The sequence below is a fragment of the Rhodospirillum sp. A1_3_36 genome (genome assembly GCF_047263945.1).
GTDB lineage: Bacteria > Pseudomonadota > Alphaproteobacteria > Rhodospirillales > Rhodospirillaceae > Rhodospirillum.
This window is the reverse complement of the sequence record NZ_JBLAVB010000004.1, coordinates 1-56,196: the sequence shown is the minus strand read 5'-3', so window position 1 is coordinate 56,196 and position 56,196 is coordinate 1. Positions and strand designations below refer to the sequence as shown.

General features: G+C 62.5%; 54 protein-coding genes and 1 tRNA gene (1 of these 55 only partly in view). 29 read left to right on the top strand and 26 right to left on the bottom strand.

The window, feature by feature from the left end; genetic code table 11:
- Positions 1-70 carry the beginning of a transcriptional regulator BetI gene (betI, locus tag ACLIRY_RS10830; RefSeq protein ID WP_413205405.1) on the bottom strand. It extends 602 nt beyond the left edge of the window, so the window shows 70 of its 672 coding nt (coding positions 1-70); it begins with the start codon at positions 68-70; its stop codon lies off the left edge, out of view.
- A 302-nt stretch (positions 71-372) separates the two neighbouring features.
- On the opposite strand from betI, the gene ACLIRY_RS10825 reads away from it, so the two are divergent.
- Positions 373-3,849: an indolepyruvate ferredoxin oxidoreductase family protein gene (locus tag ACLIRY_RS10825; RefSeq protein ID WP_413205404.1), complete on the top strand. Its 3,477-nt coding sequence runs from the start codon at positions 373-375 to the stop codon at positions 3,847-3,849.
- Positions 3,850-3,938: 89 nt separating this feature from the next.
- Here ACLIRY_RS10825 and ACLIRY_RS10820 read toward each other — a convergent pair whose 3' ends face one another.
- Positions 3,939-4,421, bottom strand: coding sequence for a nuclear transport factor 2 family protein (locus ACLIRY_RS10820; RefSeq protein ID WP_413205403.1), 483 nt, complete (start codon positions 4,419-4,421; stop codon positions 3,939-3,941).
- A gap of 55 nt (positions 4,422-4,476) precedes the next feature.
- A complete protein-coding gene (locus ACLIRY_RS10815) occupies positions 4,477-5,376 on the bottom strand; it encodes an alpha/beta hydrolase (RefSeq protein WP_413205402.1) in 900 nt (299 codons plus the stop codon).
- 108 nt (positions 5,377-5,484) lie between these two features.
- Between ACLIRY_RS10815 and ACLIRY_RS10810 the strand changes: the two genes are divergently transcribed.
- Positions 5,485-6,369: a LysR family transcriptional regulator gene (locus tag ACLIRY_RS10810; protein WP_413205401.1), complete on the top strand. Its 885-nt coding sequence runs from the start codon at positions 5,485-5,487 to the stop codon at positions 6,367-6,369.
- A 205-nt stretch (positions 6,370-6,574) separates the two neighbouring features.
- Here the strand turns inward: ACLIRY_RS10810 and ACLIRY_RS10805 are convergent, their stop codons facing one another.
- The 17 genes from ACLIRY_RS10805 to ACLIRY_RS10725 all read right to left on the bottom strand — a co-directional run bounded on the left by ACLIRY_RS10805 (position 6,575) and on the right by ACLIRY_RS10725 (position 27,526).
- Entirely contained in the window at positions 6,575-6,751 is a 177-nt protein-coding gene (locus tag ACLIRY_RS10805) for a hypothetical protein (protein WP_413205400.1), read from the bottom strand.
- The gene (locus ACLIRY_RS10800; protein WP_413205399.1) at positions 6,748-8,844 is read right to left on the bottom strand and encodes a hypothetical protein; all 2,097 of its coding nucleotides are present in this window, start codon (positions 8,842-8,844) and stop codon (positions 6,748-6,750) included. The genes ACLIRY_RS10805 and ACLIRY_RS10800 overlap by 4 nt, the downstream gene beginning before the upstream one ends.
- Positions 8,845-8,986: 142 nt before the next feature.
- A complete protein-coding gene (locus ACLIRY_RS10795; protein ID WP_413205398.1) occupies positions 8,987-9,523 on the bottom strand; it encodes a hypothetical protein in 537 nt (178 codons plus the stop codon).
- 3 nt (positions 9,524-9,526) lie between these two features.
- Positions 9,527-11,563: a protein kinase family protein gene (locus tag ACLIRY_RS10790; RefSeq protein ID WP_413205397.1), complete on the bottom strand. Its 2,037-nt coding sequence runs from the start codon at positions 11,561-11,563 to the stop codon at positions 9,527-9,529.
- Positions 11,564-12,016: 453 nt separating this feature from the next.
- Positions 12,017-13,258: a glycerophosphodiester phosphodiesterase family protein gene (locus tag ACLIRY_RS10785; protein WP_413205396.1), complete on the bottom strand. Its 1,242-nt coding sequence runs from the start codon at positions 13,256-13,258 to the stop codon at positions 12,017-12,019.
- Positions 13,259-13,421: 163 nt separating this feature from the next.
- Positions 13,422-14,711, bottom strand: a complete 1,290-nt coding sequence (locus tag ACLIRY_RS10780) for an adenylosuccinate synthase (protein ID WP_413205395.1) — start codon at positions 14,709-14,711, stop codon at positions 13,422-13,424.
- A 72-nt stretch (positions 14,712-14,783) separates the two neighbouring features.
- Complete coding sequence (locus ACLIRY_RS10775) at positions 14,784-15,938, bottom strand: ATP phosphoribosyltransferase regulatory subunit (protein ID WP_413205394.1); 1,155 nt, start codon at positions 15,936-15,938, stop codon at positions 14,784-14,786.
- Between the two features lie 425 nt (positions 15,939-16,363).
- Positions 16,364-17,137: a GNAT family N-acetyltransferase gene (locus ACLIRY_RS10770; RefSeq protein ID WP_413205393.1), complete on the bottom strand. Its 774-nt coding sequence runs from the start codon at positions 17,135-17,137 to the stop codon at positions 16,364-16,366.
- Positions 17,138-17,144: 7 nt separating this feature from the next.
- A complete protein-coding gene (locus ACLIRY_RS10765; RefSeq protein WP_413205392.1) occupies positions 17,145-18,299 on the bottom strand; it encodes a phosphoserine transaminase in 1,155 nt (384 codons plus the stop codon).
- Positions 18,300-18,438: 139 nt separating this feature from the next.
- Positions 18,439-19,863 carry an alanine/glycine:cation symporter family protein gene (locus ACLIRY_RS10760; protein ID WP_413205391.1) on the bottom strand — a complete coding sequence of 475 codons (1,425 nt, stop codon included), beginning with the start codon at positions 19,861-19,863 and terminating at the stop codon, positions 18,439-18,441.
- A 153-nt stretch (positions 19,864-20,016) separates the two neighbouring features.
- The gene (locus ACLIRY_RS10755) at positions 20,017-20,631 is read right to left on the bottom strand and encodes a LysE family translocator (protein WP_413205390.1); all 615 of its coding nucleotides are present in this window, start codon (positions 20,629-20,631) and stop codon (positions 20,017-20,019) included.
- 15 nt (positions 20,632-20,646) lie between these two features.
- Positions 20,647-22,512: a sodium:proton antiporter gene (locus ACLIRY_RS10750; RefSeq protein ID WP_413205389.1), complete on the bottom strand. Its 1,866-nt coding sequence runs from the start codon at positions 22,510-22,512 to the stop codon at positions 20,647-20,649.
- Between the two features lie 83 nt (positions 22,513-22,595).
- Positions 22,596-23,330, bottom strand: a complete 735-nt coding sequence (locus tag ACLIRY_RS10745) for an alanyl-tRNA editing protein (protein WP_413205388.1) — start codon at positions 23,328-23,330, stop codon at positions 22,596-22,598.
- A gap of 32 nt (positions 23,331-23,362) precedes the next feature.
- On the bottom strand, positions 23,363-24,175 hold the full coding sequence (locus tag ACLIRY_RS10740; protein WP_413205387.1) for a PhzF family phenazine biosynthesis protein: 813 nt from the start codon (positions 24,173-24,175) through the stop codon (positions 23,363-23,365).
- Positions 24,172-24,990 (bottom strand): bifunctional hydroxymethylpyrimidine kinase/phosphomethylpyrimidine kinase, encoded by an 819-nt coding sequence (gene thiD, locus ACLIRY_RS10735; protein ID WP_413205386.1) that lies wholly within the window; start codon positions 24,988-24,990, stop codon positions 24,172-24,174. Before thiD ends, ACLIRY_RS10740 begins: the two co-directional genes overlap by 4 nt.
- 298 nt (positions 24,991-25,288) lie before the next feature.
- Positions 25,289-26,182 carry an RNA polymerase sigma factor RpoH gene (gene rpoH / locus ACLIRY_RS10730; RefSeq protein WP_413205385.1) on the bottom strand — a complete coding sequence of 298 codons (894 nt, stop codon included), beginning with the start codon at positions 26,180-26,182 and terminating at the stop codon, positions 25,289-25,291.
- Positions 26,183-26,458: 276 nt separating this feature from the next.
- Positions 26,459-27,526 carry an RluA family pseudouridine synthase gene (locus tag ACLIRY_RS10725; protein WP_413205384.1) on the bottom strand — a complete coding sequence of 356 codons (1,068 nt, stop codon included), beginning with the start codon at positions 27,524-27,526 and terminating at the stop codon, positions 26,459-26,461.
- Between the two features lie 55 nt (positions 27,527-27,581).
- Here ACLIRY_RS10725 and ACLIRY_RS10720 point away from each other — a divergent pair, with 55 nt between their 5' ends.
- The 3 genes from ACLIRY_RS10720 (at position 27,582) to ACLIRY_RS10710 (ending at position 28,633) form a co-directional block, all read left to right on the top strand.
- The gene (locus tag ACLIRY_RS10720; protein ID WP_413205383.1) at positions 27,582-27,998 is read left to right on the top strand and encodes a hypothetical protein; all 417 of its coding nucleotides are present in this window, start codon (positions 27,582-27,584) and stop codon (positions 27,996-27,998) included.
- 4 nt (positions 27,999-28,002) lie between these two features.
- Positions 28,003-28,485 (top strand): M67 family metallopeptidase, encoded by a 483-nt coding sequence (locus ACLIRY_RS10715; RefSeq protein ID WP_413205382.1) that lies wholly within the window; start codon positions 28,003-28,005, stop codon positions 28,483-28,485.
- 72 nt (positions 28,486-28,557) lie between these two features.
- Positions 28,558-28,633 (top strand) — tRNA-Glu (locus ACLIRY_RS10710).
- A 93-nt stretch (positions 28,634-28,726) separates the two neighbouring features.
- Here the strand turns inward: ACLIRY_RS10710 and ACLIRY_RS10705 are convergent.
- Positions 28,727-29,392: a hypothetical protein gene (locus ACLIRY_RS10705; RefSeq protein ID WP_413205381.1), complete on the bottom strand. Its 666-nt coding sequence runs from the start codon at positions 29,390-29,392 to the stop codon at positions 28,727-28,729.
- Between the two features lie 136 nt (positions 29,393-29,528).
- On the opposite strand from ACLIRY_RS10705, the gene ACLIRY_RS10700 reads away from it, so the two are divergent.
- The 6 genes from ACLIRY_RS10700 to ACLIRY_RS10675 all read left to right on the top strand — a co-directional run bounded on the left by ACLIRY_RS10700 (position 29,529) and on the right by ACLIRY_RS10675 (position 35,846).
- The gene (locus tag ACLIRY_RS10700) at positions 29,529-31,124 is read left to right on the top strand and encodes a sensor histidine kinase (protein ID WP_413205380.1); all 1,596 of its coding nucleotides are present in this window, start codon (positions 29,529-29,531) and stop codon (positions 31,122-31,124) included.
- A gap of 70 nt (positions 31,125-31,194) precedes the next feature.
- Positions 31,195-31,836, top strand: a complete 642-nt coding sequence (locus ACLIRY_RS10695) for a TetR/AcrR family transcriptional regulator (RefSeq protein ID WP_413205379.1) — start codon at positions 31,195-31,197, stop codon at positions 31,834-31,836.
- Positions 31,836-32,798, top strand: coding sequence for an HlyD family secretion protein (locus ACLIRY_RS10690; protein ID WP_413205378.1), 963 nt, complete (start codon positions 31,836-31,838; stop codon positions 32,796-32,798). Before ACLIRY_RS10695 ends, ACLIRY_RS10690 begins: the two co-directional genes overlap by 1 nt.
- Entirely contained in the window at positions 32,795-33,748 is a 954-nt protein-coding gene (locus tag ACLIRY_RS10685) for an ABC transporter ATP-binding protein (RefSeq protein ID WP_413205377.1), read from the top strand. Before ACLIRY_RS10690 ends, ACLIRY_RS10685 begins: the two co-directional genes overlap by 4 nt.
- Positions 33,745-34,881 carry an ABC transporter permease gene (locus tag ACLIRY_RS10680; RefSeq protein ID WP_413205376.1) on the top strand — a complete coding sequence of 379 codons (1,137 nt, stop codon included), beginning with the start codon at positions 33,745-33,747 and terminating at the stop codon, positions 34,879-34,881. Before ACLIRY_RS10685 ends, ACLIRY_RS10680 begins: the two co-directional genes overlap by 4 nt.
- A gap of 173 nt (positions 34,882-35,054) precedes the next feature.
- Positions 35,055-35,846 (top strand): hypothetical protein, encoded by a 792-nt coding sequence (locus tag ACLIRY_RS10675; protein WP_413205375.1) that lies wholly within the window; start codon positions 35,055-35,057, stop codon positions 35,844-35,846.
- A 105-nt stretch (positions 35,847-35,951) separates the two neighbouring features.
- Here ACLIRY_RS10675 and ACLIRY_RS10670 read toward each other — a convergent pair whose 3' ends face one another.
- The 4 genes from ACLIRY_RS10670 to ACLIRY_RS10655 form a co-directional block, all read right to left on the bottom strand.
- Entirely contained in the window at positions 35,952-37,037 is a 1,086-nt protein-coding gene (locus ACLIRY_RS10670; RefSeq protein ID WP_413205374.1) for a nucleotidyltransferase family protein, read from the bottom strand.
- The gene (locus ACLIRY_RS10665; protein WP_413205373.1) at positions 37,019-38,284 is read right to left on the bottom strand and encodes a PqqD family peptide modification chaperone; all 1,266 of its coding nucleotides are present in this window, start codon (positions 38,282-38,284) and stop codon (positions 37,019-37,021) included. The genes ACLIRY_RS10670 and ACLIRY_RS10665 overlap by 19 nt, the downstream gene beginning before the upstream one ends.
- A 208-nt stretch (positions 38,285-38,492) precedes the next feature.
- A complete protein-coding gene (locus ACLIRY_RS10660; RefSeq protein ID WP_413205372.1) occupies positions 38,493-38,669 on the bottom strand; it encodes a hypothetical protein in 177 nt (58 codons plus the stop codon).
- Positions 38,670-38,961: 292 nt separating this feature from the next.
- Entirely contained in the window at positions 38,962-39,129 is a 168-nt protein-coding gene (locus ACLIRY_RS10655; protein ID WP_413205371.1) for a hypothetical protein, read from the bottom strand.
- Positions 39,130-39,366: 237 nt separating this feature from the next.
- Here ACLIRY_RS10655 and ACLIRY_RS10650 point away from each other — a divergent pair, with 237 nt between their 5' ends.
- The 10 genes from ACLIRY_RS10650 to ACLIRY_RS10605 all read left to right on the top strand — a co-directional run bounded on the left by ACLIRY_RS10650 (position 39,367) and on the right by ACLIRY_RS10605 (position 49,303).
- Positions 39,367-39,681, top strand: a complete 315-nt coding sequence (locus tag ACLIRY_RS10650; RefSeq protein WP_413205370.1) for an ArsR/SmtB family transcription factor — start codon at positions 39,367-39,369, stop codon at positions 39,679-39,681.
- Entirely contained in the window at positions 39,678-40,037 is a 360-nt protein-coding gene (locus ACLIRY_RS10645) for an SRPBCC family protein (protein ID WP_413205369.1), read from the top strand. The genes ACLIRY_RS10650 and ACLIRY_RS10645 overlap by 4 nt, the downstream gene beginning before the upstream one ends.
- A gap of 43 nt (positions 40,038-40,080) precedes the next feature.
- Positions 40,081-40,686, top strand: coding sequence for an ATP-dependent Clp protease proteolytic subunit (locus tag ACLIRY_RS10640; protein WP_413205368.1), 606 nt, complete (start codon positions 40,081-40,083; stop codon positions 40,684-40,686).
- A gap of 289 nt (positions 40,687-40,975) precedes the next feature.
- A complete protein-coding gene (locus tag ACLIRY_RS10635) occupies positions 40,976-41,590 on the top strand; it encodes a terminase small subunit (RefSeq protein WP_413205367.1) in 615 nt (204 codons plus the stop codon).
- Positions 41,568-43,088 carry a hypothetical protein gene (locus ACLIRY_RS10630; RefSeq protein WP_413205366.1) on the top strand — a complete coding sequence of 507 codons (1,521 nt, stop codon included), beginning with the start codon at positions 41,568-41,570 and terminating at the stop codon, positions 43,086-43,088. Before ACLIRY_RS10635 ends, ACLIRY_RS10630 begins: the two co-directional genes overlap by 23 nt.
- A gap of 317 nt (positions 43,089-43,405) precedes the next feature.
- The gene (locus tag ACLIRY_RS10625) at positions 43,406-44,740 is read left to right on the top strand and encodes a DUF4055 domain-containing protein (RefSeq protein ID WP_413205365.1); all 1,335 of its coding nucleotides are present in this window, start codon (positions 43,406-43,408) and stop codon (positions 44,738-44,740) included.
- 184 nt (positions 44,741-44,924) lie between these two features.
- Positions 44,925-45,593 carry a hypothetical protein gene (locus ACLIRY_RS10620; protein ID WP_413205364.1) on the top strand — a complete coding sequence of 223 codons (669 nt, stop codon included), beginning with the start codon at positions 44,925-44,927 and terminating at the stop codon, positions 45,591-45,593.
- 33 nt (positions 45,594-45,626) lie between these two features.
- Positions 45,627-46,211 carry a hypothetical protein gene (locus tag ACLIRY_RS10615; protein WP_413205363.1) on the top strand — a complete coding sequence of 195 codons (585 nt, stop codon included), beginning with the start codon at positions 45,627-45,629 and terminating at the stop codon, positions 46,209-46,211.
- Positions 46,212-46,443: 232 nt separating this feature from the next.
- A complete protein-coding gene (locus ACLIRY_RS10610) occupies positions 46,444-48,051 on the top strand; it encodes a hypothetical protein (RefSeq protein ID WP_413205362.1) in 1,608 nt (535 codons plus the stop codon).
- 238 nt (positions 48,052-48,289) lie between these two features.
- The gene (locus tag ACLIRY_RS10605; protein ID WP_413205361.1) at positions 48,290-49,303 is read left to right on the top strand and encodes a major capsid protein; all 1,014 of its coding nucleotides are present in this window, start codon (positions 48,290-48,292) and stop codon (positions 49,301-49,303) included.
- A 268-nt stretch (positions 49,304-49,571) separates the two neighbouring features.
- Here the strand turns inward: ACLIRY_RS10605 and ACLIRY_RS10600 are convergent, their stop codons facing one another.
- Positions 49,572-50,813 carry an MFS transporter gene (locus tag ACLIRY_RS10600; RefSeq protein WP_413205360.1) on the bottom strand — a complete coding sequence of 414 codons (1,242 nt, stop codon included), beginning with the start codon at positions 50,811-50,813 and terminating at the stop codon, positions 49,572-49,574.
- A gap of 104 nt (positions 50,814-50,917) precedes the next feature.
- Between ACLIRY_RS10600 and ACLIRY_RS10595 the strand changes: the two genes are divergently transcribed.
- The 8 genes from ACLIRY_RS10595 to ACLIRY_RS10560 form a co-directional block, all read left to right on the top strand.
- Positions 50,918-51,808, top strand: coding sequence for a LysR substrate-binding domain-containing protein (locus ACLIRY_RS10595; protein ID WP_413205359.1), 891 nt, complete (start codon positions 50,918-50,920; stop codon positions 51,806-51,808).
- Between the two features lie 416 nt (positions 51,809-52,224).
- Positions 52,225-52,734 carry a hypothetical protein gene (locus tag ACLIRY_RS10590; protein WP_413205358.1) on the top strand — a complete coding sequence of 170 codons (510 nt, stop codon included), beginning with the start codon at positions 52,225-52,227 and terminating at the stop codon, positions 52,732-52,734.
- Positions 52,735-52,738: 4 nt separating this feature from the next.
- Positions 52,739-53,266: a DnaT-like ssDNA-binding protein gene (locus tag ACLIRY_RS10585; RefSeq protein WP_413205357.1), complete on the top strand. Its 528-nt coding sequence runs from the start codon at positions 52,739-52,741 to the stop codon at positions 53,264-53,266.
- Positions 53,267-53,271: 5 nt separating this feature from the next.
- Positions 53,272-53,643, top strand: coding sequence for a hypothetical protein (locus ACLIRY_RS10580; protein WP_413205356.1), 372 nt, complete (start codon positions 53,272-53,274; stop codon positions 53,641-53,643).
- On the top strand, positions 53,640-54,026 hold the full coding sequence (locus tag ACLIRY_RS10575; RefSeq protein ID WP_413205355.1) for a hypothetical protein: 387 nt from the start codon (positions 53,640-53,642) through the stop codon (positions 54,024-54,026). Before ACLIRY_RS10580 ends, ACLIRY_RS10575 begins: the two co-directional genes overlap by 4 nt.
- Before the next feature lie 2 nt (positions 54,027-54,028).
- Complete coding sequence (locus ACLIRY_RS10570; protein WP_413205354.1) at positions 54,029-54,205, top strand: hypothetical protein; 177 nt, start codon at positions 54,029-54,031, stop codon at positions 54,203-54,205.
- On the top strand, positions 54,202-54,717 hold the full coding sequence (locus ACLIRY_RS10565; protein WP_413205353.1) for a hypothetical protein: 516 nt from the start codon (positions 54,202-54,204) through the stop codon (positions 54,715-54,717). The genes ACLIRY_RS10570 and ACLIRY_RS10565 overlap by 4 nt, the downstream gene beginning before the upstream one ends.
- A gap of 41 nt (positions 54,718-54,758) precedes the next feature.
- Positions 54,759-56,196, top strand: a 1,438-nt coding sequence (locus ACLIRY_RS10560; protein ID WP_413205352.1) for a hypothetical protein, incomplete at its 3' end; no start/stop codon positions are given.

Sequence of the window (56,196 nt, the reverse complement as noted above, 5' to 3'; positions counted from 1 at the left end):
CGTGGATGGTCTGGATGCAGGCGCGGATCAAGTCGTCGCGGCGCCGGGTTTTGAGGCTTGGTCGTCCCATGACCAAAGGTATCTCATAAATTGATTGGTTATTCAATCAATTTATTCGGCTCGGTTTTTTGGGGCATCTCGTTCTGGATCTTCCCTGTCGTGATCGGGGCAATAGACGACATTTGCTTTCCCTAAACGGAAAGAAACCGGCCTTTCCTTGCGTTTTAGGGCAGGATTATTGACGCATGTTGCGAAATTCCAGGGGCTTCCCACATCATGAGATGAAGAAGAACGCGCACCCGAAAAAGGGGCGTATCGTGGCAGGAACGGCCCGGTGGATCTCCCGATCCCCAGCGGCCAAGGGAGTCCGACATGACCATCGACACCAAGGTGACCCTCGACGACAAGTATGACCTGGACCAGGGCCGGGCCTTTATGACGGGCACGCAGGCGCTGGTGCGCCTCGCCCTGATGCAGCGGCAGCGAGACATCGCCGCAGGGCTCGACACCCGAGGCTTCATCTCGGGGTATCGCGGGTCTCCGCTTGGGGGCTTCGACAAGGAACTCTGGCGGGCCCAGTCCTGGCTGAAAGACGAGGGCATCGTCTTCAAACCCGGCGTCAACGAGGATCTGGCCGCTACGGCCGTCTGGGGGACCCAACAGGTGGGGCTTTTTCCCGGGGCCAAGCACGATGGCGTTTTCGGCATCTGGTACGGCAAGGGACCGGGTGTGGATCGCTCTGGCGATGTTTTCAAGCATGGCAACAATGCGGGCTCCGCACCCAAGGGAGGGGTGCTGCTGCTGGCGGGAGACGACCACGCGGCCAAGTCCTCCACCGCCGCCCACCAGTGCGAATACACCTATATGGACGCGATGATTCCGGTCCTGCACCCGTCGGGCATCCAGGAGCTGATTGATTACGGTCTGTTGGGTCTCGCCATGAGTCGCTATTCCGGCTGCTGGGTGGCCATGAAGGTGATCGCCGAGACGGCGGATTCCTCCGCCTCCGTGCTGGTCGATCCGGCGCGTTTGTCGTTCGTCGAACCCGATGACTTCCCCATGCCCGAAGGGGGTCTGCATATCCGCTGGCCCGACCCGGCCCTCCAGCAGGAGGCCCGGTTGATGAATCACAAGCTTTATGCCGCCTTGGCCTTCGCTCGGGCCAACAAGATTGACCGGGTGACTCTGGATAGCCCCAACCCTCGGCTCGGCATCGTGTCCACGGGAAAAGCCTATCTGGACGTTTGGCAGGCCTTGGAAGACCTGGGCATCGACGAGAGGATGGCCGCAGAAATCGGCCTGCGGGTCTACAAGGTCGGCATGCCCTGGCCGTTGGAGCGGGAGGGGGTCCGCGCCTTCGCCGAAGGGTTGGACGAGATCCTGGTGGTCGAGGAAAAACGCGCGGTCGTCGAGAACCAGCTCAAGGAGCAGCTCTATAACTGGCGGGAAGATGTCCGTCCCCGCGTTGTCGGTAAGAAGGATGAGCAGGGGGATTGGCTGCTACCCAGCGCGGGCGAGTTGACCCCGGCCAAGGTAGCGCGGGCCATCGCCAGCCGGGTGGAGCAATACGTGACCTCTCCTGGGATCCGCCAGCGCCTGGACTGGCTGGAAAAGAAGGAAGCCCTGCTCGCCACCCCCAAGGTCTCGACCAAGCGTCTGCCCTATTACTGCGCAGGCTGTCCCCACAACACTTCGACCAAGGTGCCAGAGGGCTCCCGGGGATTGGCGGGCATTGGCTGCCACTACATGGTTACCTGGATGCCCGAGCGGAACACGGCGACCTTCAGCCAGATGGGCGGCGAGGGCGTGGCCTGGATTGGCCAACAGCCCTTCTGCTCCGACGAGCATGTTTTCGTGAACCTGGGCGATGGCACCTATTTCCACTCGGGCCTGCTGGCCATCCGGGCTGCGGTCGCCGCGAAGGTGAACGTTACCTATAAGATCCTGTTCAATGACGCCGTGGCCATGACCGGGGGTCAGCCTGTTGACGGGACGATTTCCGTCGATGGCATCTCCCGCCAACTCGAGGGTGAGGGCGTGGGCAAGATCGTCATCGTCTCCGACGAACCGGACAAATATCCGATCGGAACGGTCTTCGGCCATGGGGTGACCATCCGTCACCGGGACGAACTGGACTCGATCCAGAAGGACCTGCGGACGTTTCCGGGCGTGTCGGCCATTATCTACGACCAGACCTGTGCCGCCGAAAAGCGGCGGCGGCGGAAGCGTGGCCTGATCGCCGACCCGGACAGGCGGATTTTCATCAACGATCTGGTCTGCGAGGGCTGCGGCGATTGCGGCACGGAATCCAATTGCGTGGCCGTGGTCCCCAAGGAAACGGAATACGGGCGCAAGCGGGCGATCGACCAATCGGCCTGCAACAAGGACTTTTCGTGCGTGAAGGGCTTCTGCCCCAGTTTCGTCAGTCTCTCCGGTGTCACCCCGCGTAAACCCGAGAAGGTGGGCGCAGTCGAATTCCCCACCCTGCCAGAGCCCCTGCTTCCCAGCCTGGACATCCCCTATGAGGTGGTTGTGACCGGTATTGGCGGCACGGGCGTGATCACTATCGGCGCTCTGTTGGGCATGGCTGCCCATCTGGAAGGCAAGGGCGTGAGCGTCCTCGATCAGGCGGGCCTGTCCCAGAAGAACGGCGCGGTGACGACCCATGTGCGCATCGCCAGGGATCAGGGTGCGATCCACGCCGTGCGCATCGCCGCTGGCAACGCCGACCTGCTGCTCGGCTGCGACGGCTTGGCCTCGGCGAGCTTCGACGTACTGGCCAAGGCCCGGGCGAGGACCACCGTTGCCGTGGTCAATTCACACCAGATCATGACGGCGGACTTTACCCAGAACCCGGACATGCGCTACCCGACCCAGGAACTGACCGAGGCCATCGAGGGAACCACCCTGGAGGCCCATTTCCTCGATGCGACCGAGCTGGCCACCCAGGCCATGGGTGATTCCATTGCCACCAACCCCTTCATGATGGGCTACGCTTGGCAGAAGGGCCTCCTTCCGCTCTCCCTCGACGCCTTGGAGCGCGCCATCGAGTTGAATGGCGTTGCAGTCAAGGCGAACAAGGAGGCTTTCCTATGGGGGCGTCGGGCCGCCCATGATCTGGAGGCGGTCAAGACTCTCCTCGCCGACGGACGCGGAGCGATCGCCGAGCACGAGCATCTGTCGGAAACCTGGGAGCAGCGGGTGGCCCGGCGGGTTGGGACCCTGACCGCTTACCAGGATGCGGCCTATGCCGCCCGCTACAGGGCCCTGATCGACCGGGTGGCGGAGACGGAGCGCCGTGCAGCTCCCGGGCGCGGCATGGCGTTGACGGACGCCGTGGCCCAGGCCGCTTTCAAGCTGATGGCCTATAAGGACGAATACGAAGTTGCCCGCCTGCATACCGATGGCCGTTTCGCCGAAGCCATCGCCAAGCAGTTCACCGGGAAGCCCAAGGTGACCTACCACCTGGCGCCCCCCTTGATGAGCCCCCGGGATCCCGTGACCGGCCGCCTGCGCAAGCGCGAATTCGGCGCCTGGATTCGGCCCTTGCTCAAGGGCTTGGCCGGCCTGAAGGGGTTGCGCGGCTCAAGGCTCGACATCTTTGGCTACACGGCCGAGCGCAAGCTGCAACGCCGCCTGATCGGGGAATACGAGGCAACCGTGGAGACCCTGCTGGCCAACCTCTCCCTGGACACCCACGCCTTGGCCGCCGAAATCGCAGCCCTGCCGCTGGAGATGCGCGGTTTCGGCCATGTGCTGGAGGCAAATGTGGAGAAGATCAAGGCCCGGGAAGCGGAGCTGCTCGCGGCTTATGTGGCCCCCGCACCGACGGTGTCTGCGGCGGAGTAGGGAACACCCTGGGGCGTTGTCCCACACCCCGCCGGGGAGGCAGGGCCTCCCCGGACCCCGCCATGGGGTCGCAAAATCATCGGAGGCCATCACATCTCTGAGGGTTTCGTTGCCTCTGGTCTCGGTCGGGCGCGGTCTTGAGCGATGGTGGGAAGGCTGGTATTGCCTGATTGATATTTGAAGGTCAGCGTCAGTGCGCAGATCTTCCAACCCGTTTCGTCTCGCACCAACCCGATGGTGTAGGTGCCGACGACGACCCATATGGGGTCGTTATCCACATTGTCGATGAAGTGCGTCGCCGTGACGTGACAGGTTACAGTAGCCTGAGAGTCCGAGACGCTGAGATCGAGGTTGCCCAGTTGGTGATGGGTGTGATCAAAGCCGGGAAGAATGCTCTTCCAGCCCGCCAAAATGTCAGAAGGCAGCAGATCTGCGGCAGGGCCTGCACCCATACTGGAGTAATCCAGATGGAACGGTGTCGTCATTAGGGCCTCTGCGGTGCTCCAGTCGCGTGTATCAATGGCTGAAAAGTACTTCTCGATAGTATTGGTGATTTCAGTACTGTTTGTCATGTCACTTTTCCTTTGGCCTTTACGGCGCTTTCTGCCAAACGATGATGAAAGACGGTTAGGTATTGAAGAAGGTGCTGACAGCGTCGACGGAGGCCTTTACAACATCAGCGCGATCATAGAAGTCAAATTGGGTGACATCGGCTCCAAGCCAAAGCCGTTCGAGCGGAGCGGTCATGCGTGCTTCGTAGGCGTCAACACAGGCAGGTATCGCGATAGAGGGAGATCCAACGATGAAAAGCGGCTTGGTCAAACGGTCGGCTGAAACCTGGGCGTCATAGGTCAACCAGGGTTTCCAGCTCAGGGTGTTGAACGCATTGTCCCATGCCGGGATCAACCCGCGATTTTCTTCCGTATAATAGGGCGCCTGATACATAGGGGAAGTGTCATCCGTGGCGCTAGCGCCCACGAGGATCGCTTCTTCAGCGCCAGCCGCTATCAGCGATTTGATCGCCTCCGGACCTCCGTAGACGGCTTCGGCGAGAGCCTGGTTGTGTAGCCAGGGGGCCACAAGGGCGACCTTGCGCAGGCTTTGGTTATCTGCGGCCACTTCAGCCATATAGCCGGACGAGGCACAGATACCCAAGCCAAACACCGCTTGATCGTTGATCTCCACCAAATGGGCCATGAAGGTGACTGCGGCATGGATGTCTGTGATTTTTTGGGGCGGGTCCTCCACACAGCGCGGGGCGCCGCCACTTTCTCCCCAACCGGTGAAATCGAACGCCAGGGCCGCATAGCCATGGGCAGCCAAGGCGCGGGCATAGGTGCCCGCCATCTGTTCCTTGACGGTGGTCCATGCACCGGTCACAACCACGCCGGGATGGGGGCCATTTGCTTGTTTGGGCGTATAGAGTGTGCCGACCAGGCTCACGCCATCGCTGTCAAAAGTAACGGTGCGCTGGATCACGCCCTCTAAGTGAGGTGTGTTCTGAAGGTTGATGATTTGATGGGGCATTTTGGTCTCCGTCGGTTTGTATGATGGTCCCGTGGAAGAGGTCTACCCAAAGTCCGACTTATCATTAATGCCCTGTTTTTTAACCTCTCTCATGTATGAGATCGAATAATGAGATTGCCGTTGCCGATGATTGAGGTTTTTGAGGCCATTGCGCGCGAAGGCAGCCTGCGTGGGGCAGCTGACGCGCTTGCTCTGAAGCCGTCTACGGTGAGCCACCAACTCAAAAGTCTGGAGGACCGCCTTGGGACAGAACTTTTTATCCGCTCTACACGATCAATCAGCCTGACAGAGGCGGGCCGGACCCTGTTTCGTGGCGCGAGTCCGGCCTTTGAACAGCTGACAGAAGCTTTCGAAGCCGCGCGAACGACGGGTCACACAGCGCGCGGCCGGTTGCGGCTTACCGTTCCCATGTTTGCCTACGAGCTTGTCGTTGCAGAGAAGCTGACGGACTTCATGGCCCTGTATCCGGACATTGAAATAGAGATGTCTTTCACAGATGCGCTCGAAGACATTCTGACGGAAGGGATGCATGCTGGCTTTCGTCTTGGCAATCTGGTGGACCAAGATATGATCGCCGTCCGCTTAACAGGAAAGCTTGCCGTTGCGACAGTGGCAAGTCCACAGTACTTGGCTGAAAACGGGACGCCAGACACCCCCGACGCGCTGCTGAATCATATGTGTTTGCGGTATCGATTCAAGAGCTCTGGGCGTCTTGCACCGTGGCTTTTCGACAGCGGTGACGGACAAAAAGAGGTAGCGGTTGGTGGCAAGCTGATCGTCAATGATCTCGGTGTCCTGGTGGACATGGCAAAACGGGGGCGAGGTCTAGTCTACCTGTTTAGAAATTATGTGACCGAAGAGTTGAACTGCCGTGCGCTCGTGGAAGTCCTGTCTCCCTTTGCTCCGCAGATACCGGGCATTCACATCTACTTTCCGCGGGAGTACAGAAATATGTCTGCTCTGAGACTATTCGTCGAATTTCTTAAAGCATGAAAAATAGAACCAAATGGGGCTTTGCCTATTCCTGAGAAACGAATGGGATCAAAGGGTCCGTGACCCTTTGCGGGTCTGGGCAGAGCCCAGAGTCTTACCAAGGAAACTTCGGGCAAAGGAAACTTCGGGATCTTCGAGTGTTCCGAGATTAAACGGTGCCGCTTCACGCCAGAGGCGTGCTCTCGGCAGGATCCGCAGCCATATTCTAAAATCCGAATAGCCAGGATAGGCCGACCAGGGCGGCCAAGGCCAGCAAACCCCAGACGGCCATAGCTGAGCCGCCGGTGGCGCCCTCCAGTCCCTTGCGGAACCGGGTGTCCCGGTTGTCCAGCGGGCCGGTTTCCGTTTCGTCGCCGGAGGGATCCTTTCGATGGGGGCTCATGGGAGGGTGAGCCCGGCGATGTAATCGGCCAGCGCCGTCCGGGCGGCTTCGGCTTCCTTCTCCGCTTCCGACCTTTCGTTGCGCAGGGCGGTCAGCCGGTCTTCAAGCTGTCCCAGGCGATCCATGAAGCGGGTATGCAAATCGCTGTCTTCCGGCACGCTCTTCAAGTTTTCCCGCAGCCGCCCTTGGTCGGTCTCGATCTCGGTCATATTTTGGGCCAGGGTTTCGGCGCGGTGCTGGTATTCGCTGGCCCGTGCGGTGAACTGGGCCATCTTGGCGACCGCTTGTTTTTCCGCTTCCGTCAACCCACCCGTGGCTGACAGGGAGCTCAGCAGGGCGTTGTCCAGGTCCTGTCCCCGGTAGCGTTCATCCAGGATTCGTTCCTGGGTCAGGGGCAGGGTGATGGTCTTCCCCGCCGGAACCAGGAAGCGCAACCGGTGAGCGTCCGGCGTTTCGCCAAGGGAGGCGAAGTCCGGTTTGCCCTTCAAGGTCCAACCCGGCCGTTTGGGGTGGTCGAGGACCAGGGTGCGGTCCTCCGTCCCCGTGTTTTCAATGGTATAGACCGTTTCAAAGCGGGCCAACTGGCGTAGGGTGACAACCCCCTTGGCCGCTGCGATCCCCGCAAGATGTCGGTCGTCGGAGTGGCTTTGGTTGACGGTGATGTCCTGGTCGATGGCGAAGGAGAGCAAACGTTCCTGCCCCGGAGGCAAGGTGGTCAGTCGGGTGTCGCCCAGATAGGCCAGACCGTCGGGGGTGTCCTGGGTGACGCTGACCGCGCCGGGGGGCAGGGCCACCGCACTGGTGTTGGTCAGGCGGGCCGCAGCCCAGGGGTGGAGATCCGATCCTTGGGCCTGGTAATGGGCCACCCGTTGCACGGGGATGGCGGTGTCCGTCAGGGGAACGAGCAGGGTCTGTCCCGTGTCCAGGGTGACCTTCTGTGGCAGGGTGAAGACCACCTGGGCGGTGACCTGAGTCGTATCCGCCGCCTCCATGGGGGGCGGGGCGAAGCGGGCACGCGGTGCGGGCGCCGCCTTGGCCAGGGACATCACGGGCTCCATCCGGGAGTCGAAGGCCTGGGGAGATTCGGCCGCGACAGTGTTCTCCATCGCCGACCCTCCGGCGCTTCCCCGTCCCTGGGGAAGGGTGCCCGTGTCAGGCGAGGGCAGGGCGCGGTCGCGGACCTCTACGGGGACCTGTGGGCGAGTCACATGGTAGGGACTGTACAAATCCTGGGTGAAGGTCGTCGCCGTGCCCGAGACCACGCCGAGCTCGACATTCTTCCAATCCACGCCGCTTAGGTTTTCCAGCACCGCCCAGCCGGTCAGTCGGCTTTTCGCCGATGCGGCTTCTCCTGCACCCTCTCCCTGTCCGGGGGCAGGGAGGGTCAGACGGTAGGTGGCCTTCCACAGGGGGACCTCGGCCACATGAGCCAGGGTGACCTCGCGGGTTCCCCGTCCTTGCAAGGTAATGTCCACTTGGCGACTGTCTTCCCGGCGGTTGTCCGCGAGGGCTTCCAAGGCGTCGGAGACTTGCTTGCGCATCTCCGGATCGGCCAGGGAAATGGTCTCTGCGTCCTCAAGGACAAACTGTCGGAGTCCCTTGTCGGTCATCAGGCCGATCCGGTGGCGCTCGATTTCACTGCCGTCCGGGGTGGTCGTGGTGAATTGATTCACGGACACAATGCGCCCGGTCATGGTCTTGGGACCGGAAAGGGTGATCTCCTCTCCCTTCAAAGCGCCGAACAGGGCTTCGGGGGAGTCCAATGCGTCGGGCGGGAAGGGCATGTCGCGGAACAGGGCAGGTAAGGGATCGCGCACGGCCAAACGGGCGGATACGGCGGTACCCTGCGGGTCATTGACCGTGAGGCTTTTGAGCAGGTCGTTCACCTGATCCAGGCGGGTGGGCAGGGTCACGGTTGCCGTTCCATCCACCGTGACGGCGTATTCAAAAAGCCCCACACCCCCCGTGGACAGAAGGACCCGTCTCAGGGTCGGCCCAGGCTCTCCGGCGGAAGCCGCGATCGGTAAAGCCATGACGGGCAGGGCGATGCCGACCAGGGCAAAGGCCATGGATGGGCTGATGACTTTCGGCATGGGGGAGAGCTCCCTGGAGCGGTTGGTGACGGAGGAAAGATATGGGACAGACCGATGGGGGGAGGAAGGGGACTCCTTGCTCAGTGTCAGTTTTACAGAGCGACCTTGGCCAGAATATGGCTCGCAGACGTGATCCAGGTGGCTAACTTTTAGGTGCCTGGAAATCCGAAACCCGTCCCCGGCGGAGGAACTCGGCCAGGGCTTCTTCTGCGCCTTCCTTGACGCCGGGGCCCCAATCCTCGACGAGCTTAGCCTGTTGTGCCTTCATGGTTGCGATCCGATGGTTCGCCGTCAAGGCCATGAAAGCTCCCAGCAATTGGGGAACGGAAACATAAAGAAGCCAGCCAATGGCCGCAGCACCGTAGATCAGCATGATGGTGAACACATTGGTCACCATGGACATGGCGATTTCCATATGGCCCCCCTGGGCCCAAAGGTCTCCGATAAAGGGGACTGTCCCGGCAAAATTCAGGCCACCCACGCACAGCCAACTCATCTTGCTCATGGAACGGTCGGTTATCGTGGCGACCATCGTGGGGAGCATGGCGACGCAGAACAAAATCACTGTCGGGATGATGAACAACCCCATAAGGGCGATAAAGAGGATCAGAACCAGTTTGGCTCCGAGACCCAGAGTGGCGTCCTTATTCGAGCGAGTGGCTTCTTGTCCTTTGGCCATGACCTATACCAGATGCACGAGGATCACGAAGGCGGTCGCCAAAAGGGCGATCGCTGCGGAAATGGAGGCTGCGGTTTGCTGACCCAGCCTCTCTGAACTCTCGCTGACCCGAAAGTTCCCACTTTCCAGGGCGGCCACCTGTTGGGCCGCCTGGGCAAATTGTTGGCGGGCCACGGCGAATTCGTCGAAATCCGCCTGGCGTTCCTCGGCATCGTCCAGCAACTGGAACAGTTCGGGCAGGCTTCCCTTGCGGACCAGTTTTGGAAGCTCCTTGCGGAGCCTCTTCTGCCGTTCCCGACTGTTGTAGCTGTCGATGACCGGTGTCATCAGGCCGCCGAGCCAACTGGCTAAGCCAGGCAGACTGGGTGGTCCCATTTTCCACTGGATCAGCGCCAGGACGGCGAGCATGCCCAAGGCGGATTTGCGCGGATCCAAATCGTTCATCGCGTGAATCTGGGGCATGGTGTCCTTGGCGTAGCGCGCGGCGATGAAAGCGACCACATGGCGGTCGGTTGGTGGCAGCTTGGTGTCTACTTTGCCCGATACCCGTTCCAGGGCTGGCAGAAGGTCGCCAATTTCCAGGACGCATTGATCCTTGAGGAGGGAACTTCGGCAGGCCACATATTCGGTCATTTCATAAAGACACCGCTCGACCCCGCCTCCTTTGGTTGCCTGGGTCAGGTAGGTTTGCATCTCGCGAAATTCTGCCCCATAGCGGCCGTGTTCCGTTGAAAAATTTTCCTGAGATGCGACCCAGGTCTTGGAAAAATCCTTCTGAACCAAGTCCACGTAGGGGCGGATATCTTCCTTCTTGGTCAGGGAAATGGCCAGGGCCGTGCCAAAAGCCTCAAAATGAATGCGTAGACGACCATAGCGGATGGGCGCGGCTGGATCCATGAGGGTCAGGGCGGAGGCTATGGCCATATCCCGCGCCATGCCGACATCTTTGGCCCGGGCGCCGGAGGCCTTGATGACATTGGCCACTGAATCGGCCAGTTCCTGGTATTCCAATCCTCGCCTCAGCCAGACTTCCACCTTGCCTTCCATCAGTGGCACGGCGCCCGCTTCCCAGTCCCGGGCCAAGGCATGGGCAAGGGAGCGGCGTGTGTAATATTCCATGCCGCGAAAGATGAAGGGTCGCTGGGAGCGCTTCTCCTGCTTGTTCTGTGTGGGATTCATGCGTCGACCGTTCATCCACATGTCGATGGATTCGAGGGTCCAGCGTTGTTCCGTGTCATCTGCCAGCAGGCCGCGGGCCAATTCGATGACGCCCAAGGGAACGCGTTCGTCACCGACGACGGTGGCGTAAGAGCCGTTGTTGATCTTGTGGGAAAGAATGCTGTCGTCGCTCTCGTGGCTTTGGGCGCACCGTCCTACGGAGAGGATGACCAGGGTTGCACCCAAGGCGTACAAGTCTTCCGGATAGTACCCCGCACCCCGTCCCCCGGGGGAGGCCATGCCACTTTCCACGGTTTCGCAGATCATCGGCTGGTCATGGGCGGGGGGAGAGGTTGTGCAATCCCCCAGGGCGATTTTGGTTTGCTCCCGGTCGAGCCAATAGAGGTTGGTGGGTCGGATGGCCCGGTGCACGGTGGAATTGGCTTGGATCTCCGTCAGGGCTGCGACCAGGGGTTTAACAATGGTTTTAATGAACTGTTGGTCGGAGATGGGTTGGAAAACCGAATCCATGGTCTTCATCACACGGCCACCCATGGGACGTTCATAAATGACCGCGACGCAACGCCCTTCTAGCGGGGGCCAGTCGATGGTGCCCCATTCCACCAAAGGAATCAGGCCGGCTGCGGTCACCCCGCGCAATTTGCGCATCAAATTAATGCGTGGTGGCAGCGATCCTTCGCAGACCAGGGCATAGAGATTGCGTTGGTTGTTCCGCTTGTCACTGGCGGCGAAGGCCCGGGCATTGGGCATGTCCAGTTCGGGGATATGCTGGGTGGGGTCGATTTGAAATCGATCTCTGAGGGAAACGGGCTCTCCCCTGGTCGATGCCGATCCCTTGTCCGAGCCGTCTTCCTGGGCCATGCCAACTCCAAATACGTGCTGCGTAGAGGCGTTTCGTCGATCTCGGTGTCCAAGGCGACCCAGGATCGAGAAGGCTGGGGGACTCCGAAGACCTCTTCTCGCCACACAGTACCGGAGATGGTGTTAATTCAGAAGCGCTTTGGCTCATCGGGTGACGCGTGAGGCCAAGTGTGCACGAGGGGAATTGAACCGGATATCGAGCGTTGCCGCCAAAGCGATGTGAGTCCCGGCCCTGTTGGTACGATAATATTATGTATATACAGGTTTGGTGACTTTGATTGGTTTGAACAATTAAGTTCTAAATTTTAGAGCCTCTTCGAGGTTCAGTTGGGCCAGGACCAAGACTTGGCCCAAAGGCGCCGGATGCGCCCTTTCTCGAAATGATTGGGGACCAGGAGGAACGCCCGCAGGTCCGAAGACGTCCGGGCGTTTTTTTGATGTCCGAGAGAGGGGTTATTCGAGGCCCATGCAGCTTGCGTAATAGCTGACCGTGGCGGGCCAATCAGAGAACATGCCGACCACACCCACATCCTTGGCTAGAACGTCGACCAATTCGTACATCTTGGCGTCGGAGGTGGTGATGTCATTGATCGACTTGTAGTACCAGCCGCCGCCCGTGACCAGGGGGCCGGACCGTTCCAGGCTCCAGGTGATGATTTTCAGTCCTGCCGCCTTGGCTTCCTCGGCATAGCGCGAGGGAATGATCTTTCCATCCTTGGCCGTGACCAGCATCCACAGGGCCGGGGCGATATAGGTTACACCCTGGGCCTTGAGATCAGCCATGGAATGGGCCCAGGTGTCGGGGTTCATATTGTCCCAGGCCTCGTCCTCCGTGCCCTCGTCGAGGAACACGGCCTGCTTGCCGAATGCGGGCTCGTTCTTGATCCAGTAGAGAATGTCGTCAAGATTGAAGGATTGGGCCCAGACGTCCTCCGGAGGGATGCCCGCCGCCTTGTATTCGTCGATCATCATTTGGGCATAGGCGTCTTGGGTCAGGCCGTCAAAGGGCATATCCACGGCCGGAGCTTTCAGTTCCGGTGTGAATTTGGCGCCTAAGCCGTGGACCAGGGCAATGTACTGGGCATGGGTCATCAGAGTGCCGGTGCCCGTGGCGTAAAGGTCGGTGCGCCAGTGTGGCGTGGCATTCATATAGGCCTCGACTGTGGTTGCCGTCTTGTCGGCGGCGTCCATCTTGCCTTTCAGGGACAGGAACTCCTCCAAGGTCAGGTCCGAGGTCCGGCATTCGGCCTGGGCCGGGGTGTCCCCTTGCGCGGGCACGAAGGGCTGGGTGCATTTTTCGGCGAGCGGGGTCGCCAGGATGTTGGTGGTGGTGTGCAGGTCGTTCTGGGCGTGGCGGCAGACCAACTGTTTGTCCTTGGTGAAGGCCACGTCACATTCGATGATGCCTGCCCCCATGCGATAGGCGGCCCGATAGGATTCCAAGGTATGTTCGGGGAACTGCAGGGGCGCCCCCCGGTGCCCGATGGAAAACAGGGTCCGGTGAACGGGCTTGCCCGCGCAGGACATCAGTTTGTCCTTGAGGGGGCCGTCATCGAGTTGGTCCATCAGGTAATAGGGCCGAGGGCCAACCGTAACTCCGTCGTCGGACGCATGGGACGGGGCAGGCGCGGCAAGGCTGCCGATGGCCAGGGCCGCGCAGACCAGGGGGGGCAGGAAAGGGATCTTGGACAACATAAAGGACCTCCGGTGGGACAGGGAACGCATAGGTGTTGAGCCTACACGATTTTCCCTGTCCGCCACTTGACGCGGAGGTGAATGTTCCGTGACTGAGACCGGCCAATCCCTGGAAAGGGATGCTGAACCAAGGCTATCCCTGGAAGGGATCCTTGAACCAAACCTATCCCTGGAAGGGATCTTGAACCAAAATAGTGTCCTCACGCTCCGGGCTGGTGGAGAGAAGGGCCACGGGGGTTTCGATCAGTTCTTCCAGGCGGCGGATATATTTCACCGCCGTGGCAGGCAGGTCCGCCCAGGACCGCGCGCCGTAAGTGCTGTCCTTCCAGCCCTCCAGGGTTTCGTAGACGGGTTCCACGGCGTCCTGGGCCTTCATGGAGGCGGGCAGGTGGTCAAGGATCTCGCCGTTGAGCTTGTAGCCCACGCAGATCTTCAACTCGTCCATGCCATCCAGCACGTCGAGCTTGGTCAGCGCGATGCCCTTGATACCGCCAACCTTCAGGGTTTGACGCACCAGAACGGCGTCGAACCAGCCGCAGCGCCGGGCTCGACCGGTAACCGTGCCAAACTCGCGGCCCCGCTCCCCCAGTCCCTTGCCCACCTCGTCGAAGAGTTCGGTGGGGAAGGGGCCTGAGCCAACGCGGGTGGTATAGGCCTTGGTGATGCCCAGAACGTAACCAACGCTGCCCGGGCCCACACCCGATCCCGAGGCCGCCGCAGCGGAGACGGTGTTGGAGCTGGTGACGAAGGGGTAGGTGCCGTGATCCACATCCAGCAGGGCGCCTTGGGCGCCTTCGAATAGAATCTTCTTCCCGGCCTTGCGGGCCTCGTCCAGGATCTTCCAAACGGGGGAGGCGAAGGGCAAGAGACGGGGGGCCATCTCTAGTAGGGCCGTAATCAGGTCCTCCGCTACCAGTTCTGGCTCGCCCAGGCCACGCAGCAGGGCATTGTGGTGGGTCAGCATGCGGTCGACCTTGAAGCGCAGCACATCCTCGTCGGTCAGGTCGCAGACGCGGATGGCCCGGCGGGCCACCTTGTCTTCGTAGGCCGGGCCGATGCCCCGTCCGGTGGTGCCGATCTTGGAGGCTCCGGCCGCAGCTTCGCGCGCCCGGTCGAGGTTGCCGTGCAGGGGCAGGATCAATGCGGCGTTCTCGGCGATGCGCAGGACTTCGGGCGTGATGTCCACACCCTGATCCCGGATCCGACCGATTTCGTCGAACAGGGCCCAGGGGTCGATGACCACACCGTTGCCGATGATCGAGAGTTTCCCCCGCACCGCGCCAGAGGGCAGCAGGCTGAGTTTGTAGGTCACGCCATTGATGACCAGGGTATGGCCGGCGTTATGGCCGCCTTGGAAGCGCACCACCACATCGGCGCGCTCGGACAACCAATCCACCACCTTACCCTTGCCTTCGTCTCCCCACTGGGAGCCCACCACGGCCACGTTCGTCATCGCGTCATTACCCGTTGTCTCGAGAAATAATCATTATCCCGCACCAAATGTGCTTTGATCCCCTGTCGGGGATCAAACGGGACTTGGTGTTCCGGTCTTACCCAACAGATAGCCACAGGCCAGTCTTTTGGCCTCCACGGCGTCGGCTTCGGCTCCCAGGGCGGGAACGGTTACCCAGCCGTCCGCCACCAGGGCGCGGCGGGTGGATCGATCCAGGTCCGAGGGAACCAGAATGCGGCGATCAGGGGCCGGTCTGGGAACGACATCCAGGACCGAATCCAGATAGAGGGTCACCCCCCGGCAGCGTTCCGAACTCTCGCCCAGCTCGGAGAGGTATTCTCCGCCGCGGCCCAATTCTCCCCGGGCACCCCGTGCGAACAGGGCGAAGCTGATACCCGTGTGGTATTCGAAGCCCTTGTGCTCCAGGGGGTCGATGGTCACGTTGGTTTCCGGTGCTCGAATCATGACACGGCGGGTCAGGGCAACGAGGGCGTCCCGGTGGGCCGCAGCCTCCTGGGGTAGCTCCAGGGCATCGAGGCGGGCGAGAACCGTTTCTGCAGGACCCACGGCTTCGGCCAGGGCGAGCAGGGGGGCGGCCTTGTCTCCCGCCAGATCGGCAACGGCGGCGATGTCTTTCTGCTCCAGCAGCTTGCGCAGGTCGCCTGTCGTCGCGGCGTCCAAACCCAGGGACGCGCAGAGGCTGGGCACCAACCGGGGGCTGTTCAGGTCCAGGGTCACCAAACCGATGCCCAGGCTATTGAGCGACTCTACGGCCAGCAGGGCGACTTCGGCATCGGCGTCCACACCCTCGGCGCCAATCAACTCGAAGCCAGCCTGGGTAAACTGGCGTTCAGGGCGGAGTTGGGTCCCTTTCACCCGGGCGACCTGCCCGGAATAGGCCAGCCGCAGGGGACGGGGGGACCCCGCCAACCGGGTGGCGGCGATGCGCGCAACCTGAATGGTGATATCTGCGCGGAGTCCCATCATCCGTTGGGTGATGGGGTCCATCACGCGGAAGGTCTGGGCCGCAGTGGCCTTGCCCGAGCCGGTCAGCAACCCTTCCTCGAACTCGATGAGGGGGGGCTTGACCCGGTCATAGCCGTGGCCGGAGAAGGTTGCGAGCAGGTTTTCCACCGTCGCGGCCTCGAATGCGGCATCGGGGGGGAGGATGTCTCGCAGGCCATTGGGCAGCAAGGCCCGGCTGTCGGTCTTCTGGATCATGGTCATGACACTGGCATTCGGGGGGGTGATTGGGACCCATCCTTAGCGCGGAACCACGCCGGTAAGCAAACGGAAATGGGGATCGGAGCATCGAGTGGAAAAGTGGGAACCGGTTTTCCGGTCCACGCGATGCTCTAACCATATGATTTTAGATCAAATTATCCGCCTTAAATCGATTCCGATTGAGCGCGGTTTGATCTGGAGTGAAATGGGATCAGCTTGAAACAGGCTGGCTCAGGGTACAGGACGAGTGGTGTTTTCCAGCCACGGGGCTTTGCCCTGTCCCCCCCCCACTGGGGCCGCAAGGCCCTAAACTATTGTTTTTGGCCGCAAGGCCCCAGACCCCGGGCGCTTATTTTCAAAAGAAAAAGGGGGGGTTGGGGGCATTGGCCCCCAAATGGGTTTGGGCTATCGCCCAAAAATAAGACCCTTTAGGGGCTGGGAGACGGACCAAGGTCCTTCCGCCGGTAGTGGTAGCGGTGCAGGTCCTGGGTGAAACCGAGGCGGGTGTAGAGGGCGAGGGCCGGGGCGTTTTCCGCCTCGACCTGGAGGGTGGCGGCTTCCGCGCCAAGGGTTCGGGCACGCGCCATCATCGCCCCCACCACCCGCCGACTCCGTCCGCCATTGCGCAGGGCGGGGTCGGTGACGACTCCTTCCACGGCCAACAAACCCTGGTGGATCCCGCCGAAACAGAGGGCGGTGATGGCACCGTCCTCCCAGAGGGCGGCGAACAGGCTGGGAAGACCGATGGCGGCAAGGCTGGCCCGGTAGTCCGCCGATCGGGCCGGAGACAGGTCTTTCAATCGGTCCTGGGCGGCCAACCAGGCAGCGTCGGGGTGGGGGAGGAGGGTGATTGCGGGGTCGAGGGTTCCCTCCGGAGCCAAGGCGGGTGCCAAGAGGGTCCGCACGTCGCATTCAACGGCGTATCCCCGGGACGCCAGCAGGCGGTCGAGCGCGGGGTCCACTGGATCGGGAACGCGAAACCTAGTGGTCAGCCCCCGGTCGGCGTAGAGCCGCTCGCAGGCGTCCACGGTCCCTTGAAGGTCGCCGATCTGGCCGCGCAGGGGGCTGGCGGAACAGGTGCGGCGGGCGACACCACCGCCCAGGCGGGCGACCATGTCGCCGACGAAGACCTGGACGGGGGCGGGGAAGGCGTTGAGGAACAACAGCTCCGCCCGCCATCCCAGAATGTTTTCAGGCTCCATGGGGGGCTCAGCCCAACTCGGCGCGGACCTGATCCACGGCCCAGTCGATCCAGGGCAGCAGGGCTTCGATATCACTGCGCTCTACGGTGGCGCCCCCCCAAATGCGCAAGCCAGCGGGGGCGTCCCGGTAGCTGGCGATGTCGAGCGCCACGTTTTCCGCCGCCACCAGGGCCGCGACCCGCTTGGCTACCTTCGCACCGCCATCGGGCTGGGCGGTGATCCAGGGCGCGGTCAGGCGCAGGCAGATGGCTGTGTTGGAGCGGGTCGCCGGATCCTTGGCGAGGAATTCGACCCCGTCATGGGCATCGACCCAGGTGGCCACGGCCTCCAGATTGCCTTCGGAGCGGGCAATCAGGCCCTTTAGCCCCCCCACCTGCTCGGCCCAGGCCAGTCCATCCAGGGCATCCTCGACACAGAGCATGGAGGGGGTGTTGATGGTCTCGCCTTCAAAAATGTCTTCGATCAGCTTGCCGCCCTTGGTCATGCGGAACAGCTTGGGCATGGGCCAGGGCGGGGTGTGGCTCTCCAGCCGCGCGACGGCCCGGGGAGAGAGGGCGAGCATGCCGTGTTGGGCCTCGCCACCCAGCACCTTTTGCCAGGACCAGGTGACCACATCGAGCTTGTCCCAGGGCAAGTCCATGGCGAAGGCTGCGGAGGTGGCGTCGCAGATGGCCAAGCCCTCGCGGTCATCGGGGATCCAATCGCCGTTGGGGACCTTCACGCCAGAGGTCGTGCCGTTCCAGGTGAACACCACGTCCCGGGAGAAATCCACCGCCGACAGGTCGGGCAGATCGCCGTATTCGGCCTCCAGCACCGTGACGTCGGGCAGCTTGAGTTGCTTGAGCACGTCGGCCACCCAGGTCGAGCCGAAGCTTTCCCAGGCCAGCATCTGCACGCCCCGGGGGCCCAGCAGGGACCAGAGTGCCATTTCGACCGCGCCGGTATCCGAAGCGGGGACAATACCCAACCGGTAGTCCTGGGGCAGGCCAAGGAGGGATTTGGACATGTCGATGACCGCGCCCAGGCGGGCCTTGCCCTCGGGCGCCCGGTGGGAGCGGCCCAGAAGGGCTTCGCTTAAGACTTCCGGAGACCAGCCTGGGCGCTTGGCGCAAGGACCGGAGGAGAAGTGAGGATTGGCCGGGCGGGTATTGGGCTTGTTCATGGTCGCGCTGTCCAGGGAAGGATAGGCCAGGGAAGGATAGGCCAGGGAAGGATGGGCCAGGGAAGGAAAGGAAGCGCGACTGTAAGAGTCCTGCCCCCGGTGGTCAACAGAACCGGGGGCAGGAGTGGTTGGTCTGTCGCTACTTCTCGCCGGTCCAGGCGGTGCGATCGATGTCCAGGTCGGCGTAGTCATCGGGGTTGAGAAGGGGATGCTCCACCCCGGCCTTGAGCTGCTTCCGGTAGTCGGTCAGCAACCGCATGCCGATGGGAAACAGCATGGTCAGCGCCACCAGGTTGACCACCGCCAGAATACCCATCATCGGGTCGGAGAAGAAGAAGACCGATGTTGCCCCCGGCGCCGCAGCACCGATCAGCACCAGGGCAATCACCAGGGCACGCAGGCCATGGCGGGCCATGGGATTCTTGGTCATGACCGAAAGCGCGTTCTCTCCCAGATAGTAGTTGTAGATGATCGAGCTGAAGGAGAAGAGCAGGATGGCGACGGTCAGGTAGTACTTGGACCAGTCTCCCACATGGGAGGCCAGGGATTGCTGGGTCAGGGCGACACCGTTCACATCCGCCGCGCCGGGCACGTAGACATTACCCAGCAGGATGATGAAGGCCGTGCAGGAACAGATGATGATGGTGTCGATGAAGACCGACAGGGATTGCACAATGCCCTGGCTGATGGGGTGGCGCACATAGGCAACCGCCGCCACATTGGGGGCGGATCCCAGACCGGCTTCGTTGGAGAACAGCCCGCGGCGGAGGCCCTGGGCAATGGCCGCACCCATGCCACCGGCAATGGCGCTATCAATGCCGAAGGCGTTCTTGACGATCAGCATGATCATCGCCGGGACTTCGGTAATGTTGATGGCGATGATGATCAGGGCCATGCCGATATACATAAGGGCCATGAAGGGGATGATCACGTCCGCAGCCTTGGCAATGCGGTGGATGCCACCATAGACGATCAGGCCCGTGATGGCGGCCAGGGCGACGCCCGTGGCGAGCCGGGGAATGCCCATGCTGTCGAAGGCGGCGCCCGCGACCGTGTTCCCCTGGAAGGCGTTGAAACCCAGGGCGAAGGCGGCAATCAGGCAAATGGCATAGAGGATGGCCAACCACCGGAAGTTCTTGCCCAGGCCGTGGATGATGTACCGCGCCGGGCCACCCCGATAGGTGCCGTCTTCGGCTGATTCCTTATACAACTGGGCGAGCGAGCATTCGAACAGGCTGGTGGCCATGCCGATCAGCGCGATGGCCCACATCCAGAAGACAGCCCCGGGCCCACCCAGGGTAATGGCCACGGCCACGCCCGCGATATTGCCGCCGCCGACCCGGCCGCCGACGCTGACCAGCAGGGCCTCGCGCGAGCTGATCCGGTTGGTCCCTGCGACCGTGGGATCAGGAAAGAGAGCCCGGAACATGCGTCCGAAGAATTCGAACTGCACCAATCCCGACAGCAATGTGAAAAAGACACCAAGGACAACCAAGAAGGGCACGAGCGCCCAGCCCCAGGTCAAATCGCCAATCGTCCCGAAAATCGTCTGAAGTAATTCCATCCCACCATCCCATTAGAAAAAGTTGATGTATCTGGGTGTGCTCTCTCTAAGGGCGATTGGAACATGAAATGGGGGGAGGGTCACGAGAATTGGACTTATTGTGGCAATAAAAGGGCGAAAAAAGGGCGAAAAAAGGGCGAGATTTTTCAGGCCCTATCGCTCGGCCAGGGCCAGTTTGACGCCGAGCGCGACGAAGGCTCCGGCGAAGGCCCGACGCATCCAGGTCAGCACTCGGGGTTGAGCGAGAATCCGATCGCGCACAAGAGCTGCACAGGCGCCGTAACCCACGAAGACGACAAAGGTCAAGGCCATGAACACGGCGCTGAGTTCGACCATGGACAGCAAGGGCGTGGGGTCTCCTGCGTCCACGAACTGGGGCAGGAAGGCGAGGAAAAAGATCGACAGCTTGGGGTTCAGGATGTTCAGCATGAAGGCGGCCAGAATTGTCCGGCCCATGGAGCGGTGCGGCGCTTGGGCCGTGTCCACGGACAGGGCCCCCCGTTCCTTCACCGTCATCCAGGCCATATAAAGCAGGTACAGAACGCCCAGGAGTTTCATTCCCTGGAAGGCCATGGCGCTGGCGTGGAGGAGGGCGGCCAATCCGGTGATGGCCGCGATCATATGGGGCAGGATTCCCAGGGTACAGCCGAAGGCCGCCACGACACTGGCCTTCCAACCCCGGGAGAGGGCTGTGGCCAGGGTGAACAGAACCCCCGTTCCCGGGGCGAGGACCACGACCAGAGCGGTCAGCAGGAATTCGGGGCTCATTTCAAGGCCTTTCTCTTACAGGCCAAACATTATCGGCGCGGCGATAGTATACACGAGCCAGAGCAGAAGCAAAAGCGGCAGACCGGCTCGGACGAAGTCGCCGAATTGATATTGCCCCGGTCCCATGACCAACAAGTTGGTTTGGTAACCCACAGGGGAGGCAAAGGAGCAGTTGGCCGCCAGCACCACGGTGATGGCGAAGACATGGGGCGCGACCCCCAACTCTTCGGCTAAACCGATGCCGATGGGAGTGAACAGGACGGCACAGGCATTGTTGGTCAAGATATTGGTGAACAGGGCCACCACCAGGAAGAAAACCGATAGGATCGCAGTTGGTCCCACATCGCCCAGCATGCCGATCAGGCCCTGGGCAACGAAGGCGGCGCCCCCCGTTGCTTTCAGGGCTTCCCCAAGGCCCAGGGCGGCGACCACGACCAGCAGGATCTTGCGATCGATGGCGCGGCCCGCCTGGCGCAGGTTGATGGCCCTTGTCCCGACCATGGCCGTTGCCGCCACCACCGCAGCGACGGTGATGGGAAGGATCCCCAGGGCTGCCGATCCCACTGCGGCGAGGAAGATGAGCTGGGCCGTTCCCGCATGGCGTCGCCGGGGCAGCAGGCCCTTGGTGCCGGACAGGACCACGAAATCCCGGTCCTGACGCAGGCGGTCAACGTCTTCTTCCCGCCCAAGGACGAGCATGATATCGCCGGCCTCCAGGCGGATATCCACCATCTTGGCGCGGATCATCCGGGCGCGGCGCTGGATGCCGGTGATGATCGATCGGTATTGTTGCTGGAAGCCGGTCTGGGCCACGGTGCGCCCGATCAGGCGGGAGGCGGGGTTGACCATGACCTCGATCAACACATGTTCGGTTGCCCCTTCGGTGTCGTCCCGGACCTCGTCGGTGCCCATGTCGCGCAGGCGGTCCCGCGCCCGGTCCAGGCCATAGGGGCGGGGGGGGTGGAATAACCCCGGGTGACCGGCGGCAGCCTCCGCGAGGGCTGACCGGGTGGCGGCGAGCACCAGGAGATCCCCGGCGTGGAGCACGATGTCGTCGAAGGGCGGCATGATGGTCCGTGCCCCCCGCAGGACCATGCGTACCGTGATGTCGGGCAGAGAGCGGAAGACGCCCGCCGCAGCCCGCTCGCCGTTCAAGGGGGAATCGTCGGGCACGACGAGTTGGCTGATGAACTGCTTTCCGCCCCCCACCCGGGGCTCGTCCACGGTGGGCGCCCGGTCGGGCAGCAGGCGGGGCAGGGCCAGGGTCACATAGAGCAGGCCCGGAACCGCCAGAACGAGGGCCAGAGGGGTGAATTCGAAGAAGTCGAAGCCTGAAAGACCCTGCTCAATCAGGGCTGAGGAGACCAGCAGGTTGGTCGAAGAGCCGATGACCGTGGTCATGCCCCCCAGGATCGCTGCGTAGGACAGGGGGATCATGACCCGACTGTTGGCCAGAGTCGCTTGTTTGGCCAGGGCCTGGGCGATGGGGATGAAGATCAAAACAATGGGGGTATTGTTGAGGAAGGCCGAAAGCAGGGCGACCACCAACAACACGATGACCACGGAATCCCGGGGAGATAAGCGGGGGTGGGACAGCGTTTGGGCCAAGCCGTCCAGGGCGCCCGTGCGCACCAGGGCCTCGCCCACCACCAAGAGGGCCATGACGGTGATCAGGGCGGGATTGGCGAAGCCCTGGAGCAAGTCGGCCGCGCCGATCTGAGGAGCCCCGTCCGGTCCAACCACGGGAAACACCTGGAACAGCAGCAGCAACACCGAGAGCACCCCCAGGGAGGTCAACTCGATGGAGATCCATTCAGTGATGTACAGGACGACGACCGCCGCAGTGAGCAGCAGCGTTAAGGTCATCTGAAGATCGGCCACACCGCTCACTCCGGATCCCCCTCTGCGGTTTCTCCGCTTCTCAAGACATTGCGTCCAGTTTCGTCGAATTCAAGGGAAAACCCCTAGTGGGGGACCTTGTCCTCAAAGACCACTGTGACGCGTCGGTTCATTTTCCCCTTTTTTTCGATTTTGGAGACGCGCACCAATCCAATCTCGCCGGTCGCGCGCACATGGGTGCCACCGCAGGGTTGCAGGTCCACGCCCGCGATCTCTACCAGCCGCACCCGGCCCGATCCGGTGGGGGGCTTGACCGACATGGTCCGAATCAATTCGGGTTGGGCCTCCAGCTCCCCATCGGTGATCCAGCGGATGTCCAAGGGATGGTTGGCCGCCACCAGGGCGTTCAATCTGTCGGTCAGGGCCTGTTTGTCCGGCGCCCCCTCTGGCAGGTCGAAGTCCAGGCGGCCTTTCTCCTCACCAATGCTTCCGCCGGTCACCCCTCCTTCGATCAGGGAACAGAGCAGGTGCAGGCAGGTGTGCATGCGCATCAGGCGGTGGCGGCGGTCCCAGTTGATGGCGGCGGTGAGGGGGGTTCCTTCCGCCGGGGCCTCGATGCCTGGGGCCAGCCAGTGGACGATCTGACCGTCTCCGTCTGTGCGGGTGTCGGTGACGGTCAGGGTGTCACTGCCTTCGGGGATCAGGTGGCCCTGGTCCCCCGGCTGGCCTCCTCCCGTGGGATAAAAGACGGTCCGATCCAGGACAACACCCCGGGAGCCGTCGTCTCCGGTGACGCGGGCGACCACCAGGGCGGAGCAGTCCGGGGCATAGGCATCCTGGCGGAAGAGTTCTTCGGTCATGGGGGATGTCCTTTGGCGGTTGGCGGTTGGTCCTACAGGTGGAAGCTTCCGGAAATGACGGTCACAGCCTGACCGAGAAGGGCGACCTGATCGCCTTCTACCCGGCATTCCAGGGTGCCGCCCCGTTCGGAGACTTGTTTCGCCGAAAGGATGTCCTTTTTAAGGCGTTTGGCCCAGAAGGGCGCGAGCACGGCATGGGCCGATCCGGTCACCGGATCCTCGGGAATCCCCGCTTCGGGCACGAATACCCGACAGGCGTAATCGCAGCCGTCGGCCTCAGCCCCGGGGGCGGTGACGATCAGGCATCCCGCGCCCGCGGCCATCAGGTGCTCGGACCGAGGGGCAAGCGCACGCAGGCGTTCCACGCTGTCGATGACGACGACCAGGAAGCCGCCGCCCTTGCCCACTTCCAGGGGGCGGGCGTGCAGGACCCGCTCCAGGTCGTCGGGGATGAGAGAGGTTTTGGTGTCCGAGGCGGGCAGGCGCATCAGCAGGGCCTCGCCCTCGGGTTCGACGGTCAGGATGCCCGAGCGGGTCTCAAAGGATTGGGCGCCGGTATATCCCTTTTCCCGCAGCAGGACATGGCCTGAAGCCAGGGTGGCGTGGCCGCAGAGCTCCACCTCCACCGTTGGTGTGAACCAGCGCAGCCTGTGGGGTGCGTCCCCCTCGCTGGGAATGAGGAAGGCCGTTTCCGCCAGATTGTTTTCCGCCGCGATGGCTTGGAGCACCGCGTCGTCCAGCCAGCCGCCCGCTCCGTTGCTCCCAAGAATGCAGACCGCAGCCGGATTGCCTTTCAGGCGGAATTCGGTGAAGGCGTCGACTTGATAGAAAGGCAGGCTGTTCATTGGGATCGGGCCTCGAAAGGAAAGACGGTATGTCCGTGGTTGAGGGGGCCATGGCCGGAGCCAAGCCCCGGCGCGGTTTCGATGGCCCGGCGCACATAAGCGCGGGCCCGGGCGACGGCATCGGCAACAGGACGCCCTTGGGCCAGCCCGCAGGCGATGGCAGACGCAAGGGTGCAGCCGGTGCCATGGGTCGAAGTCGAGCGGATTCGGGGATCGGTGAAGCGGATCGCCCCCTCTGCGGTGACCAGGATGTCGAGAACCTCCGTCCCGTCTTCGTCCAGGTGCCCACCCTTCATCAGAACGGCCTGGGGACCGAGGGCGAGGAGCTCCTGCCCTGCGGCTTCCATGGCCTCGGCGTCGGGAATGGCGTGTCCCACCAGGACCTCCGCCTCGGGCAGGTTGGGGGTCAACAGGGTGGCAAGCGGCAGCAGTCGCCCGATGAGCGCGCGGGTGGCGCTTTCCTCCAACAGGCGGTGGCCGCCTTTGGCCACCATCACCGGGTCCACCACCAAAGGGATGCCAGCGGCACGGTTGGTGATCTCCTCGGCCACGGCGTCGATGACTTCGGCGGTGGCGAGCATGCCGGTTTTCAGGGCATCGGCTCCGATATCGTCCAGGACGACGGCCATTTGCTGGCGGACGAAGGCTACGGGCACCGGATGAATGCCATGGACTCCCAGGGTGTTTTGGGCGGTCAGGGCGGCGATAGCGGTCATGCCGTAACCGCCCAGGGCGGTTACGGCCTTGATGTCGGCCTGGATGCCAGCCCCCCCTCCGGAGTCGGATCCGGCGATAATCAGAACACGGCCCGTCATGGCGTTGGCGCTTCCCTTTTTTCCGTTCGTTTTTCGGATCCTGGCCGCCCGTATACCCCTGCGGCGGATAGGATCCCTCCATCAGGTGCCGTCCCATGGCCGTCTCGTCAAGGGAAGATCCTGCCTGTGCCTGGGATTCGAGCCCCGGTTGTGATGGAGGGGCTCCCATAAGAAAGAGGGCTTAATGGGATAAACCCAAAAAAAGACCCTGGAGCCTTGGGGGACGCGGTGGCTCCAGGGTCTTTGTGATTTCAGTCTGGCTGAATTCAGTCCGGATAGGGCGAGGGACTCCGCCCCATCAGGCGGGGGCCGGTGCAGTATGGCCGGTGGTGACCGCGCCCTGCATCCACTTGCGCAGCTTCTCGAAGGCCCGAACCTCGATCTGGCGGACCCGCTCGCGGGAAATGCCGTATTGTTGGGACAGGTCTTCGAGAGTGACCGGGTCGTCGCGCAGGCGCCGTTCGGTCAGGATATGCCGTTCCCGTTCGTTCAGGGTCTTCATGGCACCGGACAACATGCGGCGGCGCTGACCCATTTCCTGGGTCTCGGCGAGCAGGTGTTCCTGGTTGTCGCCATCGTCCACCAACCAGTCCTGCCATTCCCCGTCCCCGTCAATGCGGACCGGTGCGTTCAGGGAATGGTCCGGGCTCGACAGGCGGCGGTTCATGTTGACCACATCCTGTTCGGGGACGCCCAGTTTGGTGGCGATGTGGGTCACGTTTTCGGGGTGCATGTCCCCCTCCTCCATAAGCTGGAGCTGACCCTTCATCTTGCGCAGGTTGAAGAACAGTTTTTTCTGGGCGGCGGTGGTGCCCATCTTCACCAAGGACCAGGAATGTAAAATATACTCTTGAATGGCGGCGCGGATCCACCACATGGCGTATGTGGCCAAGCGGAAGCCGCGTTCAGGGTCAAAGCGCTTTACCGCCTGCATCAGGCCTACGTTGCCTTCGCTGATGACTTCTCCCATGGGGAGGCCATAGCCGCGATATCCCATGGCGATCTTTGCCACAAGACGCAGGTGGCTGGTGACCAGTCGATGCGCGGATTGGGAATCGCCGGACTTGCGGAGGGATTTGGCGAGCATGTACTCCTCTTCTGGAGCCAGCATGGGGAATTTGCGAATCTCTTGAAGATAGCGAGTCAAATTGCTTTCAGGGCCAATCGACAGACCGGGCGCGGAGGTGGCCATGGAACTTCTCCTCGTATCGATCCCTATTGGGGACCCCCGGAACCATGGGGGAGATGGAACACATCTAAGGCGCAGATCCACCGGCCACGGGATCCTGGATCTCAACTTTTCGACTGGAACGGGCGATCGGCTGCCCGTTTGATTTGACCAGTCGAAGGGTATTTTTTCTGCCCGGCGGACGGCTTCACGAAAACCATGAAGAATTGAAAACTCTCTCTTTTCCCTAGCCTTCAAGGAGTAGAATATAAGACCGGGGTGGTCAAGAATAGAGTTTCCTTAATCCGTCCTCGAAACAGTTAGTATGGTATTGATATCCTTTGGTAATTGCGATTCTAAGGCAATTACCTCCCGGGTTCGCGGGTGCAAAAACCTTATATGACGTGAGTGTAATGCTTGGCGTCCCAGATTTCCGATGGCCTCCTTGACCTCCTTCGACAGGGCTTTTGGGAGTCCGCTTCGCCCATAGACGGTATCCCCCAGCAGGGGATGGCCCAAATGGGCCATATGGACCCGGACTTGGTGTGTCCGACCGGTGGCGAGTCGACATTCAACCAGGGAGAAGGCGTCATCGAAGGTTGCCAGGACCTGATAGTGGGTCAGGGCATGTTTTCCGCCGGACCTGAGGACGGTCATCTTCTTCCGATTCGTCGGGTGACGGCCGATGTTGCCTTCGACGGAGCCCTTGGCCGCTTTGGGACGGCCCCAGACCAGACAATGGTACTCCCGGGTCAGGGAGTGGCAGGCGAATTGCTCGGCGAGGCCCCGGTGGGCCAGGTCGGTTTTGGCTGCCACCATCAGTCCGCTGGTGTCCTTGTCCAAACGGTGGACGATACCGGGCCGCCGTTCCCCCCCAATCCCGGAGAGGGAGTCGCCACAATGAAACAGCAGGGCATTGACCAGGGTGCCGTCTGGGTTGCCCGCAGCCGGATGGACCACCAGTCCAGCGGGTTTGTCGATGACGATCAGATCAGAGTCTTCGTAGAGAACGGCTAGGGGGATGTTCTGGGGTTGGGGTTGGGCTGCGACCGGCGGGGGTTCGCTGACCCAAGCCTCCTGCCCCGGTTTGACCCGACGCGAGGCATCTCGTATGGTCTCCCCGTCCAGGGTGACCCGTCCGTCATCCAACAAGGCTCGCAGGCGAGCCCGGGACAGGCCATCCACTTCCTCGGCCAACCATTTGTCCAGGCGTTCGCCTCCTCTGTTCGGCCCCACCACCCGGTGATAGCGGATTTCGGGGCTGGGGGATTCGTCCAGGGTGAAGGCATCGCTCTCCTCGTCGCCCTCCGGTATGTCCGGATCGGGAGACGCAGTGGGCGCAGGGGAGGGGGGACAAGAAACAGTCATGGTCCGATATGGTGACCCCAGTTCGGAGCCAAAATCAAGCGGGAGTCATCTGGCCATGCGAGCCATTAAATCTTTGGTTGTGTTCATGGGGGTGCTGATCGTCTTCGGGGTCGGTCTCCTCGGCTATGGTTTGTACAAGAAGTCCGCTGGACTATCGGGTGGGGGCGCAGCCTCAGCCCCAGCATCCGTCCCCGCATCCGCGCCCGCCTCCATTCCGAGGGCACCGGTTTCGGGTGGCGCCCCCGGTCAAATTGCCATGCGACCTGTGGGGGAAGCGGGGGGAGGCGGCATTTCAGCCTTCGATATGCTGTCCTTGGGAGAGCCCAAGGGAACGGTGGCCCGGGAGTTCCGGATATCGGGCTCGACCCTGGTGATTGAACTGGCCGGAGGGGGCAAGCCGCCCCGTCTGGTGGCGGTTGACCTGTCCCGGGGAGTGGTCCTTGGCACCATCCTTCTGAACGATGCTCCCTGAGAATTTGCCTGAGAACCTGAGGGGGGCGCCGTTGCGCGGTCTTCTGTTGTCGGAGAGTGACCGCACGGTCATCGCCTGCGCGGCGGAAGCGTCCCACCCCCGGGAGGGGTGCGGATTGCTCGTGGGGCGAAGGCAGGCGGATGGCTTGGCCCGGGTCACGGCGCTGCATCCTGCGGAGAACCTGTTGGCCGACGCGTTTTCCGACCGGTTCGAGCTGGATCCGGCGGCGCGGCTGCGGCTTCAGCGCGATTGCCGGAAGCGGGGAGAGGTTGTGTTGGGCCATTGGCACTCCCACCCTTCGGGCGTTGCGGCGCCTTCTGCGACGGATGCCGCGCGGGCCTTTGAAGAAGGGCTTGTCTGGCTGATTCAGGCGACGGATCCGGCGACGGGGCGGGCCGGAGCGTTGGAAGCGGTCTGGTCTACGGGGCTCTGTGGCCCGGTCGAGTCGGCCTTTCAGCCGGTGGCGCTGATATTATTTTCCGAGTGAATGACCTTCGGGTGAGAAAAGGCTTGCGTGGTCGATCTATTGGCCTTAGAAAGCCGTCCTCCGCAGCACAACGTCCCCATCGTCTAGCGGTCCAGGACGTCAGCCTCTCACGCTGAAAACAGGGGTTCGATTCCCCTTGGGGACGCCAGTGCCGGATCGAAAAAAAAGCCGCCTCCGAGGATCTCTCGAGGGCGGCTTTTTTTCGGTTCTCTAGCTTTTTTCGGTTCTCTATGGGGCTGATTTAAGCCAGTAAGCTCTCCAAAAACACGGAGTCGCTTTCTGTGCGCGCTTGTCGGGTCGGGCGGCCTTCCTCGGTGAGGAAGCCATAGGCGCTCAGGTGGTTGACGATCTTCACGAAATGGGCGCGGTTGCCCTCCGTCGCGCCACCGGCTAGCCAATTCTGCTCCAAGAAAGCCAGGATCGCCGGTTGATCCAACTCAGCCTCCCAGAGGATCCCCAAGAGGGAGGCCAGGGCCTCCTCCAGGTCACCGAGTACGCCGGTCACCGTGGCGACGGCGTCGGCTGGGGCCTTGATCCCCGTTTCCGGCCCCGCACCGAGACCGAAGTCGATCACGCTCCGTCGCTCTGGCGCGCAGACCTGCCAGTGGCCAATCTCGTGGACCAGTACAGAAGGCTCCAACTCCGCGCGCACTGCCCTCCCATCCCAGGTGAAGCCCGCCGAGGGTGGACCCTCGATCACGCCAAGGCCGAAGGCGCGGACCAAGTCCACGGCCTCCCTGTGGTGGTCCGGGTCGGTGGACAGGTCGATGGTCTCGCCCACGATAAAAGCACAGGTTTCGGCGATGCGTGCGAAAACCCGGCGGGCAAGGGCTGTGTCAGTGAGAAGGGTGTCGAAGGCTGCCACGAGGGGCGGTACGTCGGACAAGGCGATGGGGGTCAGGATCAAGGACGGGGCGACTCCAGTCTGGTGGCGTCCTATAGCATTTGAGGGTGGGGATCTCAAGCGCAGTGGAATTCGGGTTGGTTGTAACAGACGGGGGGCCAGGGTACAGTTTTTGGGTGATGTGTAGGGAGAAGGCGGTATGGATCGTCTGGCGGCTCTTTTTCGAAGGGGCATTGAGGCAGGTTTTGTGGCGGCGCCCTTTCTCGCCGTTCTGTACTTGTGGTTTTTCCAAGTCCCGCCCCTGATTTTCAAAGACGTCTTCTTCCACGAGGTCGCCGTTGGATTTTCCTCTGTCTTAGGCTTGGGAATCGGCTGGATTGCCCTGTTGTGCTACCGGGAAAGCGGCGAGTTGTTTGCCCTCTTCCTGGCTCTTGGCCTCACGGCTTTTTCCGTGCTTTATGCCTTCCATGGGGCTTTTACCCGCTTGGAAGGGTGGAATCCGTGGATGTTCCTGCTGTATGCCCCTGTCTCGCGCTTTGCTTTGTCCGCCTGTCTGGTGGCAGGGTTGGTGGCCCACGACTGGCCACGGCGGCCAGAAGGCCAGCGACTTGCGCCGGAAATCTGGGGGCCGGTTGCCGCTTTGGTCATGCTGGCTATTCCTTCTGTCGCTCTGCTGGCCCTGGCTCCCTTTGCCTCCAGTCTCTGGGTCAGTGGGATCTTGGAGGGAGGCGCCCTTGCGGTCTGTCTGATCGGGATCCTGAGACTGGTGACCTGGACCCGGCCTTTTCCCATGCGCGGGCCTGTCACCATTGCCTTCTGTCTTTTCTTGGAATCCTCCACGGTATTCTTTCTAACGGAGCCCTGGACCCATGTCTGGTGGGCGGCGCACCTGCTGTCCGCCGCCGGGTTCATGGTCCTGGCTCACGGAATTCTTCGCGCTTACCTGGGGGGAGGGTCTTTTTCGGCTTTGTTTTCCGAGGAGGAAATGCTCGCCGATCTGGCCCGCGCCCGGGATGTGCAAAAGACTCTGAGCGCCGCCCGGGATGCGGCGGAAATGGCCAACCGGGCCAAGACTGAATTCCTGGCCAGCATGAGCCACGAATTGCGCACCCCTCTGAACGCGGTGATCGGCTTTGCGGAGGTCATGAAGATGGAAGTGCATGGCCCCCTGGGATCGGAAACCTATCTTGAGTACGCCGACAACATTGGGCAGAGCGGCGCCCATCTGCTCTCGTTGATCAACGATATCCTGGATGTGTCGCGGGTGGAGGCCGGACGGGTTGATCTGTTCGAGGAGCGGGTCGATCTGGAGGAGGTTATTCAGGAGGCTCTGACCCTCATGCGGGGCCGGGCACAGGCCGCAGAGGTCGATCTGATGACGGTGCCTGCGCCGGACCCGGTGTTCCTTTGGGGTGATGCCAGGCGGCTCAAGCAAATCTTGCTGAACCTGTTGTCGAACGCAGTGAAATTCACGGCTGAAGGCGGTTGGGTTCGCTTGTCCTGGTGGGTGGATGAGAAGGGAATTTTCCTGAAGGTTTCCGATAATGGAATCGGGATTGCTCCAGGAGACTTGAAGAAGGTCATGATCCCCTTCGGTCAAGTGGATAGTGGTTTCACCCGCAAATACGACGGCAGCGGATTAGGGTTGCCCCTGGCCAAGGCGATGGTCGAACTGCACGGCGGTGCACTGATTTTGGAAAGCACCAAGGGATTGGGAACCCAGGTCACGGTACGCCTGCCTTTGGCGCGCCTGCGGGACCGGTCGGCGCGGAAGGCCCAAGATGATGCGACATGACGGAATGGCCTTGTCGGGTTGCACATCTTCCACTAATAACTGACTGGTTATTTATATGTTGGGAAATGCCATGACGCAGGAACCGAAGTGGCGGCGCAGGAGCGAGGCCCGGCCAGAGGAGATTGTCGAGGCCGCCCTGGCGGTCTTCTCAGAACGGGGGTTCGCTGCCGCCCGGTTGGAGGATATCGCTCGCAGGGCGGGGGTGACCAAGGGCACCCTTTATCTGTACTTCGACGACAAACAGGCGTTGTTCAAGGCTGCGGTTCAGACGCATATTTTGACCTATGTGGCCGAGGTCGAGGACCACCTCTCCCAGGGTGATGCCCCGGCGCCCATGGTGTTGCGCGCGGTTATCGGCGGCATTGGGGGGCATCTGTTGTCTCAGCCTGCGGGGGTGATTCCCAAGCTGTTGGTCGCAGAGGCGGGGAATTTCCCGGATCTGGTCCGGTTCTACATGGATGCGGTGATCAAACGTGGCTTGGGCCTGATTGGCCGGACCGTGGAGCGGGGCGTGGCGGAAGGGGACTTTGCCCCCATCGCGCCCAATGTCGCAGCACGTTTGCTCATGGCTCCCGTCGCCATGATGGCCATTTGGCGCCATTCCCTGGCCCCCTGGGATCCCGATCCTGTGGATCCGGACGAGTGGTTGGCGGCCCATTTAACGGTGACCCTGGCCGGATTGGCCATTGGAAAAGGGGAGAAGACTGCCTGATGGAAACGATCTTGGCCGGGATCCTGTCCCTGTTCGTCGCCGCCCCACCGGTTCTTCAGGGGTATGTGGAGGGGGACTACCTGCATATCGGGCCGGTAACGGCGGGGGAACTGACGGAGCTGTCCGTGGGGGAGGGGGACCGGGTGGCCCAGGGCGATCCTCTCTTTGCCCAGGATACCACCCAGGCCGAGGCGGCCCTGTCGGCGGCAGGGGAGGCCTTGGCCGAGGAAGAGGCGCGTCTTGCGGATTTGGACAAGGGCAAGCGGCCGGAGGAAATGGCCGCCCTGGCCTCCCGTCTGGTTCAGGCCCGTGCAGCCCTGGATCTGTCCTCTACGGAACTGGCTCGGGCGAAATCCCTGGTGGCCCGGGGGGCTGCTCCCCGGGAGCGGCTGGATCAGGCGGAACGGGATTTTGAGCGGGATCAGGCGTTTCTCGACGAACAGACGCAGGAATACGACTTGGGCTTGAAGGGGGCGCGCAAGGATCTGGTGAGCGCCCAAAGGGCCGTGATCGCCCAACGCCGGGCCGAGATCCTGCGTGCGGAAAAGGACTTGGCGGACCGTCGCCGCTCTGCCCCTGCAGGGGGGCGGGTGGTGGATATCTATTACCGGGTGGGGGAGGTGGTCCCCCAGGGCGCGCCGGTTCTGACCCTGTTGCCTCCGGACCGGGTCAAGGTCGTCTTCTTCGTCCCAGAACCCAACGTGGGGGCCCTCTCTCTTGGCCAGGAGGTGCCCTTTTCCTGCGATGGCTGTGCGGCGGGCCAAACGGCGAAGATCACCCATATCGGCGATCAGGTGGAGTACACGCCGCCGGTTCTCTATTCGGTGAAGTTCCGGGCCAAGCTGGTGGTCCGGGTCGAGGCCAAGCCGACAGGGGGCGCCCTTGCCCTGCATCCGGGGCAGCCCGTGGACTTGGATCCCGCGGTTTTGAAAACGGCATCGGTGGAAGGGAAAACCCAATGACCAAGGAGTCCCCCTTGGCCCACCCCCGAAGTCAGGTGGTGATCGATGTGGAGGGGTTGACCAAGCGGTTCGGCGATCATCTGGTGGTCGATGGCTTTTCGATTCAGGTGGAGCGGGGGCGGATCCAAGGGTTTTTGGGACCCAACGGCAGTGGCAAGACGACAACCATCCGGATGCTCTGTGGCTTGCTGACGCCCGATGGGGGCCGGGGAAGCTGCCTGGGGTACGACATCCGCAGGGAAGCGGAGAGGATCAAATCCCGCGTTGGCTACATGACCCAGAAGTTCAGTTTCTATGAGGATCTGACCATTCGCGAGAACCTGGATTTCGTCGCCCGCATCCATTGCCTGGACCGGCGCAAGAAGCGGGTGGAAAAGGCCCTGGAGGACTTGGGTCTCTCCAGCCGACGCAATCAGCTCGCCGGATCCCTGTCCGGGGGATGGAAACAAAGACTGGCCCTGTCGGCCTGTCTGCTGCACGAGCCGGATCTGTTGCTGCTCGATGAACCGACCGCAGGTGTGGACCCCAAGGCCCGGCGGGAGTTCTGGGACCACATCAACCAATTGGCCGACGATGGCCTCACCGTGCTGGTCAGCACCCACTACATGGACGAGGCCGAACGCTGCCACGAGATCAGCTATCTGGCCTATGGCAAGCTTTTGGCGACCGGGACGGTGGAGGAGGTCGTGCGTGGTGCGGGGCTGACCATCTGGAGCGTCTCCGGCCCCGCAGTGCGGGAGTTGGCCCGGGACCTGCGCGCAGGAGGCAAGGTGGAGATGGTCACGGCCTTTGGCAGCGCCCTGCACCTTGGGGGGCAAGACCGGGCCGCTCTGGATGTGGCCCTGGCCCCCTATCGGGACCGTCCCGGGTTGGTGTGGAAACAGGCGGAGGCGGAGCTGGAGGATGTCTTCATCCATCTCATGAGTCAGGCGGAGGACAGTTACCGATGACAGAGGGATTTTCTGTCCGCCGCCTTACAGGAGTGATCCGTAAAGAACTGGTGCAGATGCGCCGGGACCGGCTGACCTTTGCCATGATGTTGGCGGTGCCCCTGCTGCAACTCATGCTGTTCGGCTTCTCCATCAACACCGATCCCAAGGGGCTGCCCACGGCCCTTTATGTGCTGGATCCTTCGCCCTTTTCCCGGGATCTTGCCGCCGCTATGGAAAATGCGGGCTATTTCGCCCTGATCGATCCGCCCACCAGTGAGGCGGAGGTGGACCGGATGCTTGACCGGGGAGAGGCTCAATTCGTCGTCACCATCCCGGCCAACTTCGCCCGGGATTTGATCCGGGGGCGGCATCCCTCCTTGCTGTTAGAGGCTGATGCGACGGACCCGGCGGCGGCGAGCAACGCCGTGGCTGCCTTCCGGCAACTGGCCCAAACCGCCTTCGCGCCCCACCTGACGGGACCCTTCGCGGATCTGGCCCCCGGAGAGCCAGCGGTGAATACGGTGATCCATATGCGCTATAACCCGGATGGGGAGAGCCAATACAATACGGTGCCGGGCCTTCTGGGGGTGGTGCTGACCATGACCATGGTGATGATGACGGCTCTGTCCATCACCCGGGAACGGGAGAGGGGAACCTTGGAGAACCTGCTGTCCATGCCTATCCGCCCGGCAGAGATGATGATGGGCAAGATTCTGCCCTATGTGGGGGTGGGCTATGTACAGGTGGTGGTGGTGCTGGTCATGGCCAAGCTGGTGTTCGGCGTACCCATGGTGGGTTCTCCCCTTCTGCTGAGTGTCCTGGTTATCCTGTTTATTGCCTGCAATCTGGCGGTGGGAATGACGTTTTCGGCCCTGGCCCGGAACCAGCTACAGGCCATGCAGATGAGCTTTTTCTTCTTTCTCCCCTCTATTCTGCTGTCGGGTTTCATGTTTCCCTTCCGGGGCCAGCCCGACTGGGCGCAGGCGATTGGCTCGATCTTCCCGCTGACCCACTTTTTGCGCTTGGTGCGGGGGATTCTGCTCAAGGGCAACGGACTGGTGGACGTTCTCCCCTTCCTTTGGCCCCAAGCGCTGTTCCTGCTGGGAGCCTTCATCGTGGCCCTGCTGGTCTTTAGAGAAACGCTGGATTAACCCCGGAAAGGGGGGCGGCTTGGTCTTCCCACTCCTCCTCCCCTGCCTGGGTTGACTGTGGGAATCCGAGAGGGCTCCGCAGAGAAAGATGTTTCTGTGTTCAATGACAAAATAACATTGAAAATTGCATTTCGTATTGCCATTGTCATTGAAATTCGATTTTGGAGGTAGTCATGAGCATTCAGTCCCAGGCCCCTGATGTCATCGATTTTCCGCCTTTGGAGGGGGCGACTGCGCCCCCCCAGGCTTGGTTGGACAAACTGCGAGGGGAGGACCTGGACGAGGCCTTTCTGGATAATCTTTTGGTTTTGCGGGAAACCCTGCGCTGTCGACCCGGAGAGGGCCGACGTGAGGGACGGCGGCGGCTAGAGGGGCTTGCTGCCATGGCTGCCCGCTTGCCTTCCGAAGGCGCCACAGCGCGCCGCATCGCTGCGAAGGGGCGCTTGATCCAGGATTTGCTGGAAGAGAAATGGGATCGATCGGAGATGCCGGTTCAGGACCCGGGCACGGCGGAAACCCGGGTCCGGCGCCAGGGGGGCGACCCCATTGCCCGAATGCTGGCGGCGGGTCGAATCGATGACGCCCAGGCCGAAGCCGCCCGCCGCTTGCGCCGCGTGGTGGAGGGCATCATGCGCCCGGTGATGGCCCATTCCCCGCGTATCGACGGGGTGCACGGTGTCTCTGGCGCGTCCGGGGCGGGGCGGTTGGTCGATCTGATGCCCGGCGAGGTGGCCTGGGAGCACGCACGCCTCTACCTGCCCTGGTTCCGGGAGGTGGCGGGCTGGACTCGACGCGGAGGGTATCGCCCGGTGGATCTGGTCCTGGATGTGGTGGTCATGGACTTAGGGGTGGACGCGGCACGCAGGAAACACCGCTGCGCCCTGGATACGGCTCAGAGGGATCTGGGCGATGCCCTGACACTTTATGCGAAACGGGCGGGGGTTGGGCGGTACAGGCGGACATAGGGGGGCGGCATTCTAGATCACGATGAAATCATATAGTGAGGGCGGAATGAGACGGAAAACCGCACACATTTTTCCTCATTCCGCTCTAAAATTTACTGGATATACTCAACCCTTGGTGTCTCTTCCGGTGCGAAAAACATCCATATAGCGACGAACGACCCCGGGGATGGTGGATGGGCGGGTCAACCTTTCCAGGAACCGTCGGCTGAAAACACGACCGATGGTTTGGCGCAGGAAGGCTTGGCGGGGGAACGCGGTGACCAGTTCCTGACGGTTGAGGGCGGTCCGATTCCGGGGCAGGGGGGAGGGCAGGCCGAACAGGCTTTCCGTCATGGTCAGGAAAGGCGCGACGGTTCCCTGCCAAGCGGGAAGCGAGAGGTGGGCCGTCAGGTCTTCCGGCAAGCGACCGTCGAAGTCTGCGGTGGCCCTGTTCACCACGTCCAGCGCCTTCATCAAGGGCGTGCGGCTGGCCTCGAAGCGGGGGACTGCCATGACCGTGGATTGCACCAGAGCGTGGACGAGGCGGTGCCGGGCACCGAGCCGTCCAATCCGCATGCCGTCCCAGTCCATCCATACCACTGCGTCCAAGGCCTCCCCATCGGGGATGAGAGTCGCCAACCCCCGGTCTACGACATGGCGATGAGGTTCTACCATGGCGGGCCAGGAGTCGTGGATGCGTCCGGCGTATTGGTGGGATTCGGCCCAGGCGTCATCGTCCGTATCGGGTATGATTTGGTATCCCAGGCGGTTCATGGTGGCGAGTGCGACCTTCCGTTCCCTGGGGTCAGGGAGCCAAAAGTCGAGGTCGGCCATCATTCGACCGCTGCGCGCCCAATCCGCAGGAAGCAATTCCGTTGCCCCCTTGAGCCAAATGGGGCAAATGCCGTCCTTGTTGAGGGCGGCGGTCAAGTTGCCCATCTGCTCTCGTAAAAGGCCATTTCGCCCCTGATTCAGGTCGTGGAAAGCGGCGAGGCCGTCCATCACTTCGGGGGGAATATCCTTGGTAAGGGAGTCATGGCGGTTGAGGGCGGGCAACAGCACCGGCAGAAGCATATGCTGGTCTGCCAGGGGCATGATTCTGGACCACAGGGCCGGATCCGGTGCCTCCAGATTGGTTGTCAAAGGGGATACCGCCCGGCAAAGCCAGGAGAGGGCCGAGAGTGACGCTTTTCCTAGACGTTGAGCAAGCATTGCTCCGCTTCCTCCAATGAGGCGTAGGACAGGCGGTAAGCCGGGGTCTCCTCAAGGACCCCGAACAAGCGGGCCAGTCGGTCGGGTTCGCACCGTTCCCCCGTGGAGAAGCCCGCATCCACAAGGGACAAGAGCGTGTCCTGAAGAGACAGGGGAACCAATCCTGCGGGGCTTTGGGGATCGTAATGGGGAAAGACGAAGGCTCGGAGCCGCCTTTCCGTACCGTCTTTGCCCACATGTTGCTCCTTGGCGACAGGCATGAAGCGGGCGGTCTTGCCGATATATGAGGTGATAGGGCGGTCCATGAGGCCGTGATACAGGGGGGCAAGCAGGGGCCAACTTCCCGGTTTCACCGAGATGGATGTGGGGCAGGGAAGGACCGCTGTCATCACATGGTCCGTGTCGCCTTCCTCTCCCAGGCCGGTGAAGTCGTCACCGCCGTAGCTCCAGCCCCGGGCCGCCAAATAGGCGCTCAGGGTGCTTTTGCCTCGACCCGACAGTCCGGGAAACAGGATCACGCCATCCCCTGTGCTGCCCTGTGCGGCGGGGGGGCGCAGTGCGGCGGCGTGAACCGCGGCGATCAAATGAGCCTGGGGGTATCCCAAGTCCATCAAGAGGAGAAGGAGGTGATTTAATGCGTCCAACGGGTCGGTCGACCAAAGAAGGTCTGTTGATGTGTCGACCCAGATCCGCTCTTGATCGACGAGAACACGCAGAAAGACGGGGGCATCCGTTTGGTCATCGCTTTCACGGGAGGGGAGACCGCTGAGCATGGCAAAAAGGCGCGGTGCCAGTTCTGAATCCAGCGGCTCTTCTGATTGACCAACGGCGATGGAGAATGATCTGTCGTGTAAACGGCAGTGGATGGTCTCGGTTGGGATCGGGGGAGGGCGCTCGCCCTCTTGAGCAACGGCTAACCCTTTGCGAAGGGCAGTATGGGGAAGGCTCGGTGATCGGCCATATTGGCCCAAGTCATTGGGACCTTCGATCCACCCATTCGTTGTCCAATCCACGAGGCAGCACGAAACGTCATCGCGTACCTCGTCCGAGCATACGGAGAAGACCTCGGCCAGATCCCGCGCCAAGTCCTCCTCTGTTGCTTCCTTCCCGTCAAGAAGGAGCCATAGGGCTGCGGCCGTGGGGTTAAGGACAGCCATTTCGCGTTTGTCGATGTCGACGAGGGCAAGATGGGTATCGAACAGATGGGAATAGAAACGACCGTCAAAGTCGCCCGGCTCGGTCTGCATGGAGGGCGTTTCCTGGATACCGGCGGAGGGGGATGGTATTATCAACCTGCCCTGGCCATGATCATCCATCGAGGCCAGGGCAGGTGGGTCTTCAGTCGCATGGAATCCGTGGTCCTGACGCCCCCCGTTATGGCAGGGCGGGATGTCTGCGAACCGAACTCGTGCTTTTACATCGTCCTGCTTGCTGTCGCTTAGGCTTTCGACACCGTTATATGGCGCTTGCGGCCTGGGCCTTCAGGGACATCATGGCAATGGTCACGGGCGCGACGTAGCCGAGCTTCGCGAGCCGCCCCAAAGCGGCTCGGCGCCGCGTGTCCTTGGGGGAATCCACAGAGTCTTGGGATTCGAGACTGAGATCGGAGGGCGTTTTGTCATTCTGGTTCATTCTTCTCGTCCCATGAGTTGGGCAATAGTGCAGATAGCCGCGTGATTGCGAACTCCTGTTTTCCCTCGGGAACCGATTATTGAGGGTCAAAAGAAGTCGTTGTAAATCAAAGTGGAGCAATTCCTTTGTAGCGCCACGTCTCTTGTAAGGTCAGGATTTGTGTGTTCATCGAGACCTTGTAGTTTAGGTCTTGGTAAGTCAACTTTTCGAAGTAAATCCATTACTTGGTGTGTGGCTGATAAAGGTCGTAGTGGGCTGTCGTTCATTGCCGTTACAAGTGGGACAGGAGGGGTTAGTAGGCCGCAGCCTTCAGGGAGATCATGGCAATGGTCACGGGCGCGACGTAGCCGAGCTTCGCGAGGCGAGCGAGAGCTGCGCGCCGCTTTTCTCTGTGGACAGAACCGTTCGATGACGTCTGTTCGGCGTCCTCGGGTGGGGGTGTGGTGTCATTGTGGTTCATTGCGGCGTCCCCTGTATCTGGTTTCACGTTCCATGAAAGAGTGAATTTAGCGAAATTTGTGTCGTTTCGGAAGCAGTTTTTCGCGGATAGAGAATCCCATGCCATGAGTGAATGATTGTCTGCTCATGGCGTCTTTCGGCTGTATTTTGTGCCGCAATATGGCCTTGCTCCCTTCCCCGAGATTAACGAGGTGAATGGGCACTTGCTTGACAGATAAGTGTGTGCTTATCTATTTGCATGATCGAAACCGATATCTTCAAAGCGCTGGCCGATCCAACACGCCGTGCCATCTTTGAAAAGCTGGCAAACGGACCCCTGAATGCGAGTGCCTTGAGGACTGGCATGGAGATCAGCCAACCGGCCATGTCCCAGCACCTTGCGGTGTTGCGCAAGGCAAGGTTGGTGCGCGAGGAACGGTCCGGGCGCTTCGTCAATTATCAAGTTGATCCCGATGGGTTGGCGCTCATCGCCGGATGGTTGGCCCGATACCGGGCCTATTGGCCGGAGCGGATCGATGCCTTGAAAACCCTGCTTAAGGATATGGACCAATGAGTGATGGGGATCCGAAGGAACGGATGCCGGAATTGGTGTTCGAGGTTGACCTTGACGCGCCGCCCGAAGTGGTCTGGCGGGCGCTCCACAGACCGGACCTGCGCGAGGCTTGGCTGCCCAAGGGCGGTTTGGTTGAGTCCGAGCCGGTTTTCTGCCTGCCGGGCCGGGAGATTTGCTACCGAATGCGGGACGAGGCTCCCCCGCACCTTGAAAGCCAAGTGACCTTCCAGGTTCGACCCGGTGTCGAGGGGGGCGCCACACTCCGGATCGTCCATCGACTTGCGGATCCGCGTCTGACGGAAGGGCGGAGACCTTTGGCGAATGACAATGGATCCCCGCTCATGCGGGTGGCCTAAAACCCGTTCATCAAGAAATCATATGCAATTCAGGAGGTCACTGATGCGTGACGTCATGCAGCTTGTCCCCATGGTCGTTGAGCAGTCAAGCCGGGGGGAACGGTCCTTTGACATCTATTCCCGGCTGCTGCGGGAACGGATCGTCTTTGTCAATGGCGAGGTCAACGACGGGATCTCGGCTTTGGTCTGTGCCCAGTTGCTGTTCCTGGAAGCGGAAAATCCGGGAAAACCCATCCACCTGTACATCAACTCCCCCGGTGGTGTGATCACCAGTGGTCTCGCCATGTATGACACCATGCGCTACATCAAGGCGCCGGTTCACACCCTGTGTATGGGGACCGCCCGGTCCATGGGGTCCTTCCTTCTGATGGCCGGGGCGCCAGGGCACCGGGCGGCGCTGCCCAACGCCAGCATCCATGTGCATCAACCGTTGGGTGGGTTCCAGGGACAGGCATCGGATATCCTGATCCATGCCGAGGAAATGAAGCGCACCAAGCACCGGATCACCTCGCTCTATGCGGAACACTGTGGGCGGACCTATGAGGAGGTGGAGCAGACCCTGGACCGCGACCGGTTCATGACGGCCGAGGAATCCTTGGAATGGGGGTTGATTGACCAAGTGGTTCGCGAGCGGGAGGCCGCCGCTTGATGTGATCTCGGAGCACTCCAAACTTTATATAATGAGCGTGAATGGGGGGCGGGTGAATCAAGCGAAGGGTCATTCAGCGGCTCGATTTAGGGTGAATGACAAAAGAACATCAATTGACTGGTGAACGCAAAAAACAATGTTGACATGGTGGGTGGTTAAGGGTAATGTCATTTCATCATCAAGTTAATGGGTGGCGCGCCGGGCAACCGGGGCGCCCTTTTCGTATCCCTATCGCGCCGTCGCCGCTCTTTTCAGGGTGGGATGGTGCCTTTGACATGAGGCCCCCTCTATGGCGCCTGCTCCCGCAAAACCCATTCTCGCGGAAATCGAGGAGCGGTTCGTCGCGTGTTACCTGAACAATGGACGCAATGGGGCCAAGGCCTGGCGCGAGGCGGTGGACGGTGAGGCCGATTGCCGCCGTGCCTCTCGTCGGGCGGCGGCGCTGCTGCGCCGTCCCACGGTCCAGGCGGCCCTCGAACAGGCAGAGCACCGGGCCTTGCTTCGGACCGAGGCCCTGATCGAGCGCTATGCCATCAGCGAGGAACGGGTGCTGAGTGAACTGGCTTCCCTGGCTTTTTCCCGGCCCCTGGATCTGATGCGTTTCGACGAGGAAGGCAAGGCGGAGGTCCGCCTCACGGGTCTGTCAGACCGGGAGGCCGCAGCCATCAAGGAACTGACCGTCCATGAGTTGAAGGATGGCACGGTCAAGGTCCAGGTCAAATTGGCCGACAAGCTACGGGCCTTGAACATGTTGGGCGCCAAGCTGGGCATTTGGGGGAAAGGCTCCCAGAACGGCATCGAGGGGCCGTCCGGTGGCGGGCTCTCCGCCCTACTGGAAGAAGCCGCCCGCCTTATGGAGAGGGAGCGGAAGGAGGTGGCCCATGGCGCAGCGACCGACGGCTGATCCCCTGCCGCAGATCTACGAAGGGTTGGCCGATTATGGTCGTTTGCGGTGTTTTTGGCGGGCCGATCCGGTTCTCTATGCCCGCCAACGCCTGGGGCTCAATCCTACCCGTCAACAATCGGCCCTGCTGGAGGCCATCGGTCATCCTGGCGCAAAAGTGACCGTGCGGGCAGGCCATGGGGTCGGCAAGACGGCGGCCACGGCCAGCGCCATCTGGTGGCATCTGGAATGCTTTGACTACTCCAAAACCCCCTGCACGGCGCCCACGGCGAGCCAGTTGGAACAGACCCTCTGGTCCGAACTCTCCCGCCTGCGCCGCAAGGCTGACGACCGGGCCTTGGCGTTGGGTTTGCCCGGTTACCTGTGGTTGGGCGCCCTGTTCGACCTGTCGTCCCGGGCCATCACCGACCGGGGGACCCCGCGGGAGTGGTTTGTTACGGCCCGCACGGCCCGCCGCGACCAACCCGACGCGCTACAAGGGTACCACGCTTCGGATGTGGAGATCGACTTGGACGGCGGTGTCCGCTCTCATGCTTATCCCGTCGAACGGGAGGGTGGCGCGTCACTGATGTTCGTCATTGAGGAAGCCTCCGGCGTTCCCGATGCTGTCTTCGAAGTGGCCGAGGGAGCTCTCTCCAGTCCTGGAGCCCGGTTGCTGATGGTCGGCAATCCCACCCGCAACACCGGGTTCTTCGCCCGCTCGCACAAACGGGATCGGGCCAGCTTCAAGGCCCTGCGTTTCCGCTGTGCCGACAGCCCGTTGGTCGACCCCGGTTATCGGGAGGCCTTGATCCGCAAGTATGGGGAGGGCTCCAACGTGGTACGGGTCCGCGCCGACGGGGCCTTTCCTCGCCAGGATGATGATGTGCTCATCCCCCTGGACCTGACCGAGGCCGCCCTGACCCAACAGGGGGCGGCGGGTGGGGGCGAGCGACGCCTGGGTGTGGACGTGGCGCGCTTTGGCGATGACCGGACGGTTTTTCTGCTGCGTGCCGGGGCCAGATTGGAGGCGATCGAGGTCACATCCGGCCGCGACACCATGGCCGTTGCCGGACAGGCTGCGGACCTGGCCCGGAAATGGACGGCTCAGACCATCCATGTGGATGAGATCGGTGTGGGCGCGGGTGTCGTTGATCGCTTGCGGGAGGACGGCCTTCCCGTGGTTGCGGTGAACGTGGCCGACAAGGCGCCCGAACGGATGGTGGGCGAGGAACGGGGGCGGTTGTTGCGTGACCACCTGTGGCTTGCGCTCAGGAGTTGGTTGCGGGACGAGGCCCCGAGCTTCGCCGATTTGCCAAGGGACCGGGCCGAGGATTTGGCCGGAGAATTGTCCTCGGTCCGTTACGGCTTTGATGGGTCAGGGCGGGTGGTGGTGGAAAGCAAGGACGCCATGAAGCGACGTGGTTTGCGCAGTCCGGATTTGGCCGATGCCTTGGCCCTGACCTTCCACGAAGGGCGGCCCGCGCCGGGTGGCAAGGTGACGCGGTTGAGGTTTTGATTTTTATGGACTCGCTCACGCCAGATCGCTGCGCGATCGGCTCCGCGCGGGCTGGCTTCGCCCGGCGCGTAGTCACGCGCTTGGGTGTTTGAGCGATAGGGCTGCGCCTTTGGTCCTTCGGAACAAATGCGCATCACGCCCAAGCGCCCGACTGGGCGCCGGGCGCAGCCCGCCCCATCGGAGGCGTCCGCGCAGCGGACTGCCGTCCTATCGCTCCAACACCCAAGCGCCCGACTGGGCGCCGGGCGCAGCCCGCCCCATCGGAGGCGTCCGCGCAGCGGACTGCCGTGAGATATCAACAAAGGACTCCCCTTTCCATGCCTGATCTTTTGGACCCTGGCCGTCCTTCGGCCGAGTACCTGGAGGCATTGCCGGGCTGGGCCATGGTCCGCTCCCTCATGGGCGGGACCTTGGCCATGCGCGCTGCCGGAGAACGCTACTTGCCCCGGTACGAGGCCGAGGACCGGGAGGCCTATCGCACGCGGCTGGCCCGGGCAGTTCTGCTGCCCGCCTTTGAAGAGGCCGTGCGGGATATTTCCAGCCGGGTCTTTTCCCGTCCCCTGGTGCTGGGGGAGGATTTGCCCAGGCGAATGGTTCCCTGGATGGACGATGCCGACCTGTTGGGCAACGCTCTGCAGGTGGTCGCCGAGCGCTGGTTCGCCGAGGCCGTCGCCACGGGCCTGGGCTGGATGCAAGTGGAGATGCCCGGCCCGGATACGCCTGAGCATCTCCGTCGTCCCTATCTGATCCCCCTGGCTGCGGAGGATGTCATCGCCGCCTATCCGGAACGGGTGGATGGTCGTTGGCGTCTGGCCCATGCCCGAGTGCGTCACCGGGTCACGGAACGGGGCGGTTTTCAGGAACGGCAGCGGGACTACATCCAGGTGCTTGAACCGGGGCACTCGGAAACCTGGGTTCGAGAGGGGAAAGACTGGCTGTTGGTGGATGAGACCGAGACGGGGGTGGACCTGGTGCCCCTGGTCCCCCTGCGCCTGGGCGCATCGATTGGCGCGCTTGCCGCCCGGCCCCCGCTGGAGGGGCTCGCCCATTTGAATGTGGCCCATTGGCAGTCGGCCAGTGACCAACGGAATATCCTGACCCTGGGGCGCTTTGCCATGCTCGCTTTGTCCGGTCCCGCGCCGGAAAATGCCGAGGGCATGCCCCTGGAGGTGGGACCCAAGACCTTTCTGCATAGTCCCGAGACCGGGTCCCGTTGGTACTATGTGGAGCCCGCAGGCACGGCGATCCAGGCGGGCGAACGGGATCTGGAACGGCTGGAAGCCCAGATGACACGGTTGGCCATGGAACCCCTGGTCAGCCGTCCGGGTACGGCGACGGCCACGGCCGCAGCCATTGCGTCGAGCCGCGCCCATTCCACGGTCAAGGCCTGGGCCATGGCCCTGCGCGATGCCCTCGAACAGGGGCTGGATATCATGGCCCGTTGGGGGGGAGAGGAAACGGGCGGGTCCGTGGACGTGAATACCGATTTCACCGACCAGCGGGAGGCCGCCGATCTGGACGCTTTGGCCCATGCCCGCGACGGCGGTGATTTGAGCCGGGAGGCCTATTTGGGTGAGCTGCAGCGGCGGGGTGTCCTGTCCTGGGCCTATGACGCCCAGGCCGACGCCAAGCGGATCGCCAGCGGAGGATGAAGCGCGGGCTGGAGTGGCTTTGCGTCCCAACTTGGCCTCGAGAATACTCTTAAATCACCATGATTTAGACCGTAACTGGTTCAGCAAGAGGCAAGTCGATCCAGTTTCACTCTGGCCCACACTCCCATCCGGGGAGGCGCGGCCTCCCCGGACCCCGCGTTCCCTTTTCAGTGGAGACCAGTTTATGACCCTGCGAGTCAGATACGCCACGGCCGAGGACATCCCCGAGGCCTTGCGGGACCATTATGCCCAGACCGAAAGCGGCGCCTTTGTCCTTCAGGCCGAGGGCCTGCGGACGGAGGACGACGTGGAGGCCGTCAAGGAAGCCCTGCGCAAGGAGCGCGACGCCCGCAAGGAGGCGGAAAAGGCCAGCAAGGATCGGAACCTCGCCGCCCCCGACCTGGAGGGCCTGCGTCAGGTTCTCACCGAGCGGGAAAGAGAGGTGCAAGCCTTGAACGACCGTCTGGACGAGTCCCTGGGCCGGTTGCGGCAAGCCGGAGAGGATCGCCTGAAAGCAGCCGTTCTGGAAGCCTGTGCCCGGGCGGGCGTGCGCGACCTGAACCGGACCGATGCCTGGAGGGCGGCCAAGGAGCTGTTCGCCGTGGATGATGGCCTGTCGGTTGTCTCCAAGGATGGGGAACGCACCCTGGACGGCTGGCTGGCGGAGGTCCGCCAGAGCGGCGGCGCGGCCTGGTGGGACGTGGGGTCTGGTGGGGGGATGCCCCCCTCCCGGGCGTCCTCTGTTGCTCCCAATCCCTTCGCATTGGGCTCCCTGAACCTGACGGAACAGGGCCGTCTGATGCGCGAGAATCCCGATATGGCCAAGCGCCTGCGCGAGCAGGCGAAGGGCTGAGGACGGAACAAACCCAAATCAAAGGACTCTGTTATGACGATGCCCCAAAGTGGTTTGCATACCCATCCCGACGCCACCACCGAGGACTCCGGCGTGATTGAACTGGCCACCGAGGCTGAAGCCGTCGCCGGAACCGACGACGAGCGTGCGGTGACCCCTGAGAGCATGCAGGCGTGGGGAACGTCCAAGATTGCCCTACATCGAGCGACGCTCTCCAGCAATCATACGGTTCAGGGCGGAACGCAGATCGTCATGCCCTTCAGTGTCTTGAACACCGAGATCGGCTCGGCCTCGGATGTGTCCTTGAACAGCAGTGGAGAGATGGTGTTTGCCCGGTCCGGGTTGTACCAGCTGCGGTATGGAACCTCCGTGTCGGGTGTGCATGGGGGAATCTATCTCGAAATGAAAGCCCACGCAGCCGACAATACGTTGTTGCGCAATCGCGGTGTAACCAGCGGCCTCGCCGACAGTTCCGAAAACCTTCAGCCGCAATTCGTTGACTTTCTGTGGATGCCCACAGGGGGACGGATTACCTGCGAGGTGGCTTTCCATGGGAATGGGGGGGCGGTCTGCTCCATGGCACGGACCGAGCTGTCGGTTATGCGCATCGCCGATTGATCTTTTTCTGCCGGGCATCTTGCCCGATGGATTTCCCTGGTCTGTAGCCTTTTCCCCATGGGGGTTCTCCCTCTCTTGCATCCCCCCGCGCCGGTTCTCCCGAACGTAGGGGGCTGTCTTCAAATCGCGGAGGGCGCTTCACCCTGAGTGAAGCGTCTTCCAAGTCGAAGGGCAATCGACCCCTTTGGACCGGATGCCCTTCCTTATGAACGTCTATTGAAAGGCCGTTTCTATGAGCAATTGCGATGAAAACGAGACTGCTGCCTCCCCCATGCCCTTTAGTGGCAATCACACCCATCCGCTGGCGACGACCGCTACCTCGGGGGTCATCGAGCTGGCCACGGCGGCTGAGGCCGTCGCCAATCCGACCTTCATCGATGCTCTGGCGATCACGCCCTATACCCTGGGCCACTATACCGGCCTCGTAGGTCAGGTCGCGAGTGTCGAGACCTCGGACCTTCTTTTGATCCGGGACGTGAGCGCCGACAAAGATGTGTCCTATACCTTCGGCGCCCTGAAGGATGCTGTCACCCCGCCCCAGGCGACCACTGAGACCCTGGGCATCGTCGAACTGGCGACCGATGCAGAGGTGATCTCTGGGACCGATACCGAGCGTGCGGTGACTCCGGCAGGTCTTGAGGCTTGGTCCGTTGCCAATCCGGCGACGGAGGCCGACCGTGGTCTGATTGAGCTGGCGACGGACGCCGAGGTTGTCGCTGGAACCGATGCCGAGCGCGCAGTGACCCCAGCGGGTCTTGAGGCTTGGTCCGTTGCCAATCCGGCGACGGAAACCGACCGTGGTCTGATTGAGCTGGCGACGGACGCCGAGGTTGTCGCTGGAACCGATGCCGAGCGCGCGGTGACCCCAGCGGGTCTTGAGGCTTGGTCGGCTGCCAACCCGGCGACGGAAACCGACCGTGGTCTGATTGAACTGGCGACGGACGCCGAGGTTGTCGCTGGAACCGATGCCGAGCGGGCGGTGACTCCTGCAGGTCTTGAGGCTTGGTCGGCTGCCAACCCGGCGACGGAAACCGACCGTGGTCTGATTGAGCTGGCGACGGACGCCGAGGTTGTCGCTGGAACCGATGCCGAGCGTGCGGTGACTCCGGCAGGCCTTGAGGCTTGGTCGGCTGCCAACCCGGCGACGGAAACCGACCGTGGTCTGATTGAGCTGGCGACAGACGCCGAGGTTGTCGCCGGGACGGATGCCGAGCGGGCGGTGACTCCGGCAACTCTTAAGACTTGGTCGCTTGGCCAAACCTGTCAGGTTCAGGTCATGAAGGAGTCGGGCACCTTTGTCACGCCCCCAGGCACGCGGTGGCTGGAAGTTGAAGTCACGGGCGGCGGCGGCGGGGGAGGTGGCTCTCAGACCAATCTCCCCGGCGCGGGTGGCGGTGCGGGTGGATGGGCCCGAGGGTTTATTGAAAACCCGGCAAGCACCTATCCTGTGACCATTGGTGCGAAAGGAACGGGCGGAAACAACACTCAAGGATCAGATGGTGGAGATACATCCTTTGGTGATGAAACAACCAGCATCGTCGCGATCGCAGAAGGCGGCGGTGGCGGCGGTGGCCCCGGAGGTGGGGCGAACGGTGGTCGCTCGGGAGAGGGAAGCGGCAATGCCGGAGGAAGTTTCGGTGGCGGCGGCGGCGCGAACTTCGATGCGGTTCGAGGTGGCGAAGGGGGCGGCAGTTGGTGGGGGACCGGCGGCCTAAGCGGTGGCAACTCTGGTGGAAACGGCTCACCATACGGTGCGGGCGGAGCTGGTGCCGGTGGTCTTAGCCAGTCGATTGGAGGCGACGGCAAGGAGGGCATCTGTATCATTCGGACGTGGAGCTAGATCAAACCGCCCTAAATCGGCATCGATTTAGGGCGGATCATTTGATCCAGACTCATATGGTTAGAGCATCGCGTGGAGCGGAAAACAGGTTCCGACTTTTCCTCATTCCGCTCTAAAGATCGGTGCCTTCAGGGAAGGAGGGCGTGAGGCCCTCCTTCCTTTTTCTTCTCTATGCGCGCAATAATGCCGTTAAGGCATGATCGCGTCTTCTTCACCTGTTTAACGGAGAATATTCGTCATGCCGACGATAGCCACGCGCCTTTCGGACGTGATCGTTCCGGAGGTTTTTCAGCCCTATATGGTCCAACGTGCGCTGGATATGGACGCCTTCGTCCAGTCCGGCGTTGTGGTCCCGGATGCCCAGTTCGGTGCGCTCGCCTCGGGCCAGGGCAGCACGTTCAACCTGCCGTTCTTCAATGATTTGGATGGGGAGTCCAACGTGGGCTCTGACGATCCGGACAGTTACTCCACCCCGGACAAGATCACCGCCGGGCGAGACGTCGCCGTGAAGCATGTGCGCAACAAGTCCTGGTCTTCCATGGACCTGACCGCCGCTTTGATGGCCGAGGACCCCATGCGCGCCGTTGCCGAGCTGGTGGCGCCTTTCTGGGTGCGGGATCGTCAACGGGTGCTGATCTCCAGCCTGACGGGCGTTCTTGCCGACAACATGGCCAACGATGATGGGGATATGGTCCACGATATCGCCACCGATGACGCGGGAGCGGTGACCGCCGACGCGTTGATCGGCGACGACGCGGTGTTGACGGCAGCCCAGACCATGGGCGACATGAAAAACCGCCTGACCGCCATCGCCATGCATTCTGTGGTGCATACCCGCCTGCAACGGCTGGGTGCTCTGCTGTCCGTCTTCGACCCGCAGACCGGCGATCTGCGCTACACCACCTATCTGGGCTATCGGGTCATCGTCGATGACACTCTGCCGGTTGAGGCGGGGAGCAATCGCAAGACCTACACCACCTACCTGTTCGCGGATGGGGCCGTGGCCCATGGGGAGGGACAGGCCAAGTTGCCCGTGGAGACCGAGCGGGCGCCGGGCGCCGGTGACGGTGAGGGCATGGAGATCCTGCATTCCCGGCGGCATTTCCTGCTCCATCCCCGGGGCATTCGCTGGATCGGCGCGACCATGGCCAAGCCCGCGCCGACCAATGCCGAACTGGCGCTGGCCGGGAACTGGGATCGGGTCTACGACCGCAAAGCCATCCGCTTCGCTGCCCTGAAGACGAATGGGTGAGGTTCTGGGGGGCGGATACCGTTGCACTTGGGGGCTTTCGCCCCCAATCCCCCAATCGGGAGGCGCAGCCTCCCGAACCCTCCGGTTTTTTCGGTTGTTCTGTCTTTTGCATCGCCATTCCCGCATATGCGAGAATCCAGGATCGAAACAGGATTAAGAGCGCACATCCCTTTGCTCGCGTATCGGACAAAAAAAGGGAAGGGTTTGGGAGGCATCGCCTCCCAACCGGGGTTGGGGGCGGGAGCCCCCAGTTTGTTTGACCTCTGCCTCAGGCGACCTGGGGGGTGGGGGTTGGTTGGTCCCGAAGGAGGAACACAATCAGCCCCGCCCCGACCGCCAGCCCCAAGGACAGGGTCCAAAGCCAGTCATAGCGGTTGGTCAGGTCGAAGAGATAGCCTCCGGTGAAGGCGCCCGCCGCGCCTCCGACCGCATGACCCGCTGAGATTAAGCCCATCGCCAGTCCCATGACTCGTAAGCCCAGGTGGCTTGCCGCCAGGCTTGCGGTGACCGGAACGGTGGCGTAGTCAACGGCGCCAAACAGGATGGCGAAGGCCATCAGAGTTTCGTAGTCAGACCCGACGTGCATCAGGAGAAGGAAACTCAGGCCACGGACCAGATAGATGGTTCCCAGCAGGGCCACCCGGTTTACGCGGTCCGTCAGCCACCCCGCGAGGATCATTCCCAGCAGGTTGACGGCGGATAAGGTGCCATAGGCCGTCGCGCCCGGGACCGGTCCGATGCCGCAAAAGGAGGCATAGGGCAGGAAATGGGTCTCGATTACGCCGGTGGTCGTGTAACCGCATAGGAAGAAGCTCCAGAAGAGAATATGGAAGGCGGGGCGCTTCAAGGTCGCTCGCAGGTCTCCGGCCAGGGATTGGGTGTCGAGTTTGGCGCCCAACTCTGTGGCTTGCGACCCGGGGCGGCGTCCTTCCGTCTGGAGGGCCCACCACAGGAGACCTGCTGTCACCAGGGCCGCTGTGCCAAGGGTCAGAAAGCTCAAACGCCAGCTTTGGCTCTCCAGTAAGAGAGCGATCAACGGTACGAGCAAGAACTGACCTCCCGTGGCGCCGGAGGTGCCAACCCCCATGGCGAGGCCCGCCCGTTGGTCAAACCGTCGGGCAATGGCCGTGGAAACCACATGGGTGGCGACAAGGCCAAAGCCCGCTGCGGAGAGCAAACCGTAGGCGAAGACCAACGCCAAGGGACTCTCCGCCAAGGAGAGGAGGAGGCTGCCTGCGCCCGTCAATATTAACCCCAGGCCCAGGGTTACGCGGACACCCCGCTGGTCCACCATGCGTCCGGCGAAGGGCGCGACGACGGCCATAACCAAGAGGGCCAGGGAGGCCACGCCGGATATGAAGCTTTGGGACCAGCCGAGTTCGGCTGTCCAGACCGGCATGACGAGGCTCAGGGAGGCCCGTGCCGAAAAGGCGAGGGCAAGGGCGAGGAAGCCGATTGCGACAATGAACCAACGGTGGAAAATCGATAGGGTGGTGGGAATAGGCGGCATGTCTTTGTCTCCGGTCCGGAAGGGAGCGGGAACAATTCTGGAAATGGAGGGGTTCGGCAAACGATGCTTCTTTCATCAGAGTTTAGATGAGCTAAACTTGCATCATGGCTATTCGCTTCTCTCTCTTGCACACGTTTGTGGTCGTCGCCCGGTCCGGTCGGATGCGCGATGCGGCGGAGGTCTTGTCGCTCACCCCGGGGGCCATCAGCCAGAGGGTGCGCGCGCTGGAGGAGATCATGGGACACCGCCTGTTTGACCGGACGGGAAGCGGCATCGTCCTGAATGGCGCGGGCCTCCGGCTGTTCGAAAGCCTGGATGGCCCCTTCCGCCAGATCGAAGTGGTGGATGGGGATTTGGGCCGGGGCGCCGGTGGCCTTGTTCGGATCAGCGCCACGGCGGCATTCACGGAGAATTGGTTGGTGCCGCGCCTGCCTCGGTTTTCTGCCCTCCACCCTGCGGTGGACCTGTCCCTGGAAACGGAAAACCGTCTGGTTGATCCGCGAAGTGAACCTGTCGACTTGGCGATCCGCCACGGATTGGGTGGGTATCCCGATCTGGAAAGTGTTTGGTTGATGGCTCCGGAAATGGTGGTTGTGGGGGCTCCTTCGCTGCTTGCTGACCGCTCTTCTGTCTCGGAGCCAGCGGATTGCTTGTCCTTTGCCCTGCTCCATGACCTTCAGCGGGCGGATTGGCGACTTTGGTTCGAAGCCCATGGGGTCCCGGTGTCCCGGGACTTGAGAGGACCGGCCTTTTCCAACGATAGTTTGCTGATCGCTGCGGCGGAAGCCGGGCAAGGGATCGCCTTGGTTCGTGAGGTGCACGCCGAGGAGGCCTTACGCGCGGGGCGATTGGTCCAGATGATCGCCCGGTCTTGGCCGTCCCGCTTCGCCTATTACGCGGTTACGACCCGTGAGGCCCTGGAGCGACCTGCCGTCAGACACGTCCGGGACTGGTTGGTTGAGGAAGCTCAACGTTTCTCTATCCAAATGGGGTGATCCTTCGTTCCTCTGGTGACAGTGGATAGCGTTGCACTTGGGGGCTTTCGCCCCCAATCCCCCAATCGGGAGGCACAGCCTCCCGAACCCTCCGGTTTTTTCGGTCATTTCCGGACGCACGCCTTCGCGGGCGTGACGAAACAGGATTGTGAGCGCTCCTCCTCCTTGCTCTCACATTGAACAAAGAAAGGGAGGGTTTGGGAGGCATCGCCTCCCAACTGGGGTTGGGGGCGTGAGCCCCCAGTTTGTTGAATGTCCGCCTTCGGCGGAGCGGGGCGTGAGCCCCCTGTTTGTTGGATGTCCGCCTTCGGCGGAACGGGGCGAGAGCCCCCAGTTTGTTGAATGTCCGCCTCCGGCGGAACGGGGCGAGAGCCCCCGGTTTGTCTCCATCTCAACCGTAAAAAGCGACATCGACCATGACCCAGGACCCCCGGGCCATCGTGCCCGCATATCTGTTTCCCGGTGGGGAGACCGTCGTCTGGTTTTCCGAGGACGGAGTCACCTACCGGGACTTGGGCCTTCTGTCCGGCGCAGTCTTGGATCGGAGCCGTGCCACCCTGACGTTTTGGGAAGATCGGGCAGACGGGACCTTGGTTCCGGCCCGCGAAGACCCGCTGTCCGATCGCCAGGACCTCCTCTTTGAGGCCCGGGAGTGGAACGCGGACACCCTGCGCGCGGTCCTGTTGGGCTCCCTGGACAGGGACGACGCGAGCGGGGTGACCCTGACCCCCTTTGCCCGGACGGCTTTGAGCGGCTTTGCCCAGATCTCCGTCCGCGCCCTGGAGGGGCCGGTCCTGACCTGGCGATCCGCAGCCATCCTAGCTCCGCGCGGCGGGCCTCTGCCCTTGAGCTCCGGCGACTGGCTTGGTTTGCCCTTGCGGTTAAGCCTGATCCCCCCCTTTGACCCCTGCGAGCTGGAGCGTTGACCCCATGACTCTGACCGTCGAAGAGGGCCTCGGGCTGGCCGAGGCCGACAGCTTCCTCTCCCTGGAGGCAGCGGATGCCTATTGGTCCGATCGGCCCCACGCCACCCTGTCCGGCCCCTGGCTCGCCGCGAGCGAAACCGGGCGGGAAGGGGCCTTGCGGGAGGCTTCCGCCCACCTGGGGCTGGCCTATGGCGAGCGCTTTTCCGGGGTGCCGACCCGGGGGCGGGGGCAAGCCCTCTGTTGGCCCCGTTTAGGTGCCATCGATCGCTCCGGTACGCCTTTGGGGAGCGGCAGTATCCCCCGGGAGGTGCTCGCGGCCACCTGTGAATTGGCCGCACGCGCCCTGTCCGCGCCCCTGATGGCCGACCGCGACCGGGCGGGGCGGGTGAGTGAAGAGGCGGTGACCTTGGACGCCGTTTCGACCCGCACGGTCTACGACCTGTCCTTTCCCTCGGGTCCGGCCCTGCCGGTGGTGGAGGGCCTGCTGTCGCCCCTGTTCAAGCGGGGCGGTTCCCGTCTTTTAAGAGGATAACGCCCATGCCCGTCACCAAGGAAACCCTGTCCGGCGCTGTGGAAAAGGCGTTGGCGGCGGCCGGAGAGGTTGTGTTGAGCGCGATCTTGGTCCGGTTCCCCGATCCAGCCTTTGACGATGTCGGCGCTGTGGAAAGCCGGGTGCCCTTGCGCGTGGCCCTATTGGCCAGCGCCCTGTCCGCGCCGGACTCGCCGATCCGTCAACCGGGCGACCGCCTGGCCCTGGCCGCCGGAGAGCAGAGCGCCGCTCCCCGGGTCAATGACCGGCTGGAGGTGGCCGGTTGGGCCTATCGCATCGTCGATGCCTCGGACCGCTCCATGGGCATGGGAATGCTCCACCGGCTGGTGCTGCGGCCCATGGGCGAGGTCGCGCCATGAGCGCCACCGCCCGAAGCCTGATCGCCGCCCGGGTTGCGGCCCTGACGGCTCTGCCTTTGGTGGACGAAAACACCGCGGCCCGCCCCTTCCGGAAACAGGCTTGGTTGACCCTTGCCCTGGAACCCGACCGGGCCGAGGGGGGAGTGCGCTGGGCGGGGGAGGGGGGGAGCGCTCGCCTGACCCTTTATCATCCCCTGGGGGAGGGCCCCGACGGAGCGGAGGCTCTCGCTCAAACTCTGTCGGATGGCCTGTCCGTCCGCCGCCTGAGCGATGACGGCGCGGCCCTGGTGACCGGGGCGACCCAAGCTGAACCGGCCCATGCGGAGGGTCCCTTCTGGGTGCTGCCGCTGACCCTGCCCTACCACGTCATACGAGGGAGGTAACCATGGCCGAGGATACGACTGTCCATCCGATTGCCATTCCCATGGCCAATCCTTCACCGGCCTTTCCATCCGCTTCTCCATCCTTTGACGAACCGGTGCGCCGGGAGGCGGAGGAGCTGCTCCGGCAGATTGACGCGACGCGGTTCTTGCTCGCCCGGCCCCAACGGGGGGTCCGATGAGCGCGCCCGATACCCTTCTGAGCCTGGAGGGCGCGGCGATCCTTGGCAAATGGAGCGCCCGTGGCGCCAGTCATCTGCTCACCCCCCTACAGCGCGGAGAATTCTGGCGGGACCAGGAGGGGACTGCCCGTTTCGCGTCCCTTCCGGGCACGAAATACGCGCTGACGGTTTCCGCCTCGGACGTGCGGCCTCCGGCCTTTGCCGGATTGTGGCCGGGTCAGACCGTGATCGCGACCTGCGCAAGCCGTTTGGGGGCGGTTTTGGCCCCTGGCGTGACCGGCTGGACGGCGGAGCGGGATTTTGCCCCCAACTGGCTCCGCTGCCATGACGAAACCGGCGCGGATCACCCTGTTATCGACATTTCCGGACGAACCATCACCACCGCTGCCCATGACGGGCCGGTGACGGTGGTGGTGCGCCCGGTGCTGACCTTGATGGTCCGGGATTGGTCCCTGGGCCTTCTGGAATGGGACGGCCGCCACCCCTGGCGGCTGGTCCTGGAGGAGGTGTGAGACCTCTTCCGCCCCCTATATCCCCTTGCAAGGAGTGCCCTATGAGCACGCAATGCAGCAGTAACTCGGTTCTCCCGATGCCCTTCAGCGGCAATCACACCCATCCACTGGCCTCCACCAGTGGGGCGGGCGTGATGGAACTGGCCACCGACGAGGAGGTGGTCGCAAACCCCGATACTCTCGAAGCCCTGGCGGTCACGCCCTACACCCTGGGCCATTATACCGGCTTGGTGGATCAGGTCGCGACCGTCGAGACCTCGGACCTTCTGTTGGTGCGGGATGTGAGCGCCAACAAAGACGTGTCCTATACCTTCGGTGCCCTGAAGGACGCCGTGACCCCACCCCAGGCGACAACCGAAGTCCTGGGCATCATTGAACTGGCGACAGACGCCGAGGTGATCGCCGGGACCGACACCGAGCGTGCGGTTACTCCGGCTGGTCTTGAGGCTTGGTCCGTTGCCAACCCGGCGACGGAAAGCGACCGTGGTTTGATCGAACTGGCGACGGATGCCGAGGTGATCGCCGGTACCGACAGCGAACGTGCGGTTACTCCTGTGGGCCTTGAGGCTTGGTCCGCTGCCAACCCGTCGACCGAAACCGAGCGTGGTCTGATCGAACTGGCGACCGATGCCGAAGTGATCGCCGGAACCGACACCGAGCGTGCGGTGACTCCTGCGGGCCTTGAGGCTTGGTCTGTTGCCAACCCGTCGACCGAGACGGAGCGTGGTTTGATCGAGCTAGCGACCGACGCCGAAGTGATCGCCGGAACCGACAGCGAACGTGCGGTTACTCCTGCGGGCCTTGAGGCTTGGTCTGTTGCCAACCCGTCGACCGAGACGGAGCGTGGTTTGATCGAGCTGGCGACCGACGCCGAAGTGATCGCCGGAACCGACAGCGAACGTGCGGTTACTCCTGCGGGCCTTGAGGCTTGGTCCGCTGCCAACCCGTCGACCGAAACCGAGCGTGGTTTGATCGAATTGGCGACGGACGCCGAAGTGATCGCCGGAACCGACAGCGAACGTGCGGTTACTCCGTCTGGTCTTGAGGCTTGGTCCGCTGCCAACCCGTCGACCGAAACCGAGCGTGGTTTGATCGAATTGGCGACGGACGCCGAAGTGATCGCCGGAACCGACAGCGAACGTGCCGTTACTCCGGCTGGTCTTGAGGCTTGGTCTGTTGCCAACCCGTCGACCGAAACCGAGCGTGGTTTGATTGAGCTGGCGACGGACGCCGAAGTGATCGCCGGAACCGACACCGAGCGTGCCGTGACCCCGTTTGGTCTTGAAGCCTGGTCTGTTGCCAATCCAGCGACGGAAGCCGACCGTGGTCTGATCGAACTGGCGACGAATGCAGAAGTGATCGCCGGAACCGACACCGAGCGTGCCGTGACCCCGTTTGGTCTTGAAGCCTGGTCTGTTGCCAATCCAGCGACGGAAGCCGACCGTGGTCTGATCGAACTGGCGACGAATGCAGAAGTGA

Coding starts and splice junctions, on each gene's coding strand:
- ACLIRY_RS10825 (WP_413205404.1), top strand. CDS start 373: ATGACCATCGACACCAAGGTGACCCTCGACGACAAGTATGACCTGGAC.
- ACLIRY_RS10820 (WP_413205403.1), bottom strand. CDS start 4,421: ATGACAAACAGTACTGAAATCACCAATACTATCGAGAAGTACTTTTCA.
- ACLIRY_RS10815 (WP_413205402.1), bottom strand. CDS start 5,376: ATGCCCCATCAAATCATCAACCTTCAGAACACACCTCACTTAGAGGGC.
- ACLIRY_RS10810 (WP_413205401.1), top strand. CDS start 5,485: ATGAGATTGCCGTTGCCGATGATTGAGGTTTTTGAGGCCATTGCGCGC.
- ACLIRY_RS10805 (WP_413205400.1), bottom strand. CDS start 6,751: ATGAGCCCCCATCGAAAGGATCCCTCCGGCGACGAAACGGAAACCGGC.
- ACLIRY_RS10800 (WP_413205399.1), bottom strand. CDS start 8,844: ATGCCGAAAGTCATCAGCCCATCCATGGCCTTTGCCCTGGTCGGCATC.
- ACLIRY_RS10795 (WP_413205398.1), bottom strand. CDS start 9,523: ATGGCCAAAGGACAAGAAGCCACTCGCTCGAATAAGGACGCCACTCTG.
- ACLIRY_RS10790 (WP_413205397.1), bottom strand. CDS start 11,563: ATGGCCCAGGAAGACGGCTCGGACAAGGGATCGGCATCGACCAGGGGA.
- ACLIRY_RS10785 (WP_413205396.1), bottom strand. CDS start 13,258: ATGTTGTCCAAGATCCCTTTCCTGCCCCCCCTGGTCTGCGCGGCCCTG.
- ACLIRY_RS10780 (WP_413205395.1), bottom strand. CDS start 14,711: ATGACGAACGTGGCCGTGGTGGGCTCCCAGTGGGGAGACGAAGGCAAG.
- ACLIRY_RS10775 (WP_413205394.1), bottom strand. CDS start 15,938: ATGACCATGATCCAGAAGACCGACAGCCGGGCCTTGCTGCCCAATGGC.
- ACLIRY_RS10770 (WP_413205393.1), bottom strand. CDS start 17,137: ATGGAGCCTGAAAACATTCTGGGATGGCGGGCGGAGCTGTTGTTCCTC.
- ACLIRY_RS10765 (WP_413205392.1), bottom strand. CDS start 18,299: ATGAACAAGCCCAATACCCGCCCGGCCAATCCTCACTTCTCCTCCGGT.
- ACLIRY_RS10760 (WP_413205391.1), bottom strand. CDS start 19,863: ATGGAATTACTTCAGACGATTTTCGGGACGATTGGCGATTTGACCTGG.
- ACLIRY_RS10755 (WP_413205390.1), bottom strand. CDS start 20,631: ATGAGCCCCGAATTCCTGCTGACCGCTCTGGTCGTGGTCCTCGCCCCG.
- ACLIRY_RS10745 (WP_413205388.1), bottom strand. CDS start 23,330: ATGACCGAAGAACTCTTCCGCCAGGATGCCTATGCCCCGGACTGCTCC.
- ACLIRY_RS10740 (WP_413205387.1), bottom strand. CDS start 24,175: ATGAACAGCCTGCCTTTCTATCAAGTCGACGCCTTCACCGAATTCCGC.
- thiD (WP_413205386.1), bottom strand. CDS start 24,990: ATGACGGGCCGTGTTCTGATTATCGCCGGATCCGACTCCGGAGGGGGG.
- rpoH (WP_413205385.1), bottom strand. CDS start 26,182: ATGGCCACCTCCGCGCCCGGTCTGTCGATTGGCCCTGAAAGCAATTTG.
- ACLIRY_RS10725 (WP_413205384.1), bottom strand. CDS start 27,526: ATGACTGTTTCTTGTCCCCCCTCCCCTGCGCCCACTGCGTCTCCCGAT.
- ACLIRY_RS10720 (WP_413205383.1), top strand. CDS start 27,582: ATGCGAGCCATTAAATCTTTGGTTGTGTTCATGGGGGTGCTGATCGTC.
- ACLIRY_RS10700 (WP_413205380.1), top strand. CDS start 29,529: ATGGATCGTCTGGCGGCTCTTTTTCGAAGGGGCATTGAGGCAGGTTTT.
- ACLIRY_RS10695 (WP_413205379.1), top strand. CDS start 31,195: ATGACGCAGGAACCGAAGTGGCGGCGCAGGAGCGAGGCCCGGCCAGAG.
- ACLIRY_RS10690 (WP_413205378.1), top strand. CDS start 31,836: ATGGAAACGATCTTGGCCGGGATCCTGTCCCTGTTCGTCGCCGCCCCA.
- ACLIRY_RS10685 (WP_413205377.1), top strand. CDS start 32,795: ATGACCAAGGAGTCCCCCTTGGCCCACCCCCGAAGTCAGGTGGTGATC.
- ACLIRY_RS10680 (WP_413205376.1), top strand. CDS start 33,745: ATGACAGAGGGATTTTCTGTCCGCCGCCTTACAGGAGTGATCCGTAAA.
- ACLIRY_RS10675 (WP_413205375.1), top strand. CDS start 35,055: ATGAGCATTCAGTCCCAGGCCCCTGATGTCATCGATTTTCCGCCTTTG.
- ACLIRY_RS10670 (WP_413205374.1), bottom strand. CDS start 37,037: ATGCTTGCTCAACGTCTAGGAAAAGCGTCACTCTCGGCCCTCTCCTGG.
- ACLIRY_RS10665 (WP_413205373.1), bottom strand. CDS start 38,284: ATGCAGACCGAGCCGGGCGACTTTGACGGTCGTTTCTATTCCCATCTG.
- ACLIRY_RS10660 (WP_413205372.1), bottom strand. CDS start 38,669: ATGAACCAGAATGACAAAACGCCCTCCGATCTCAGTCTCGAATCCCAA.
- ACLIRY_RS10655 (WP_413205371.1), bottom strand. CDS start 39,129: ATGAACCACAATGACACCACACCCCCACCCGAGGACGCCGAACAGACG.
- ACLIRY_RS10650 (WP_413205370.1), top strand. CDS start 39,367: ATGATCGAAACCGATATCTTCAAAGCGCTGGCCGATCCAACACGCCGT.
- ACLIRY_RS10645 (WP_413205369.1), top strand. CDS start 39,678: ATGAGTGATGGGGATCCGAAGGAACGGATGCCGGAATTGGTGTTCGAG.
- ACLIRY_RS10640 (WP_413205368.1), top strand. CDS start 40,081: ATGCGTGACGTCATGCAGCTTGTCCCCATGGTCGTTGAGCAGTCAAGC.
- ACLIRY_RS10635 (WP_413205367.1), top strand. CDS start 40,976: ATGGCGCCTGCTCCCGCAAAACCCATTCTCGCGGAAATCGAGGAGCGG.
- ACLIRY_RS10630 (WP_413205366.1), top strand. CDS start 41,568: ATGGCGCAGCGACCGACGGCTGATCCCCTGCCGCAGATCTACGAAGGG.
- ACLIRY_RS10625 (WP_413205365.1), top strand. CDS start 43,406: ATGCCTGATCTTTTGGACCCTGGCCGTCCTTCGGCCGAGTACCTGGAG.
- ACLIRY_RS10620 (WP_413205364.1), top strand. CDS start 44,925: ATGACCCTGCGAGTCAGATACGCCACGGCCGAGGACATCCCCGAGGCC.
- ACLIRY_RS10615 (WP_413205363.1), top strand. CDS start 45,627: ATGACGATGCCCCAAAGTGGTTTGCATACCCATCCCGACGCCACCACC.
- ACLIRY_RS10610 (WP_413205362.1), top strand. CDS start 46,444: ATGAGCAATTGCGATGAAAACGAGACTGCTGCCTCCCCCATGCCCTTT.
- ACLIRY_RS10605 (WP_413205361.1), top strand. CDS start 48,290: ATGCCGACGATAGCCACGCGCCTTTCGGACGTGATCGTTCCGGAGGTT.
- ACLIRY_RS10600 (WP_413205360.1), bottom strand. CDS start 50,813: ATGCCGCCTATTCCCACCACCCTATCGATTTTCCACCGTTGGTTCATT.
- ACLIRY_RS10595 (WP_413205359.1), top strand. CDS start 50,918: ATGGCTATTCGCTTCTCTCTCTTGCACACGTTTGTGGTCGTCGCCCGG.
- ACLIRY_RS10590 (WP_413205358.1), top strand. CDS start 52,225: ATGACCCAGGACCCCCGGGCCATCGTGCCCGCATATCTGTTTCCCGGT.
- ACLIRY_RS10585 (WP_413205357.1), top strand. CDS start 52,739: ATGACTCTGACCGTCGAAGAGGGCCTCGGGCTGGCCGAGGCCGACAGC.
- ACLIRY_RS10580 (WP_413205356.1), top strand. CDS start 53,272: ATGCCCGTCACCAAGGAAACCCTGTCCGGCGCTGTGGAAAAGGCGTTG.
- ACLIRY_RS10575 (WP_413205355.1), top strand. CDS start 53,640: ATGAGCGCCACCGCCCGAAGCCTGATCGCCGCCCGGGTTGCGGCCCTG.
- ACLIRY_RS10570 (WP_413205354.1), top strand. CDS start 54,029: ATGGCCGAGGATACGACTGTCCATCCGATTGCCATTCCCATGGCCAAT.
- ACLIRY_RS10565 (WP_413205353.1), top strand. CDS start 54,202: ATGAGCGCGCCCGATACCCTTCTGAGCCTGGAGGGCGCGGCGATCCTT.